Origin of the sequence: Aliivibrio sp. 1S175 (assembly GCF_001690985.1) — a bacterium.
Lineage (GTDB): Bacteria > Pseudomonadota > Gammaproteobacteria > Enterobacterales > Vibrionaceae > Aliivibrio.
In genome coordinates, this window is sequence record NZ_MAJS01000022.1 from 1 (window position 1) to 46689 (window position 46689).

Sequence of the window (46689 nt, forward strand, 5' to 3'; positions counted from 1 at the left end):
AGATTAATAGGTTTCAAATTTTTAAAGAGCAAACTAACAGTAAAACCGTGATTCGCATCACTCGCTTCGTGTCAGTGGATGCGCAGTATAGGCAAATCAGATTTTCGTGCAAGCATTTTTATTAAAAAAAATACCGTTCGAACAATAAGCGAACAACAAGGTCAATTATCGACCTTTCAATCGCCCTTTATCGCTAAATTCGTACATTACTCTTATCTCCTCACTCTTTAATAGCTATGTTACAATCACCTTCTATTCTACTTTTATCGAGATATACAAATGAAAATCGGCATTATTGGTGCAATGGAACAAGAAGTTGCCATCCTTAAAGAAAAAATTGAAGGATTAACAACAACAATAAAAGCAGGTTGTACTTTTCATACAGGTACACTTTCAGGAACTGATGTTGTTTTATTGCAATCAGGCATTGGTAAAGTTGCAGCTGCAGTAGGTACAACTCTACTTATTTCTGATCATAATGTAGATCTTGTTCTTAATACTGGTTCTGCTGGTGGTTTCGATTCATCATTAAACCTAGGCGATGTAGTTATTTCAACTGAAGTTCGCCATCACGATGCAGACGTTACTGCGTTTGGTTACGAAATAGGTCAAATGGCACAACAACCAGCCGCTTTTAAAGCTGATGAAAAATTAATGTCTGTAGCAGAGCAAGCATTAACGCAAATGAAAGATAAACATGCTGTTCGTGGTTTAATTTGTACGGGTGATGCTTTTGTATGTACGCCTGAACGTCAAGAATTTATCCGAACTAACTTCCCTTCAGTTATTGCTGTAGAAATGGAAGCCTCTGCTATTGCTCAAACTTGCCACCAATTTGATGTTCCATTTGTTGTTGTTCGTGCAATTTCTGACGTAGCAGATAAAGAGTCACCAATGACTTTTGATGAATTCCTGCCTCTTGCAGCACAAAGTTCATCAGAAATGGTGATTAATATGGTTGCTCTATTGAAATAATTTCACCTTTATTAAGCTAACTTATTTGGGTTGGCTTAATACTCTGACTATTAGTTAACTATATTCATGTTTGATAAATTTTCTTTATTGATAGCTGATTACTCCCTATTAGTTTTATGGGGGGCTTTATTATTCCATTTAGTTTTACCAATACCTGTCCATGCTCACCCAATGGCTATTTGGCGTAAATTCGCAAAATTGCTAGCTAAAAAAGTCAATACCACTAGCTCCTATCAACAACGTTTGATTTCGGGTTCACTTGCGTGGGCGCTAATGATAACCCCTGCCATTATTATTTATATTGCTGCATTACCTCTCATCTGGAATCTGCCATTATTTAATCTAGGATTACTTTTAATTTCCTTGGAATGGCGAGGTGTCGAAAAACTTTGTAAAAATACGATACAAGCAATCAACCAAGAAGACAAAAAAGAAGCAAAAACGATTTTAATGCCTTGGTTAAATAGAGATGTTGAACCGCTTTCCCTTTTAGGCTTAGGTAAAGCAAGCGCAGAGACAATGGTTTTAGGTTATGCACGAACCGTAATTGGCGTGCTGTTCTGGTATGGTATTGCTGGAGGGATCGGGGCTTTTATTTATCGTTTATCTTTAGAATTAGCTCGTGCTTGGTCACCGTCAAGAGATACATTTAGGCCATTTGGCATTCCTGCATTAACCGTTCAATCCACTCTAGATTTCATTCCTTTAAAACTGTTTAGCTTTTTATGTCTTTTAGGAAAACACGCCCAAACAATACTTCAAACGATTAAACAGCAAGGAAAAAGCTGGCCAAATAAAAATAATGCTTGGCTACTTATCATTATTGGCAAAAAATTTGAGCTTTCTATGGGCGGTCCTGTTATTTATCAGGGCAAGAAAATCAGTAGGCCAAAAATTGGAGGGCGAATCGCACCTTCGGCGATTCATTTAGCACAAATACATCGTTTTTTAAGTTGGAGAATAGCTATCTGGCTAATTCTTCAAAGTACTCTAATGGTTATAATCAAACATGGTTTATAACTGTACTCTCAACAACATCATGCAGTAAGTCATAGAGGACAAGATGTTAATCTATATAATTGATATGTTCGGCACCGCCATCTTTGCTATTTCGGGAGTGTTATTAGCAGGAAGGTTAAAAATGGCCCCCTTTGGCGTCACGGTACTTGCGAGCGTTACCGCCATCGGTGGTGGTACAATTCGAGATATGGCACTTGGTGCTACCCCTGTTTTCTGGATTACTGATACAAACTATTTATTAGTCATTTTTATTACCTGCATTTTAACCATGTTAATCATCAGAAAACCTAAACGCCTTCCTTGGTATGTTCTCCCTGTTTCTGATGCTATTGGATTAGCGGTCTTTGTAGGGATCGGTGTAGAAAAAGCCTTGAGCTATAATGCAGATCCTATGGTGGCAGTGATTATGGGAGTAATTACAGGTTGTGGCGGTGGGATAATTCGAGATGTACTTGCTCGAGAAGTCCCAATGGTATTAAGAAGTGAAGTGTATGCGACTGCTTGTATTTTAGGAGGCATAGTTCATACCTCTGCACTCGAGTTTAATATCCAAAGTTCAACAGCGATGCTTATGGGAGTAGCTGCCACACTCATAATTCGTTTAGCTGCAATTCGTTGGCATTTATCCTTACCAACATTTGCATTAAATAAATAAGACTCAGACAGGCAGTAAAACCAACTGCCTGTTGAGTAATTTAATATTAGGATTGTTGTTTTATTGAACTTTTATGATAAAAAAGGTGACCAAGGTTTAACTATAACCCCGTGTCATAGTAGTTAACTAAAAAACAAGCTAAACTTCTATGTCGTTATTTACATTCAAAATTTACTACCTAATCGAATGATATTATCTAAATTAACTCGCATTCCTGTAATCCATCGCATTCTTATTGGTATTTGTAGTGCTGGTATAGCGGCAACAATCGCTACAATACCCGACTCTGTTGCACCCGACTCTGGGTTTTACAAACTATCAATTGGCCAAAGCTACCCTATCGAGATCGGCAAAGAATCTCTTGTTACCCATGAACTAACTGAAAAAAACAAACAACTTTCGTGGGAAACCTATACGGTTAAGCCGGGTGAAAGTGCATCAGTCTTATTTAGTCGAGCAGGTCTAACCGCTCGACAACTTTACAATTTGACGAGCAGCGATAAAGAAATAGAGACACAATTAACCCGCCTCCGTCCAGGAGATAAATTAAAGTTTGGTTTTAATCAAGATCAAGAAATCATTCAACTTATTCGACCTATCAACAAATTTGAAACCTACCATATTAGTAAAGTAGGCGATAATTATCTTGGTCTGTTTGAAAAACAAGAAATAGAAACTCAACTGAATTATACCAAAGCAACCATTACGTCTAACTTTTGGAATGCTTCTATTGGTGCTGGCTTAAACGCCAATCAAATAATGGAGCTAGCTGGCATTTTTGGTTGGGATATCGACTTTGCGTTAGATATCCGAGAAGGCGATAACTTCAAAGTGCTTTATGAAGAAAAGTACATCGAAGGCGAATACGCGGGTAAAGGAAATATCATTGCTGCATCATTTACCAATCGAGGTGATACTTTTACTGCCATTCGTAATGATAAAAACGGCAATTTCTATGAACCAAATGGCCGAGCAATGAAAAAAGCCTTTTTACGTTCACCAATTAATTTCCGTTATGTAAGCTCTAACTTTAACCCTCGTCGCTTGCACCCTGTAACTGGCCAAAGAAAAGCCCATAGAGGAACAGATTATGTAGCTCCTGTTGGCACTCCTATTTGGGCGGCAGGTGATGGTGTTGTCGATAAAGCCGGCTATAACCAATTTAATGGTAACTACGTATTTATTCGCCACAGTAATACTTATATTACGAAGTACCTACACATGACTAAACGTTATGTCAAAACAGGTCAACGAGTAAAACAAGGCGATACTGTTGGTACCCTTGGTGGAACAGGCCGAGTGACAGGCCCTCACTTACATTATGAATTTTTAGTAAACGGTGTTCATAAAGATGCCAGAACCGTCTCTTTACCTCAATCGAAATCATTAACTGGTAACGATAAAAAAGAGTTTGAAGTTGTGGCTAAAGAACGCTTAAAACAATTAGAACAATACAGCGAATTTATTGTAGGTAACCACCCTGTACTTACTCACTAAACAATAAATCATCATAATGCCCTAATGAATACAATATTCGTTAGGGCATATTTTTTAGTGGCTTCTTTTTATATCTTTATCTCTTCCAAGCATTAATAGGCACGGCGTTAGTACCAAAGTTAATACCGTAGCAAATGCTAATCCTCCGGCAACAGCGGTTGCTAATTGAGACCACCACTGCGTACTCGGTGCTCCAAACTCAACTTTTTGATTAACTAAATCAATATTCATTTCAAGCACCATGGGCATTAAACCTAGAATCGTCGTTACTGTTGTGAGTAGTACAGGTCTTAAACGTTGGATCCCTGTACGTAATATGGCATCTACTTTTTCAACGCCTTCTTTACGCAAGGTATTATAAGTATCAATAAGAACTATATTATTATTAACAACGATCCCCGCTAAAGATATAACCCCGATTCCTGACATAATGATGCCAAAAGGACGTTGGAATATTAGTAAACCAGCAAACACCCCAACCGTAGAAAATAAAACGGCGCTTAAAATCAGAAACGCTTGATAAAAACTATTGAATTGAGTCACTAGGATTATCGCCATTACAGCTAACGCAACGATAAAGGCATTCTGAAGAAATGCAGCTGAATTGTTTTGCTCTTCATTCTGTCCCCTTAATTTAAACTCAACACCTTCAGGTAAACCTAAAGCAACAAGAGCTAATTCAATTTTAGGTAACTCAATACTTAGATTATACCCCTCACTCATATCGGCTTTAACCGTTAAGATTCTATGCCCATCAATACGATGAATTGTATCTTGCTTATGAGTAGGAATAACTCGAGCAAAATTAGTAATAGGCACTAATCCCAATACCGTTTTTACTCTTAATTCATCAAAGCGCCCAATATCTCGATGCTCTTCAGGAAAACGAACTAAAATATCAACCTGCTCATTATTATCATCTGGTAAATAGTCTCCTATCTTCAGACCATTAGTAACAAATTGAACCGTATTACCGACAAGAGTCGCATCTGCCCCAAAACGAGCGGCATCATCTCTGCGAATATCAATTTTCCAATCAATGCCTTGTTTGTTTGAGGTATCACTGACATTAGTAAAAGCAGCATCACCATCAATCCAAGACCTTACTTTTTTTACTGATTGGTTCAAGTCATCTCCGTTACGGGCACTAAGCTCTATCACTAAATCATGCTCACTTGGGGGGCCTGCATTTGGTGTACTGAACTCTAATTCAATTCCCGCAATATCCTTTGTCTGTATTCTTAAATCTTCGATAATCTCTTTTACTGGTCGACGGTATTGCCAATCTACAGGTGTGATCTGTATTTGCCCAATCTCATCATCTCCACCCGTTCGAGTATAAACACTATCTAGCTCTTCCATTCCTAAAATATGATCCTGAACTTCAACCATTAGCTTATCTTTTTCATTAATAGAAAGATCACCATGAGACCGTACTTTTACAGTTAAAAACGGGGGATCAACGTCGGGGAAGAAAACAACACCTAAACCTGCTTTAGCATAAGTAAATCCAATACCAATCGAGAATATAATAGCGAGAAATAAGATCTTAAACGGGTGCTTTAACGCAATAGATAGCGTATTAAAGTAAAGCTTAGTGATCCCTTCAGCCTGACTATAATCACCTTGGCTCAAAGCGTATAGTTTCTCTTTTTTCTTAGGTAGTATTTGCTGAGGTTTCCCACATAAACTTCCCAATACAGGAACAAATAACAGCGCCATAAACAAGGAGGCGCTTAATGTCGCAATAAGCGTAAGTGGCAGGTATTTCATGAATTCGCCAGTGATATCTGGCCAAAATAATAAGGGAGCAAAAGCGGCTAATGTTGTCGCGGTAGATGCGGTAATTGGCCACGCCATTCGTTGAGCAGCTTCTCGATAGGCTTCTACTTTATCTGCCCCTTCTTGCATTCTTCTATCTGCATATTCGGTAACAACAATAGCGCCATCAACCAACATTCCAACGGCCATTATGAGAGAGAACAACACCACAATATTGATGGTCAAGCCAAATAAAGCCAACACTAACAACCCTGTTAAAAAAGAACCTGGGATAGATATTCCTACTAATAAGGCTGTTCTTGCACCCAAAATAGCAATGATAACAATCACAACTAATAAGATGGCTGAAAGAATATTATTTTGCAGATCATTAAGCATTATCTTAACGTCTTTTGATTCATCCCATGTGTACTTAACTAATAGATTGTTTGGCCAGTAATCTAATTCTTGAGCTCCAGCTAAAACGGCTTTTACTATCTCAACCGTCTCTATAATATTTTCACCCGAGCGTTTTTTAATATCGAGAACAATCGCCTTTTCGCCATTTAAACGCGCATAACTATTTGGGTCTCGAAACGCTTTACGAACTGTCGCAATATCTCCAAATGTGACGACTTGTTTGCCATCAACTTTAATTGGTAATTCTAAAACGTCTTTTAGTGAATCAAATACTGAAGGCACTTTTACAGAAAAACGACCATAACCAGTATCAACAAACCCAGCCGCAACCACTCGATTATTTAATGCGATGAGATTATAAATTGCAGCTTGATCTAAACCGTAGCTTTCAAGTAAAAGTGGATCGACAATAATTTCAACAACATCCTCTCGATCACCAGCAATATCCACTTCTAAAATTTGTTTATAGCTTTCTAATTTATCTCGTAATTGACGAGCAATTTTAACCGTAGTTCTTTCTGGTACCGTTCCGTATAACACCACAGAAAGAACCGCTTGCTCGGCAGCTAAAGTAACTTCATTTATCGTTGGTTCATCACTTTCTTCAGGTAAATCTGGCTTTACCAAATCAACCGCATCTCTTACATCAGTTAATGCCTTATCTAAATCCGTCCCTACGTTAAATTCCAAAGTTACCGAACCATGCCCTTCACCAGCCACAGCCGTCATTTCTTTAATACCTTCAATAGAGCGTAATTCTTGCTCCATAGGACGGACGAGTAAACGCTCTGAATCTTCAGGTGAAATCCCCTGATGGCTCATGGACACGTAAATAATAGGAATAGTAATGTCGGGATTCGATTCTTTTGGAATGACAATATACGTCGAGATACCAGCAATAAGCAGTAATACCAATAGCATTAGCATGGTTCGAGAGCGACTTAATGCTGCATTAATAATAGCTAACATATGACTTCCCTATTTTCGTTGAGCGTGAATAAAATCACCATCACGGACAAATCCTTGTCCAACCGTAATCATATCAACTTCATCACCAAGGCCGGTTAGCCAAATACCATCATCTTCTGCTTTGACTAATTGAATAGGAATAAACTTAACACGTAGATCGCTCTCTGAATTACCTTCACTTTGAATCACTGTTTTTACACCTAAATCCCCACCTTCATTCAATGCGAGCATTGCAGGAGAGACTTTTATCGCCGGTTGGAGCGCAAGATTAATAACAACTTCAGCGCTCATTCCAGCAAAGATTTGAGCGCCTATATTAGGAATTTCTATTTCAACAGCGAATGTATTTGTTGATGAAGAGGAAACCCTTGATATATATCGAACATCCCCTTCTATAAACGTATCATTAATAAAAATAACTTCGGCTTTTTGATCTTTCACTAATTGTTCAATATGCCTTTCACTGACATTGACTTCAATAACGAGAGGATCTAACACAACAACTTTTGCAACAGGATCACCACGACTAACAAAATCACCGACCTCCACAAAAAGATGCTCAACAACACCATCAAATGGTGCCGTAATTGTGGTGTTTTTTAGAATCAGTTCCGCATTTCTAACTCTCGCTTTGGCTTCCGCTAAAGACGCTTGAGCTTTACTAAAAGCGACATCTCCCTGTAAACCTTTACGACGAAGTTGTTTCGCTGCATTAAATTCTTTTAAACGAACCGAGTAAATTGCTTTTACTTGGCTTAGTTGTAAATCCAGATCGGCCATATCAAGGTGAGCAATAGGTTGATCTTTTTTGACTCGCTCCCCTTTTCTTACTAGAAAACTTTCAATTTGAGCAGCAACTTGAGCGCCTAAAATCGTTTTACGATCAGGAGCAGTTCTACCATAAAGAGAAATTGTTTTGTGAGTGGGTATTGATTGAAAACGCTCAACAATAACGTTAGCCAAAGGGACATTAAGTATTGGGTTCGCTTGTTTTATTTCGGAATTTTCAGCGTGAGAAGGCCCACTCATTATCCACAGAAATAAGCTTAGAAATAAAAAAACTGAGATTATCCATGGTCGATGGACAAGATAGGAAAAAAAAGCAGGTGTGTATTTACCCATAGCAACAATCCTTAGTGCTTTAGAGGTAGATAAACAGTAATACATCCTAATTTACTGTGAAACTAATAAACCTTATACATAAATTAAATAAAAAAAGGGAAGTGAGAAACGCTTCACTTACCCTTTAATATCAGTGATTAAACACTGAATGACGCCCCACAACCACACGTAGTCGTTGCATTAGGGTTATTGATAAAGAAACGAGAACCTTCTAGGCCTTCCATATAATCTACAACACCACCAATTAGGTATTGTAGACTCATTGGGTCAACTACCAATGTAACGCCATCATTTACAAGCGTCATATCGCCTTCGTTTACGTCTTCATCAAAAGTAAATCCGTATTGGAAACCGCTACAACCACCACCTGTAATATAAACACGTAGTTTTAGATTTGGATTTTCTTCTTCTGCTATTAACGTTTTTACTTTTGCTGCTGCAACATCAGAAAACGTTAACGGCACAGATACATCACTCATTTAAACCTCTCAAGATTGGTTTCCAATTCTATTTTAATTCTGATTATCTAATACCTGACTGTTTCATTCAAGTATTCAATACTTCCATCGTACTAAACAACGCCAATCATCTCTCATTCAGCACGATTATTTACTTATTAGATGGGGATTAATACGATCAACTCAAGCATTCTGATTCAATTTAGGTACAATAACTGCCAACTGGTCCAATTGATTACTATGAGGATATAAGTAATGACCAAATCAGCAGAACTATTTGCAAAAGCGCAAGAGAAAATCCCTGGTGGCGTAAACTCACCTGTCCGTGCTTTTGCTGGCGTTGGTGGCTCACCAATTTTCATTGAGCGTGCCGATGGCCCATTAATTTTTGATGCCGATGGCAAAGCTTATATTGACTATGTTGGCTCTTGGGGCCCTATGATCCTTGGTCATAATCACGCAGCTATTCGTGAAGCCGTAATATCTGCTGCACAACGTGGCTTAAGTTTCGGTGCTCCAACAGAGACTGAAATTAACATGGCTGAACTTGTTTCTGAATTAGTACCATCGATGGAACAAATTCGCATGGTGAGTTCTGGCACAGAAGCAACCATGAGCGCAATTCGTCTTGCTCGTGGTTATACTGGTCGTGACAAGATCATGAAATTTGAAGGTTGTTACCACGGCCATGCCGACAGCTTACTAGTAAAAGCGGGATCTGGTGCATTAACACTTGGACAACCTAGTTCCCCTGGTGTTCCTGCTGATTTTGCCAAATACACACTAACAGCAACGTTTAATAACTTAGCGTCTGTTCGTGAACTATTTGCAGCGAATAAAGGTGAGATCGCTTGTATTATCGTTGAGCCTGTTGCTGGCAACATGAATTGCATTCCACCAGTAGAAGGTTTCCATGAAGGTCTTCGTGAAATCTGTGATGCTGAAGGCGCTCTATTAATTTTTGACGAAGTAATGACCGGTTTCCGTGTTGCTGAGAATTGTGCTCAAGGCTATTACAACATTAAACCAGACCTAACTTGCTTAGGTAAAGTTATCGGTGGCGGAATGCCTGTTGGTGCTTTTGGTGGCCGTAAAGATGTAATGCAATACATAGCACCGACTGGCCCTGTATATCAAGCAGGCACATTGTCTGGCAACCCAGTAGCCATGGCAGCAGGCTTCGCTTGTTTGAAAGTTCTTACTGAAGAAGGCAATGAAAAACGCCTTGCCACAACAACAAAACAATTAGCTTTAGGTTTTAAAGAACTTGCAAATAAACATGGTATACCAATGGTTGTGAATTACGTTGGTGGCATGTTTGGTTTCTTCTTTACTGATCAAGAAACAGTAACAACCTACGAAGACGTAACTAAATGCGACATCGAAAAATTCAAGCGTTTTTTCAACCTAATGTTAAAACACGGTGTTTACCTTGCTCCTTCAGCATTTGAAGCTGGCTTTACTTCTTTAGCTCATGGGCCAAAAGAGATTTCAGCGACACTAGAAGCCGCTGAACGTTGTTTTGCTACAATGGCTTCAGAAGCGAAATAAATCTAGAACGATGTAAATTAATGAATGGTCGACTCTGTATTGAGACGGCCATTTTTATTGCCAGAAATAAACCACCATTATTATTAATCCAATAATAATCACAGGAACGATTGGTGCTTTTCTTTTTTTATTACTACTGCATGTTTCTTTCTCACAACAGCCCATTACTACTCTCCATTATTCTTGCTAAGCTAACCAAGTACCTATATAACTTAACTAACTGTCATTATTTATAAATAGCTAACCGCATCATAAGGGAATAATGTGTCTCATTTCAATAAACTAAATTCTAGCCATTGGGTTTTAATTGCTGCTTTACTTGCCGCGGGTTATGCGTGTTTTCTATTAATTCAGCCTTATTTAAACCCTATTATACTCGCCTTTATTATGTCTCTTTTATTTGCACCTTTGCATAATAAAATCAGCGAAAAACTGCCAAATAGCCCAAATAGTGCCGCTATTTTGTCTTGTACTGCACTGACCTTTATTATTGCTATTCCCTTGTTCTTTGTCTTTGTCGCTATTGTGCAACAAGGAGCAACTTTCTCTAAAGACGCTTATCATTGGGTTACAGAAGGTGGGATTCAGGCTTTATTTGAACACCCTATTGTCGCTCAAATATTAGCGTTTATTAATAAGCATCTTCCTTTTGATGCTATTGACCCAGCTGAAATCACTCAGAAAGTTGCTCAATTAGCCTCTCAAGTTGGAACTAAAGTTGTTGGCATCAGTGCTCAAATATTAGGTGATGTTACAAATGTACTAATGAATTTCTTCTTAATGCTGTTTGTTCTTTTCTTCTTATTACGAGACCAAGACAAAATCATCTCTGCGTTTAGGCATGTATTACCTCTTTCAAGAAGCCAAGAAGATCGCTTACTGACTGAAATTGAAGAAGTATCAAAATCTGCAATTCTTGGATCTTTCTTGACCGCTATCGCTCAAGGTTTAGCCGGTGGTTTTGCTATGTGGTTGGCTGGTTTCCCTGGCTTATTTTGGGGAACAATGATGGGGTTTGCTTCCTTCATTCCTGTCGTTGGCACCGCTCTTATTTGGGTACCAGCAACGATTTACCTACTTTTAACGAATCAGTGGGAATGGGCTATTTTCTTAACGGCTTGGGGAGTATTGGTTGTAGGATCGATTGATAACATCGTGCGACCATTATTAATGCAAGGTAATTCAGGAATGAATACGTTACTTATTTTCTTCTCTTTATTGGGCGGCATTCATTTATACGGCTTAATTGGTTTAATTTATGGACCTATTATTTTCGCTCTGACTTTAGTTCTTTTTAATATGTATGAGACTGAATTTAAAACATTTTTAGATCAACAAGATAAGAATTAATACCTTAACCCCTATCACATAGAGGCTGTATTTCGTTACTCACGTAAACAGCCTCTTACTTTTCTTTTCCTTACCCTTTCTTTGTGGGACAATCTCGCCAGTTTTTGTATTCTTTCGAGGCCATTATGTCTTACTCTGCTCCAAGTCAAATCACTCAGCGTCAACTTGCTTATTTTGAAGGTAAGCATGTTCTTATTGCCGGAGAGCTCATTGATGATTTTCCTCTTGAGCTAGATAAACACTGTGCTTCTACATCTATCTTCACGACTAACTATGCCTATTACAAACAATTTGCTAAGCACGATGCTATCAAGTGTTATTTTGGTGCAGAGTTAGTCGAAGACACCACTGCTGATATGATTTTACTTTATTGGCCAAAGGCAAAAGCAGAAGCTGAGTACTTACTAACAATGCTATTAGCAAAGTTAGGTAAAAATACTGAAATCGTCGTAGTGGGTGAAAACAGAAGTGGCGTTAAAAGTATTGAAAAGATGTTTTCAGATTTAGGACCTATGACTAAATTTGATTCAGCTCGTCGATGCAGTTTTTATTGGGGACAATGTACAGAAAATGTTCCTACTTTTGATCTGCAAGAATGGTTTAAAGAATATCAGGTTCAATTTGAAAGCCACACGATAGAAGTAAGAAGTTTACCTGGCGTATTTAGCCATGGTGAATTTGATAAAGGTTCTGAATTATTACTGCAAACATTACCCAACTTGCGCGGCCATGTTTTAGATTTTGGTTGTGGCGCAGGGGTTTTAGGATCAGTAATGAAAACGTTGAATCCTAAAATTCATTTAGACATGGTTGATATCAGCGCCCTTGCCATTGCCTCCTCTATTGAAACATTAAAAGCAAATGGCTTAGAAGGGAATGTATTTGCCAGTGATGTATATTCGAATACAAAAGAGAACTATCAATTTATTGTAAGTAATCCACCGTTTCATGCCGGATTAAAAACTCATTATTCTTCAACCGAAGAATTACTTGAAAAAGCACCACACAACCTAACTCATCAAGGCCAACTTATTTTAGTCGCAAATAGTTTTTTACAATATCCACCAATTATTGAAAAAGCGTTTGGACATTGCAATACTTTAGCTAAGAATAATAAATTCAAAATCTATTCAGCTCATAAATAATTATTGCCTACCGCCGCACTTTAACGCTCTGCTGCTTGATTTTTAACGTAATTTACGTATAAGAGGCAGCAGAGTTTTTCGTTAAAATCCACTAAATCACGCTCACTGATACGTTAATTGTGTCAATTTTACTGAATGGATAACAGTGTAGGTCAGGCCATAAAATGGAAAAGAAACAACACTTTAAACGTCTTCAAAATACATTAATGCTTGCATTCCTAGTATTAAGTATCACACCACTTTCGATCATCGCTATTTTTTTCCTTCAATCTCATAGCCAAGATCTTGCAACCCAAAGCACCGCTCACCTTGTCTCATTACGGGACAACAAAGAACAACAAGTGAGTAACTACTTTAAAGCTAGAGAATCTGAAGTTTTAGGTTTTGCACGCTCAGAACTAGCCAATGCGAGTGGGGGCCGTTTTTATGGTTTAATTAGTGCGTTCTCTCATTTAGGTACCTCTATCGACAATGCAAGAGAAAACGCTCAATTAAGATATATAGAAGGTTCTGGAGATAAAATTCGTACTAGTATTTTACCTGAATCAGATTCCTATATTGGTAGTGAACGCTATCGTCTCCTACATAAACGCTATCATTGGGCGTACCAAGAACTTCTTAAACGCTCTGATTTTACTGACATATTACTTGTTGATATTAATGGTAATGTCGTCTATTCAACGAAGAAAGAAGATAATTACGGAACCAATTTACTTACAGATAAATATAAAGGAACCGCATTAGAGAAAACTTACAGCCAAGTACGAACCATGGTTGAGGACTCTAAAAATAAAGACAATATACCCGTTATATTTTCAGATTTCTCTTATGTAAATGGCGAAAGCATTTCATGGTTTGCAGCACCTATTGTGCAGCAAGGTTATTTACATAGTTTTGTGTTATTCAAATTACCAAACACAGGGTTAACAAACCTGTTAGGTAATATTAAAGGCAATACATCAACGAAAACCTATTTTGTTGGGGAGGATTCTTATTCCCGTATTGATAGCAGCGACACAAGTAAAAATTTATCTAAAAATATGGCGGCCGCATTATCTGGTAAAAAAGATGTCGGCAGTTTTATAGATAAAAATGGCCAAAAAGTTCTGGCCGCTTTCACTGCAATTAATATTGATAAACACACATGGGGTTTATCAATTGAATTACCTGAAAAAGAAGCCTTCGCTCGAATTCAGCAATTGGAACAAATATTTATTATCGCAATGATTATAGCCATAATCAGTGTTGTAATAGCCTCTCATTTCTTGTCCAACTCCATTACAGCCCCGTTATTAAGGCTAACATGGGCAGCAGAACGAGTGTCGGCTGGCGATCTTGACCAAGATATGTTCAGTACTGATAGAAAAGATGAAATAGGCCGACTTGCAGTAAGCTTCGCTCGAATGCAGCGATCTATAAGAGAAAAGATCCAATTAATTAAAGCTCAAAATGAAGAACTAGAAGCCAATATAACGATTATCCAAAATAAGAATAATGAGTTAGAAGCTGCCGATAAGTTAAAAGATGAATTTTTAGCAACGACCTCTCACGAACTACGAACTCCATTACATGGCATGGTTGGAATCGCAGAGGCGCTTTATACCGGTGCTAATGGACCAATATCTGCATCTCATCGACACCAATTAGAGATCATAATTAACAGCGGTCAACGATTAACACATCTTGTTAATGATTTATTGGATTATCATAAAATGCGTCATGGTAATTTAGATATTAGCCGTCATGTTGCAGATCTTTCATCTGCAACAAGCTTAGTACTAGAACTCTCCCAACATTTACTTGGTAATAAGCCAATTCGTATTATCAATCAAGTAGACAAATCATTGCCTTCTGTTTATGCCGATGAACAACGGCTTGAGCAGGTTCTATATAACTTGATTGGTAATGCTATTAAATACACATCAGAAGGTAAAATTGTTATATCGGCAAGTGCTGTCGACCAATTTTTGCGAGTTCAAGTCGTAGATACAGGACATGGGATCCCTGCTGATGAATTAGAACATATTTTTGAACCATTAATTCAAGCGGGACATGATTCTAATCGTTATCGTCAAGGATCTGGGCTTGGCCTATCCATTAGTCGCCAGCTGATTGAACTCATGGGTGGTTCTTTGTATGTAAGCAGTCAACCGATGGTTGGCGCTACCTTCAGTTTTACTATACCTTTAGCAACTAAAGAGCAGATACAAGAACATAAACAATTATCTAAAGAAGACATCATCCATTATCAAACCCCTGAAATTTTAGAATATGATTTAGATGAATTAACGGAGAAGTTTCCAGAAAACCCAGATGGCGCTTTGTTATTAGTTGCTGATGATGAACCGGTAAACCTTCAAGTCTTAAGTAGTTTCTTAAGACTTGAAGGTTATCGAGTTAAAACAGCAAGTGATGGCCCTGAAACATTGAAAGTATTACAAGAAGAAAAACCAGAGTTACTACTTCTTGATGTAATGATGCCTGGAATGAGTGGCTATGAAGTATGCCAATCACTTAGACAACAATATAATCATTCTCAACTGCCAATAATAATGTTAACTGCATTAAATCAAACTCAGGATCGCATTAGAGGATTTGAATCAGGCGCAAACGACTATTTAAATAAGCCTTTTAATAAACAAGAATTAGCGGCTCGAATTAAAGCTCATCTTCAAGCAAGTCAAGCCGAGGGCGTTCTTAATGAGAATGGACGATTACAGCAAGAAATTCGTCACCGAGAAAAAATTGAAGCTAGCCTGCTAGAAACTCAAGCTCATATTTTAGAACAATTAAATAATGCTCATGAAGCGATTATCTGTGCAAAAAATGATGGATATATCCAATATGTAAATCAATCTGCTGCTAAGTTATTTCAACGAACCGAAGAGCAACTGTCTCGCTATACGATAGATGAACTTATTGCAAAAAGAAGCTTAATTGAAAACAAACATAATTATAGGGGCAACATTGATGTATACATTGATGGAAATATCGAGCAGATAAATGCTGATCTTCTACACCTACCAGCGGAGTCTGGTCTCTCATTAATGCTTATTGTTAGTCATACACATGAAGCGAGCGAACAACGTATACATGATTTAGAGCATGCTGTAGAAGCGCTCTCTGCCTTCGCTTTTGACGGTGATAAACAGAAATTAGATTCCTTATCATCAGTGGGAGGAGACATTGCTTTATTAGCCCATAAAGCCAATGAAAATAAAGAAGATAAAGGTGTCATTATGAGAGAGCTAATCGTGGATGGCATGACATCTGGATTAATATACTGGGAAGAAGGTACAGGGCAAACAAAATATACCCTTGCTGAGGAAAGTGGGTTATGGCGAGTTTATTTAGATAGAAGTACCTTACAAACTCGTACTCTCGATAAATACCTACGAGTTGAAACTCTACCTAAAACCCCAAGATGGCGAACGGTCATTAGTACTTTAGAGTACATACTTGACCATTGCGAAAAATATAACCCTCAACGAGATAAACTAATTCGAATAAAAGACAAACTACAAATACTCATTTCATCAAATTAGACACCTCATACTCGACTAAAAAAACCACTTTTATTGTGGTTTTTTTTTATCTGCAAAATTTCACGAAGAAAAATAAGATCAATGTAATGATTAAAACACTCGCTAACTTGATGCGGAAAATTAATAGATGACGCCATCATATTACTTTTATCATCATAATGAGAAGCGACTCACAACAAATCTAAAGCGATAATTTTAGCAAAAAAATTAACGACATAGATCACTAGTGATGATTATCACCTTATATAAAAAACGAAGATAAACCTTTTTAAAAAAAGGCTCAAATGGTAAGTAATCACTAACATTGCATTATGCAGCATTGCGTAAATAAGACCAACGTCACACTCGACGTATCGAATAAAAAATAAGCACAACAATCGAAAGTGACGTTTTTAACGTTAAAAAATACAGTTTTGCCGTTTTTGACGGTAATCGAAATTGACGTTTTAAGCAGAAAGCGTTTTCCTATACATGCCCAAGGCCTACAGACCACTCAACACCCATTTAGGATGTTCTGGAAAAATTGGATTTGAGGTAGGCCTTTAATGTGTATTTAGCACATTGTTAAATACGTATAATCGTGAAACTAAAGCAAAGAGTAAGGAACAGCTATGCTTGCCAATATTAAAAAAACTACATTAGCTGCTGCAGTATTAGCAGCAACAACTGGTTTTGCTGCTACAGACGCAGCAGCTCGCAGTGAGCTAACAATAGTACCTGATTTCTACCCTACAATGATTCAAAACTTCAACCCATACCTTGCAACTAATCTTCGTACAACAACTGATTTTGTATACGAACCTTTAGTTATCTTTAATGAGATGCATGGTAACAAGCCTGTAATGCGTCTTGCTGAAGATTTCCGCATGTCAGACGACCTAATGAGTGTTACTTTTGACATTCGTAAAGGCGTGAAATGGTCTGATGGTGAAAAATTTACTGCTGATGATGTTATCTACTCTTTTCAACTACTTCAGGACAAGCCAGAACTTGACCAACGTGGTATCAATAAGTGGGTTACAAAAGTTGAACGTTTGAATGAATACCAAGTAAAATTCAATTTATCTGAAGCTAACTCAAACGTACCTTATGAAATTTCACTTGTACCAGTCGTTGCTGAACACATTTGGTCAAAAGTTGAAAACCCAACAACGTTTACGAATGAAAACCCAGTTGGTACAGGTCCATTCACTGAAATTGATACGTTTACACCACAACTTTATATTCAGTGTCGTAACCCTAACTACTGGGATAATGACAACCTAGATGTTGACTGTTTACGTGTTCCTCAAATTGCGAACAATGACCAATTACTAGGTAAAATCGTAAACTCTGAATTGGATTGGACTTCATCTTTCATTCCTGATATCGATCGTACTTACGCATCTGCAAGTCCTAACCACCAATACTGGTACCCGCCATCAGGTACACAAGCATTAATGGTTAACTTCAAAAACCCAGATGCAGCTAAAAATGAAGCGCTAACAAACGTTGAGTTCCGTCGCGCAATGGGTATGGCTCTTGATCGCCAAACTATCATTGATATCGCATTCTACGGTGGCGGTACTGTGAATGATTTCGCATCAGGTCTTGGTTATGCATTTGAAGCATGGTCTGACGAAGCGACTCATAATAAGTACAAGAAATTCAATACTTATAATGTTGAAGGCGCTAAGAAACAACTTGCTAAAGCAGGCTTTAAAGATGTGAACGGCGATGGCTATGTTGATACTCCATCAGGTAAATCATTTGAACTTCTAATTCAATCTCCAAACGGTTGGACTGACTTTAACAACACAGTACAACTTGCTGTTGAACAATTAGATGAAGTAGGCATTAAAACAAAAGCTCGTACTCCTGAATTCGCAGTTTATAACCAAGCGATGCTAGAAGGAACATATGACTTAGCCTTCACTAACTACTTCCACGGTGCCGATCCACACCTATACTGGAACAGTGCATACAACTCTGCACTACAAGAAGGTGATGGTATGCCTCGTTTCGCAATGCATTACTTCAAAGATGCGAAACTAGATGCATTACTTGATAGCTTCTACAAAACAGCAGACAAAGAAGAGCAAGTTGAAATCGCTCATGGCATTCAGAAGATCATCGCTGAAAACCAAGTAACACTTCCAATTTTGTCTGGTGCTTACATGTACCAATACAACACACAACGCTTCACTGGTTGGTGGAACGAGAAGAATCCTCAGGGCCGTCCAAACATCTGGGCTGGTATTCCAGAGCGTCTTCTACACGTTCTTGACTTAAAACCTGTTAAGTAATATGTAACAACTTTTGCGGTGCATATCTTGTGCACCGCCTATTCTCCCCCTTCCCTACTAGCTAAAGGATTGGCGCTTGTCGTCAGGGGATTTTACGTCCTGATTTCCAGGTCAGGCAAATAATATCTGGATGAGAAAGGTGTGAGTTATGGGATTTTTTCTAAGACGTTTATCGTTCTATTTTATTGCGTTGGTCGTTGCTGCAACGATTAACTTTATCATTCCGCGAGCAATGCCTGGTGACCCTGTTGTCATGATGTTTGCGAATGCCACAACTCAGGTAACTCCTGAGCGTATCGAAGCCATGAAACAACTGCTTGGTTTTGTTGATGGTCCTCTTTATCAGCAATACTTTATCTACATCAAAAACATTCTAACTTGGGACTTAGGTACATCTATCAAATTCTACCCTCTAAGTGTAAATACACTATTAGGTGGCGCATTTGGTTGGTCTCTTTTCTTAGCGGGTACTGCGGTTATTATCTCATTCTCTTTAGGATCAATCTTAGGTATTTTTGCAGCATGGAAACGCGGCAGTGCTTACGACACATTTATCTCTCCAGGGATGCTCGTTATTCAAGCGGTACCACAAGTGGTTATCGCGATGCTTGCCATGTTTACTTTTGCCGTAGGATTAAAATGGTTCCCTACAGGGTATGCGTATACTCCAGGGGTTATACCTGACTGGACTAGCTGGGTATTCATAAAAGATGTCGCTTACCATGCAATTCTTCCATTAATCTGTGCTTCAGTTGTTCAAATTGGTGGTTTCCTAATCAATATGCGTAACAACATGATTAACCTTTTAGGTGAAGATTACATCACCATGGCAAAAGGAAAGGGATTAAGCGAAAACCGAGTTGTATTTAACTATGCAGCACGTAACGCAATGCTTCCTAGTGTTACCGCTCTATCTATGTCTCTTGGTATGGCCATTGGTGGTCAACTTATCGTTGAAATTATCTTTAACTACCCAGGTCTAGGCTCAGTATTGTTTAATGCAATTACGTCTCGTGACTACCAAGTTCTTCAAGGTCAGCTACTTATCATGACGCTGTTCATGTTGTTCTTTAACCTTCTTGCTGACATGTTATACGTTGTTCTAGACCCTCGCCTACGCAAGGGAGGAAAATAATAATGAAAGGCTTAATTAAACTTCTTTCTGGTAACCCTAAATCACTTTTTGGTTTAGGTATCCTATTCATGTTTATCTTCGTTGCAGTATTTGCTCCATTTTTGAGTGACCACGCACCAGATAAGCGAACAGGTAATCCACATGAATATCCAGGCTTTGTTGTAAATGCTGCTGAAAATAATCCTGATGGATGGGTTTCAGAAAATTTAGCAACTGATCGTCGTTCTTTATTAATGTCTAAAAAAGCAGACCACGTAATGGGAACAACACGCATGGGACGTGATGTTTGGTCTCAACTTGCTCATGGTGCTCGAGTATCACTAGCGGTTGGTTTTAGTGCGGGTTTAGTGGTGTGTTTCTTAGCAACAGTTATAGGTATCTCTGCAGGCTATTTCGGTGGCAAAGTTGATGACATATTAACGGCCGCGATGAACATCATGCTCGTTATTCCTCAGTACCCATTATTGTTCGTACTTGCCGCCTTTATTGGTGAAGCAGGACCTATGACCATTGCCCTCATAATAGGGTGTACATCCTGGGCTTGGGGCGCACGTGTAATTCGATCTCAAACCTTAGCGCTACGTGAAAAAGAATTTGTAAGAGCGGCTGAAGTATTAGGTGAATCATCATGGCGCATCATCTTTGTTGAGATTCTGCCAAACCTTATCTCAATCGTAGGTGCAAGCTTCATTGGTTCGGTAATGTACGCAATCATGATGGAAGCAACGATTTCATTCTTAGGTCTAGGTGACCCAAGTACGATTAGCTGGGGCATCATGCTGTACAACGTACAGACTTCTTCATCTATCTTAATTGGCGCATGGTGGGAACTAATAGCTCCTTGTATGGCATTGACTATTCTAGCTGTCGGTCTTGCAATGCTTAACTTCGCAGTAGATGAAATTGCTAACCCACAACTTCGTTCTCACAAAGGAATGAAACGCTGGAAAAAATTAGCAACTGAAGATACGCATGAACGTAAACCAGATTTAGCTAAACCAGTATTAAATTGGAACAGGGAAGATTGATATGACTGACCCACAAATTTCTATCCGCAATCTATGTGTGGATTACATTACTGAATCAGGTGATGTGCGTGCTGTAAACAATGTGAGTTTTGACATCGGTAAAGGTGAAGTCTTTGGTTTGGCGGGTGAATCAGGATGTGGTAAATCAACCATTGCATTCTCTTTAATGCGCCTGCATAAGCCGCCTGCATTCATCACTGGTGGTGAAGTTATATTTGATGGACAAGACATTTTAAAATACAGCGACCCTCAAATGCAGGCTTTCCGCTGGAGTCAAATGTCCATGGTATTCCAAAGTGCCATGAATGCATTAAACCCTGTACTTCCTATGGAAGAGCAGTTCTGTGATGTGATCATGCGCCACACCACCATGACTCGCGAGCAAGCGATTGTTCGTGCTCAAGGTTTATTAGAAATCGTTGATATTCATCCGAGTCGTTTAAGTGATTACCCTCACCAGTTCTCTGGTGGTATGCGTCAACGCTTGGTTATTGCTATTGCATTGGCGCTAAATCCTAAAATGATCATCATGGATGAACCAACAACCGCACTGGATGTTGTTGTTCAACGTGAAATTTTACAGAAGATTTATGCACTTAAAGAAGAGTTTGGTTTCTCAATTCTCTTCATTACGCACGATTTATCATTAATGGTTGAGTTCTCAGATCGCATAGGGATCATGTACTCCGGTGAATTGATTGAAGTGGCTTCGTCAAAAGAGATCCTTACCTCACCTTACCATCCATATACGAAAGGATTGGGGAGTTCATTCCCACCGTTAACGGGACCAAAAACCAAATTAACAGGTATCCCAGGGAACCCTCTTAATTTATTAGAAATCCCACAAGGTTGTCGCTTCCAGTCTCGTTGTGATCGTGTACACGAAGCATGTCGTACGATTCCTACACAGCTTCGTCAGATTGAGCCTGGTCACTTGTCAAATTGCCACCTTTATGGTGAGACAATTGCACAAGCAAAAGCATAAAACGGATTTTCTGGAGTAAATTATGAGCAAAGCATTTGGCGAACTACTGATTGAAGGTAAAAATCTAGTTAAAGATTTCCCTGTGAGTAGCAACGCCCTTAAAAACCCAATGATGCGAGCAATCAATGACGTATCATTCAAAATGTACAAAAGTCGTGGCCTTGCTGTTGTTGGTGAATCAGGTTCTGGTAAATCCACCACAGCAAAAATGATCGCAAAAATGTACGCACCAACAGACGGCGTTATCCAATATAAAGGCCGTGATATTCAAGATATCGTTAAGAAAAATGATCTCATGAAATATCGTGAAGGCGTACAAATGGTATGGCAAGACCCGTTCGGCTCTTTAAACCCAACCCATAATATTTTTCATCATATTGCTCGACCACTTCTTATTCATAAGAAAGTGACCCCTGGTAATAAAAAAGAACTTGAAGATCGTGTTCATGATCTTCTAGAACAAGTTGGCTTAATCCCACCGAAAGAAACGGCGGCTAAGTTCCCGCATCAACTTTCAGGCGGCCAACGTCAACGTGTAAACCTTGCTCGAAATATTGCAGTAGGTGCTGAAGTTGTTCTTGCTGATGAGCCTACATCAATGCTGGATGTTTCTATCCGTGCTGGTGTTCTTAATCTGATGGAAGAGATGAAGTTTGAGAAAGAAATGTCTCTACTTTACATCACTCACGATATCGCAACTGCTCGTTACATCGCAGAAGATCTCGCGGTAATGTACGTTGGACACATGGTTGAATGGGGCGATACAGATGAGATCATTCACGATCCTCAGCACCCATATACACAGCTGTTAGTTTCTGCAGTACCCGATCCAAGCAAATCGATCCACACTGAGTTGAAAGGCAATAAAGGGGAAATTCCTCTTTGGACACCAGAATCAGCAGGTTGCCCATTTGCAGGTCGTTGTACTCACGTAACAGAAAAATGTAAAGAACGTATGCCTGGCGTAACGAAACTGTCAGACAACCATTTTGTTCGTTGTTATTTGTACGAAAATTAATTTCATACAAGTGAACCTCAAACAGCAGTAATTGGTATTTTGGAGAAATAGATGCAACTGTTAACAAACCACATTGGCTATGAATTTAATGGCCCTAAATCAGCTGTCTTATTAACTGGCACACCTCTTAATAAAGAGCTATTAGGGACAATTGTTTGTACTCAAACACAACAGGTAAAACATCAGTTTTCTATTTCTTCATCGCTCCAAGTTGCACATTGGCACCAAGGATACTTTTCAGAAATCCATTTTTCTGATTTTACTGAGCACGGTGAATTTACTTTAGTGATTGATGAGATAACTTCCCATCCCTTCACTATTGGTACTGATTTATTAATGAAAAATACCTTTTCTGATGTTTTGCATTATTTTAAATCTCAACGCTGCAGTGGAATTTTTGACAAACAAGATCGGAAAACCCCTGTATTAAACAGTGATGAAACCGTCGATGTTCATGGTGGCTGGTACGACGCATCTGGTGATGTTAGTAAATACTTTAGCCACCTTTCTTACGCTAATTATTTAAACCCTCAGCAAATTCCAATGGTAGTTTGGAATATGCTAAAAGGGCTTGAATTAACTCAAAACCTATCGGATTTTGCAGCATTCTCCCGCACTCGCCTTAAGGAAGAGGCATTGTTTGGTGCTGACTTTTTAGTTCGAATGCAAAATCCGACAGGTTTCTTTTACATGACCGTATTTGATAAGTGGAGTAAAGACGTTAATCAACGTGAGCTCTGTGCTTACGCGACTCAAGATGGTCTTAAATCAGATGATTACCAAGCCGGTTTCCGTCAAGGTGGAGGTATAGCCATTGCAGCTCTTGCTTCTGCTTCTCGCTTAGATATTGATGGTGAATTTACTCGTGAAAACTATGTAGAAGCTGCGATAAAAGGCTATTGGCATCTGAAAGAGAATAACCTTAATTATTTAAATAATGGTGAAGAAAATATTATTGATGAATATTGCGCTCTTCTTGCTGTTATCGAGCTATTTAAAGCGACTCAAGATAACGTATTTTTACTGGAAGCTCGCTCATGGGCTGAAAGATTATCAGCTCGCCAACAAAGTGATGAACAACAAAACAATTTCTGGTCTGCAACTCAAAATGGCGAACGTCCTTATTTCCATGCAGCAGAAGCTGGTCTTCCCGCTATTGCGCTTTCGCAATATTTAGAGATTGAATCAGATAATAGCCGTCGTGCACATACACTGACCATTATTACTCAAGCGGTTGAATTTGAATTAACTATCTCTTCAGAAACATTCAATCCATTTGGTTACCCAAGACAATACGTTAAGCCCGTTAATAGCGAAAAACGCAGTGCCTTTTTTGTCGCTCATGACAATGAGTCTGGTTATTGGTGGCAAGGAGAGAATGCTCGTCTAGGTTCTTTAGCTAGCATGAGTTACTTAGTCTTACCTCATATTACCTCTAATGATATTAAGCAGAAGTTAGAGATCTTTGCTCAGAATAATTTGAATTGGGTATTAGGGTTAAATCCTTATGATATGTGCATGTTAGATGGTCATGGTCATAACAATCCTGATTACCTTCCTCATCTTGGATTTTTTAATGCTAAAGGTGGTGTTTGTAATGGCATTACCGGTGGGTTTGATAATGAAGAAGATATCGCTTTCAACCCTGCGCCACACGATGAAGATATGCTACAAAACTGGCGATGGGGTGAACAATGGATCCCTCACGGTGCATGGTATTTATTAGCAATTATGACTCAATCATCTTACCAAGCTAAGCAAGGGGAATAATCATGACCTATTTATATGTTGGCATTGATGGTGGTGGTACTTCTTGCCGCGCTCGAATTCGTAATGCACAAGGTGAATTATTAGGTGAGGCAAAAAGTGGCAGTGCAAATATCTTATTAGGCGTAGAAGTCGCAATGGATTCAATCATTACTGCGATTACCCAAGCGGCAGCACAAAGTAAATTATCAGAAAATGATTTTGCCACAATGCACGTTGGTCTTGCCCTTGCTGGTGCAGAGCAAAAATCAGCTTGGCATAAGTTCATGCAATTGAAACATCCTTTTGCCTCAATGACATTAAATACAGATGCTTACGGCGCATGTTTAGGTGCTCATAAAGGAAAAAATGGAGCAATCATGATTGCAGGAACTGGCTCTTGTGGTATCTATATTCAAGATGCTCAACAGCATGTTGTTGGCGGTCGAGAATTCCCAATATCTGACCAAGGTGGTGGTGCCATTATGGGCCTTCATTTAATTAAAAATACGCTTTTGGCTTCTGATGGTATAAAACCTACCACCGATCTAACTGACCATGTATTAGCACATTTTAATCATGACATCGATAGCATTGTTGATTGGTCTAAAACGGCTCGTCCATGCGATTACGGACAATTTTCTCCAGTTATCTTCGCTCTTGCACTAAAAGGGGATGATCTCGCAATTGAACTGTTACAACAAACAGCCAGTGATATAGAAATGTTCTTAACGGCTTTACATAAAAAAGGCGCAACAGAAATTGCGTTAATGGGAAGTATTGGCGAGCGCATTGTTGAGTGGTTATCCCCTTCTATTCGCCAGTATTTAGTACAACCACAATGTGATGCGATTGAAGGTGGCATCATGATGGCAGGAAAAGCAGAACATAACCTGTTCTAGTATTTTTATAAGGAATTAAATAATGGATTATCGTGTAGATCTTGTTGTTTTATCTGAAAAAGACAACCTAAGCCGCTTTGGTTTAACACTACACAATTTAAGTGATGTCGACCTTCATGATTGGCAATTTCATTTTACGATTGACCGTTTTATTACACCGAACAGTAATACTCAAGGTCAACTTGAACAAGTCGGCAGTTTTTGCAAATTAATTCCAGATTCTACAAAGACACTGAAAGCAAATAACCATTTTTATGTTGAATTTACGATTGGAACCGCTCCTTTCCGATTTATTTCTGATGGGTTAGACGACGCGAGTATCTTAGTTACAAATAATGGAAAAAATGAATTTTTAGATGTTTCAATTTCGCCTATCGTATTAGGATCACCTTATTCAGAAAGAACTCAAATACAAAGAGTCGCACCAGCTGAATTATCTCTAATTCCAAAACCTAATTCGGTGCAACGTCTTGATGGATTCTTCAATTTAAAAGATGCATCATTAGAAATTCAAACGCACCTAGCTGAAGGTGCTGCGACATGGTTAACCAATGAACTAGAAGCCATTACATCTAAAAAATACGCCATTAATACTGATGGTCAGATTCAATTCATTGCTAACCCAACGTTAGATAAAGGTGCGTATCAACTCATCGTGTCTGAAGAGAATATAAAGATTAAAGCAGGTTCAAATGAAGGGTTTATTCACGCTTGTGCGACATTATTACAATTAGTGAATGCTGATATCCAACAAATACCATGTACAAAAATCAAAGATCAACCTCGCTTTCACTATCGCGGAATGATGCTAGATTGCGCCAGACATTTTCACCCTCTTGAACGAGTGAAAAGATTAATAAATCAATTAGCTCAATACAAATTCAATGTCTTCCATTGGCACCTTACTGATGATGAAGGTTGGCGTGTTGAGATAAAAGCATTTCCAGAATTAACGGATATAGGTGCATGGCGTGGGCCTGAGGAAATAATCGAACCTCAATATACTCACGTAGCAAAAAAACACGGTGGGTTTTACTCTCAAGAAGAGATCAAAGAAGTGATCGCTTACGCTGAATTACGTGGCATTACCGTGATCCCGGAAATCGACATTCCTGGGCACTGCCGCGCCGCAATCAAAGCATTACCTCATTTATTAGTTGATACTGACGATCTCTCCAATTACCGCAGTATCCAACATTACACAGATAACGTGCTTTCTCCTGCATTAGAAGGAACTTACACCTTTATTGATACCGTATTAGAAGAAATTGCGGAGCTATTTCCTGCACCCTTTATTCATATTGGCGCAGATGAGGTACCTAAAGGTGTTTGGACCAATAGTAAAAAGTGTCAAACACTAATGGAAGAGCAAGGCTATAGCGATCCTGTTGAACTTCAAGGTCACCTACTTCGTCATGCTGAAACAAAATTAAAGCAGCTCGGTAAAAGAATGTTGGGGTGGGAAGAGGCGCAACACGGAAATAAAGTCAGTAAAGACACGGTTATTTATTCTTGGTTAAGCGAAGAAGCGGCACTTAATTGCGCTAAACAAGGCTTTGATGTGGTACTTCAACCTGGACAAACGACTTACCTAGATATGGCTCAAGATTATGCTCCTGAAGAGCCAGGGGTAGATTGGGCTAATGTACTTCCTCTTGAAGATGCATATAACTATGAACCACTAGCAGAACTTGCTGATAACGACCCTATTCGTAAACGAATTCTTGGTATTCAATGCGCGCTTTGGTGTGAAATCATCAATAACCAAGAGCGTATGGATTACATGATTTTCCCACGCCTTTTAGCGATGTCTGAAGGGATGTGGACACAAAAACAACACAGAAACTGGACAGACTTTTTATCAAGGTTAAATGGACGATTACCAACCCTAACACGTCAGGGTATTAATTTCCGTCAACCATAAGTCACCCAATTATTAGTATTTTAGTTAAGGAAAAAACAATGAAATACGGCTTTTTTGATAACGATAACCGTGAATATGTAATCACACGCCCTGACGTACCAGCTCCATGGACTAACTACTTAGGCACAGAAAAATTCTGTACGGTTATTTCTCACAATGCTGGCGGTTACTCTTTTTATAACTCTCCAGAGTATAATCGTGTTACTAAATTCCGTCCAAACGGCACATTTGATCGCCCTGGACACTATGTTTACCTTCGTGACGATGAAACGGGTGATTACTGGTCAATCTCATGGCAGCCTGTTGCAAAGAGTTTAGATGAAGCAAGCTACGAAGTTCGTCACGGCCTGTCTTACTCTAAATTTAAATGTGATTACAACGGCATTGAAGCAACTAAAACCTTATTTGTTCCAAAAGGTGAAGACGCTGAAGTGTGGGATGTGGTTATTAAGAATACCAGCGATAAGCCTCGTGTTATCTCTGCATTCTCTTTTGTTGAATTCTCATTCAGCCATATCCAATCAGATAACCAAAACCACCAAATGTCATTGTACTCTGCAGGTACCTCTTACAATGAAGGCGTGATCGAATACGATCTTTACTACAACACCAATGATTTTGAAGGTTTCTACTACTTAGCGTCTACGTTTGATCCCGATTCATACGACGGTCAACGTGACAGCTTCTTAGGTGCATACCGTGATGAAGCAAATCCAATTGCGGTTGAAAAAGGTCAATGTTCTAACTCTGCACAAACCTGTTACAACCACTGTGGTTCTCTTCATAAGCAATTTACTATTCAACCTGGCGAAGAGGTTCGTTTTGCTTACGTACTTGGTCTAGGTAAAGGCAATGGCGAACGTCTACGTCAAAAATACCAAGACGTTGCTAATGTCGATGCCGCTTTCCAAGAGATCAAAGATCACTGGAGCGAGCGTTGTGAAAAATTCCAAGTTAAATCACCAAACGAAGGTTTGGATACGATGATCAACACTTGGACACTGTACCAAGCAGAAACATGCGTGGTTTGGTCTCGTTTTGCTTCATTCATCGAAGTGGGTGGACGTACAGGTCTTGGTTACCGTGATACGGCTCAAGATGCAATCTCAGTACCTCATGCTAATCCAAAAATGACTCGTAAACGTATTGTGGATTTATTACGTGGCCAAGTTAAAGCGGGTTACGGTCTACACCTATTTGATCCTGACTGGTTTGATCCTGAGAAAGCAGACGTTGTTCCATCAAAATCACCAACGGTAGTTCCAACACCATCGGATGACGATAAGATCCACGGCATTGAAGATACCTGTTCTGATGACCATTTATGGATCGTTCCAACGATCATCAAATATGTAATGGAAACCGGTGAACACTCTTTCTTCGATGAAGTGATCCCATACGCTGATGGCGGTGACGCAACAGTTTATGAGCACATGAAAGCAGCATTAGATTTCTCTGCAGAATACGTTGGCCGTACTGGTATTTGTAAAGGTTTACGCGCTGATTGGAATGACTGCCTAAACTTAGGTGGTGGCGAATCATCAATGGTTTCATTCTTACATTTCTGGGCATTAGAAGAATTCTTAGATTTAGCTAAATTCCGTAACAATGATGCTGATATATCGAAATACTCGGAAATGGCAGCTAACGTACGCGAAGCGTGTGAAACTCATCTTTGGGATGAAGAAGGCGGCTGGTACATTCGTGGTCTAACCAAAGATGGCGACAAAATTGGTACAGCACAGCAAACTGAAGGCCGTGTTCATCTTGAATCAAACACATTAGCGGTTTTATCTGGTGCTGTATCTCAAGAACGTGGTGAAAAAGCAATGGATGCCGTTGATGAGAACTTATTCTCTGAATACGGTTTACACCTAAATTCACCTTCATTCTCAACACCAAATGATGACATTGGTTTTGTTACTCGTGTTTACCAAGGCGTAAAAGAGAATGGTGCTATCTTCTCTCACCCAAACCCATGGGCTTGGGTAGCAGAAGCAAAACTAGGTCGTGGTGACCGTGCAATGAAGTTCTACGATGCACTAAACCCATACAACCAAAATGACATGATTGAAACACGTATAGCTGAACCATACTCATACGTACAGTTTATCATGGGTAAAGATCATCAAGATCATGGTCGTGCTAATCACCCTTGGTTAACAGGTACTTCTGGTTGGGCTTACTTCGCGGTAACTAACTTTATTCTTGGTGTTCGTGTTGGCTTTGAAGGTTTAACCGTTGATCCTTGTATCCCAACAGATTGGCCTGAGTTCTCAGTAACTCGTCAATGGCGTGGCGCGACTTACAACATTCAAGTGAAAAACCCGAATTCAGTAAGTAAAGGCGTGCAATCAATCTCGATTAATGGCGAAGACGTTAACGGTGCAGTTCCAGTCCAAGCGGAAGGCAGTGTTAATGACGTTATCGTTATTATGGGTTAGTTCGTTTAATTAACGGCCTAATATAGTGACAAAAGTAAGGTGCTTTTTATTAAGCACTTTACTCTAAAAGGAATTTACTATGATCCAATTTGGTACTGGCGGATGGCGCGCTTTCATCGGTGAAGAGTTTACTAAAGACAATGTACGTCTTGTCGCTCAAGCACTATCAAACATTATGATCAATGAACAAGCTCAAAAAAATGGCTTTGTTATTGGTTATGACCGTCGTTTTCTTTCAGATAAAGCAGGTAAATGGTTCGCTGAAGTTATTGCAGAAAACGGCATAAAAGTCAGCTTTATTGATAGATTTGTCCCAACACCTATTGTGATGTTTCAAGCCAAAGAAATGGGTTGTATCTACTCAGCTTGTATCACTGCCTCTCATAACCCAGCAGATTATAATGGCATTAAAGTCTTTATTGAAGGCGGTCGTGATGCCGATGAAATCATCACACAAAAGATTGAACAACAAATTTCTCACCTAACGCAACAAGATGTTAGCAGTGTCGATTTTGAAGAAGCGCTAAATGATGGTTGTATTGAAATCATCAACCCAATGAACGATTTTGTTGATTCAATCATCGATAAAATTGATATGGCATCAATTAAAAAAGCCAACTTACGCGTACTAATTGATCCTATGTTTGGGGTTGCAAAAAATGCCTTACAAACGGTGTTAATCAGTGCTCGTTGTGATGTTGATGTGATTAATGATGGCGAAAACCCTTCTTTTGGCGGTCTTATGCCATCCCCAAATGCAGCCACACTTTATCGCTTAAAGCACTTAGTCGCTCATGATGGTTACGATATTGGTATCGGTACTGATGGTGATGCTGACCGCTTAGGTATCATTGATGAAAAAGGTCACTTTATTCATCCAAATGAAGTGCTATTACTGCTTTATTATTACCTACTTGAGTACAAAGGCTGGAAAGGCTCTGTCGTACGTAATATCGCAACCACGCACTTATTAGATAAAGTCGCAGCAGATCACGGCGAGAAAAGCTTTGAGGTTCCTGTAGGCTTTAAGCATATCAGTTCACAAATGGAAGCGGATGATTCTCTACTTGGTGGCGAAAGCTCGGGTGGGTTAACTATTCGCGGTCATATCAAAGGTAAAGATGGCGTATTTGCTTCAAGTTTATTAGTTGAAATGATCAGTGTTACAGGCAAAAAACTCTCTGAAATGCTTGATGAAATTTATGCTAAATATGGTTATGCCTACACTGCCGAAGGCGACTGTACTTTTAAAGCAAGTGGAAAAGAAGCCCTTTACAATAAAATTTATATCGAAAAGCAACTGCCTGAATTTGAATATGAAATAGAGAAAGTAAGCTATGAAGATGGCGCAAAAGTCTATTTTAAAAATGGGGGTTGGGTGATTGCTCGTTTCTCAGGAACTGAACCATTACTACGAATTTTTGCTGAAATGGAAGACAAATTGACAGCAGAAAAAGTACTGAATCAAATGAAAGCTTTCCTTTCTCTTTAGTTTCCTACGTATTTTTAATAAAAATACGCCTCTAAAGACTTAACCCAGCTAATACTTGAGTCGATTAGCTGGGTTCTTTTTATCTAAAATTTTTAATTGTTCTCTTGAATAAATACGATTGGACAATGAGGCTTTATTTCTACCCTTACTTTCTCACCATTAGATAAAGAATCATTAGATACGCCAATTAATTGCGTCCCGTCATCTTCAATTACATATCGGCACGTATCACCCATAAATTGTAATTCTTTAACAATAGCACTGCCTGACGCGTCTCTATATAACGTAATGTTTTGTGGGCGAAGTAAAACATTCGCTTTCTTATTTGCATCTTCAGTACTACGGCCACAAGAGATCAATCCAACCGCAGTTTCAATGTTCCCATCCAGGCCAATCATACCTGATACATAAGAGCCACCACCTAAGAAATCAGCAACGAAGCGACTGTTTGGTGAATAATATAAATCATTTGCACTACCGAATTGCTCAATCACACCATGATTCATTACCGCTAATTTATCAGAGAAAGCAAACGCTTCTTCACGGCTATGAGTAACGAAAATAGCCGTCACACCTTGTGCTTTAAAAATACGGCGGATCTCTTTAATTAAATCATGTCGAACTTGAGTATCAATATTAGAAAAGGGTTCATCCAATAATAGAAGATCTGGTTCGCTAGCTAACGCTCTTGCAATCGCAACACGCTGTTGCTGGCCCCCAGATAATTGGTGTGGGTAACGATCACCAAATCCACTTAAATGAACAAGATGAAGCATTGATTCAACTTTATCCGTTGCTCGTTGCTTTTCCCATTTTTTTAAGCCAAAACCAATATTTTCACTTACGGTAAGATGCGGAAACAATGCATAATCTTGAAAGATCATACCAATATTTCTCTGCTCTGGTGGTAACCACGTATTACGGTCTGTAATTACCTTTCCATTAAGGTTCATCTCACCTTTCGATAAAGGCAAAAGCCCCGCAATAGCTTTAAGTAATGTTGTTTTACCGCAACCACTTGCACCTAATAAACAAACGATTTCACCAGATTCAACATCCAAAGATAACTGGGATAAAATATCCTGATCATGATAGCTACAAGTTAAATTAGAAATAGATAATGCAGAATTCATTAATGATGTTGCTCCAGAGAACGGTTAACTATGATCAATGGGATCAAGCCAACTAAAACCAATAATACTGCAGGCATTGCTGCAATTTCTAATTGCTCATCAGAAGCAAAATTAAATACATAAGTGGCTAGTGTTTCAAAGTTAAATGGGCGCAATAACAGTGCTGCATTCAACTCTTTCATTGTTTCTATAAACACCAACAAACCAGCGATTAAACAGCCACGACGAATTAATGGAAAATGAACTCGACGTAACATAGACCACGTTCCACAACCTAAAGTACGTGATGCCATATCTAATGACGGTGGGATTTTATTTAAATTACTTTCAATTGAGCCAATCGCAACCGCAGAAAAACGAGTTACCGATGCAAAAATTAACGCAAAGATTGATCCGGAGAATATTAACCCAACCATCCCAAAACCTAATTGTTTTGAAATATCATTAACCAAATGATCTAACCCAATCATTGGTAACATAACACCAATAGCAAGCACCGTTCCGGGAACAGCATAACCAAGAGATGCCAAACGCATTGGCATAACACTCCACTTATTATTCGGTTGTAGACGATGTAAAAAATTCACCACCAAAGCAATAATTACAGCGATAATGGCTGCAATCGAAGAGACGTATAAGCTATTTAACGCATACTCTTGAAATTCAGCAGTCCAACTTTCTTCAAAGTAATGAAAAGAGTAACTAATTAACTGTAATAGCGGAAAGATAAAAGCAATAGAAACTAATCCCCAGCACCAAGTAAATGCGCCCCACTTTTTCCAACCATGAAGCTCATATTGAAACTCTTCGTTGGTATTAAACTTCTCTTGGAACATTTTTTGTTTACGACGACTATAACGCTCACCGCTGATCAACAATAAAATCCCCATCAACATAAACGCAGACACTTTAGCTGCGGCATTCAAATTTGAATAACCTAACCACGTATCATAAACTGCCGTCGTTAATGTATTTACTGCAAAATAGCTAACTGTGCCAAAATCCCCTAACGCTTCCATCGCTACTAAAGATAAAGCAACCGCAATAGAAGGCCTTGCAAGAGGTAATGATATGCGCTTAAAGCTCTCCCAAGGAGTACATTTTAATAAGCGTGCCGATTGTAGCAAGCTGATGTTTTGCTCCATAAATGCAGCACGAGCAAGTAAATATACGTATGGGTATAGCACCAAAGACATCACAAGAATGGCGCCAGTTAAGGTTCGAATATCTGGGAACCAATAATCACCATAAGATTGCCATCCGGTAATATCTCGGAGTAATACTTGAATTGGTCCAGCAAAATCAAGCCAATCGGTATAGATATATCCCACAATATAAGCAGGCATAGCCAAAGGAAGCACTAATGCCCATTGTAATATTGAAGAGGAAGGAACACGGCACATGGCCATAAACCATGCAGAGGGGACACCTAAAATTAAGGAAAAGAACATCGCACCAAATACTAATAGAACCGTATTTAACGTATAGGTAGGTAACACGGTATTAAACAGATGAGTAAAGATATCATCGGTATTACCTAGTGCGGTATATAGGATCGCTAAGATCGGCAAAACCAGCAATAGAGATAAACTCCAACTACTGGTTTTCCAGAATAATAATTTTTCTTTCATTGCCTAAACTGCAAGGCTCTTTTTAAATGGTGAGGTATTGTTACCTCACCAATAATAAATATCAAATTAAAGATCAAACTTAACTTCATCTAGAAGCTTGATTGCTTTTGTATGGTTATCTGCAATAGCATCTAAAGATAGAGTATCGGCTTTAAACTCGCCCCAAGATGCAACGAGCTCTGAACGTTTAACACCCGGTTTTACTGGGTATTCATAATTAACTTCCGCATACATACCTTGTGCTACATCACCCGTTAAGAATTCCATTAGTTTTAATGCATTATCTTTATTTGGTGCGTATTTAGCCATCGCCATACCACTGATGTTTACGTGAGTACCATCTGTGTTTTGGTTAGGGAAGTTAATGTATACCGATTCAGCCCATGATACTTGCTTAGGATCATTAACCATCTTACCTAGGTAGTAGCTATTGCCTAAAGCGACATCACAAAGACCTTCTTTAATCGCTTTAACTTGTGCGCGGTCATTACCTTGAGGTTTACGAGCTAGGTTTGCTTTTACGCCTTCCAACCATGTTTTTGCTTCTGCTTCACCATGATGAGCAATCATAGAAGATACAAGAGATACATTGTAAGGGTGCTTACCGCTGCGAGTACAAATTTTGCCTTTCCACTCTGGGTTAGCTAAATCCGCATAATCAAAATCAGCGCCTAATTTACCAACACGATCACGAGATGAATATACATTACGAGCACGTAAAGTTAATGCGAACCACTCATTATCTGTATCGCGGTATTGAGCAGGTACATTTGCATCAATCGTTTTACTATCAACAGGCTGAACTAAGCTTTTGTTTGTTAGTTCCGCTAAACGGCTAATATCAGTAGTTAGAACGACATCGGCAGGGCTTAACTCGCCTTCTTGAGCTAATTTTTCAGCTAGACCTTTCTTAGCAAATTTCACATTAACTTTAATACCAGTCTCTTTGGTAAACTCTTTAAACATTGGTTCAACAAGGAACGGTTGGCGATAAGAGTAAACATTAACTTCTTCGGCAGCCATAACACTTGGTGCGAACACGCCTGCAATTAATGCAGAAACTGATAATAACTTTTTCATGATATTCCTTTAAAATCTCTAGTTACAAATGGTAATAAGAATACTTATCAATATCGATATTATACAAAGCAATTTCTAAATGGCAATGATCTCAGGCGCTTTTTATAGCAAAAAGCCTCAATACCGAAGAATTGAGGCTTAAAAGATGTAACAAATCATTTACGTGATATTTTATTTCACACTAACAAATTCCGGATAGGCATCAATACCACAATCGTGTACATCCATTCCTTCTAATTCTTCATCTTCAGTTACTCGAATACCCATTGTCGCTTTAAGTATTGCCCAAACCACCAGACTTGCACCAAACACCCAAGCAAAGATGACTATTGCTCCAAATAATTGAGCTCCAAAAGTAGCATCAGCATTATTCACCGGTACCATCATTAAACCAAACAATCCACATACACCGTGTACTGAAATTGCACCAACTGGATCATCAATTTTAATTTTATCAAACGCTACAATACTAAAGACAACGAGAACTCCAGCAATTGCACCAATACTAACGGCGGCTAAAGGAGATGGAGATAAAGGATCCGCGGTAATTGCTACAAGCCCAGCTAATGCACCATTTAATACCATTGTTAAATCAGCTTTACCCCATGTTGTTTTACAGACAAATAACGCCGTTATTGCCCCCGCAGCGGCTGCCGCATTGGTATTTAAGAATATTTGACCTACAGCAGTTGCATTCTCAAAGTCTGATAACATTAATTGAGAACCACCATTAAAGCCAAACCAACCAAACCATAAAATGAAGGTACCTAAAGTCGCTAATGGCATATTTGAACCTTGAATAGGGTAAATTTGGCCTTTCTTACCATATTTACCTTTACGAGCACCGAGCAACAAAACACCAGCAAGAGCAGCTGAAGCACCTGCCATATGAACAATACCAGAACCTGCAAAATCACTAAAACCTGCTTCAGATAAGAAACCACCACCCCATGTCCAGTAGCCTTCCATTGGGTAAATAAATGCAGTTAAAATTACAGAGAAAACAAGAAAAGACCACAGTTTCATACGCTCAGCAACTGCTCCTGAAACGACTGACATTGCCGTTGCAACAAAAACTACTTGGAAAAAGAAGTCTGACTCTAAAGAGTGATCCGCCCCTTCTGATTGAGTTCCGATTAAAGCTCCTATAGAAGGAATAAAACCACCTTCTGTGTTATCGACATACATGATGTTATAACCGACAACTAAATAAGTTGTACAAGCAATGGCATACAAACAAAGGTTCTTAGTTAAAATTTCTGTCGTATTTTTTGAGCGAACTAACCCGGCTTCTAACATAGCAAAACCTGCGGCCATCCACATTACCAATGCGCCTGACATTAAGAAGAAAAAGGTGTCTAGGGCATAACGAAGTTCTGATACTGTTGTTGAAAGTTCCATAATATTGTCCTTTATCCTTAAAGTGCTTCAGTGTCAGTTTCACCAGTACGAATACGTACTGCTTGCTGAAGGTCATAAACGAAAATCTTTCCGTCGCCAATTTTCCCGGTATGTGCCGCTTTGGTTATCGCTTCAATAATGTTATCAACATGCTCAGCTTGAACCGCTATTTCTAATTTAACTTTTGGTAGAAAATCTACTTGATACTCAGCACCTCGATATAATTCGGTATGACCTTTTTGACGACCGAACCCTTTCACTTCAGAAACCGTCATTCCATCAACGCCTGCATCAGCAAGAGCTTCACGAACATCATCTAATTTAAATGGTTTTATAATGGCATTAATTATTTTCATGATTCAATCCTTCGAATTATTTGTAACTTATAATTAATAATCCAATTCGTGTGCCAAGTTTTAAAAATAATAATAATCAACAAGTTAAATTTATTTTGTTCTAAAATAAAAAAAGGCTGCACTAAATAAGTGCAGCCTTTCCCAAATAATGAGCAATTAGAAGACGAATTAAAAGCGTCGAATAAATGCTTCCCAACTTTGAAGCATAGTTTCAAAATCTTCTAGACCACAGACTGATACACATTCATCGTCATACATATGTATATCTTCTTCAAATTCCTCTTCAGAATCTTCAAACAATGCGTTTTCTTGAACGATAACTTCTTGATCCGTAAGAATTAGAGTCATTACTTGCCCCGAACGCTTCCACTCATCTTGAGTATTCTTTACTGCTGCTATTTGCTTGTACAACTCCGCCAATAATTCGGTATCTTTTGAGACATCTTCCACTAACCAACGCCCCATGGCTTCATGCCCCATAGAGAAATTCGCATGATAAGTACCATCTAGTGTATTTTTTTTAAATTCGTAATCCATCGAAAACCCTTACGATAATTGACGTTAGCTCACACGTTTTTAACCAAAGACAATGCTGAGCTATTTTCCTCAAGTATAATCCTATCCCTAGTATTTTTATAGTTAAGTCCCCTATCCATGATGAAAGAGACCGAATCATGCAATTAACCACAATGATCGCAAAACAAATTGTTGAACGAACCATGAAAATAATTAAGCACTCAGTCAATGTCATGGATGAATATGGCGTAATTATTGGCTCTGGCGATCCTGCTCGACTTAATTGCCGTCATGAAGGCGCAATTTTAGCTATTAATGAAAATAGAATTGTTGAAATAGATCATTCTACGGCTCAACAATTACGAGGGGTAAAGGCCGGGATCAATCTTCCAATCATTTTTCAAAATAACGTTATTGGTGTCGTTGGTATTTCAGGTGAACTGACTGACATACAACAATATGGTGAATTAGTAAAAATGACTGCAGAGCTGATTATTGAGCAAGCTGCTTTAATGACAGAGATACAATGGAGTAAACGACATAAAGAAGAGTTAGTGCTGCAACTTATCCAACCTTCAGATCTCAATACCCAGCAGCTGTATTCAATTGCTGAACGATTAGAGCTAGATCTTAATCAACCTCGAATTGCAACTATCATTAAAGTCGATTCATTTAATGGCGAAAACCTATCACTTACTCATTTACAAAAATTAGTTCACTTACTTGAATTCCCTGAAAGAGATAATTTAGTTGCCATTAGTTCTGTAACTCTAAATGAGGTCGTCGTTTTAAAACCGATTACACTAACAGATACGAGCTGGAATCGATCCCACGAAGAGAAACGTATTCGCCAACTTTTTCAACGGATCTCTCATGATGAAAAATTCACGATAAAGATTGCTCTTGGTGATTATTTTCCTAATTTAGAAGGATTAGCGCAATCTTACATGACAGCAAAAGCGACAATGAGAACGGTAAATACCAAAAGTCGTATTCTATTTTACCAAGATAATATCTTACCTGTACTCATTGACGGCTTGCAATCAGATACGTGGAGAGCCGAGCAATTAATACTGCCGATTAAAAAGCTCACCGAAAATGATACAAAAGGCATCTTACTGAAAACCTTACGTACCTTTTTTAATCATAATTGTGATTCAGCTCAAACCTGTAAGGTTCTTCATATTCATCGTAATACACTACGTTATCGACTAGATAAAATAGAAAAAGAAACTTCATTAGATATCAATAAGATAAAGGATAAAACTTATTTATATCTTTCGGTGTTAGCTTATAAATAAAAATACGTAATTGTGCGCCTGCACAATATTTATAACTATTACATAGCAACTTTTGTTCACTTGTCTAAAGCTTATTTTCACAGTTAAAGTTAGATTACTGACGTCTTAATTATTAAATGGAATAGTAATATGATTGAAGTATCTACCCTAGGTGCTCTGTCTGCCCTAATCGTTGCAATTACACTTATTTTGAAAAAAGTACCACCAGCGTATGGCATGATCATTGGTGCTTTAATTGGTGGTATTGTTGGTGGAGTCTCTCTAACTGACACGGTAAACCTAATGATTGGCGGTGCTCAAGGTATTGTTACTGCCGTACTTCGTATTTTAGCCGCTGGCGTGCTTGCTGGTGTTCTAATCGAATCAGGCGCGGCAACCTCTATTGCAGAAACCATTGTAAAAAAAGTCGGCGAAACTCGAGCTTTACTTGCTTTAGCTGTAGCGACAATGATCCTAACAGCCGTAGGTGTTTTTGTTGATGTTGCTGTTATTACCGTAGCTCCGATTGCACTTGCTATTGCACGTCGTGCTGACCTTTCAAAAATGGCCATTCTATTAGCTATGGTTGGTGGTGGTAAAGCGGGTAACGTAATGTCACCAAATCCAAACGCTATTGCAGCTGCTGACGCATTTAATGTTCCCCTAACTTCAGTAATGGCTGCGGGTGTTATCCCTGGCTTATTCGGCTTAGTTTTTGCCTATTTCATCGCCAAAAGATTAGTAAATAAAGGCAGTAAAGTTCAAGAACATGAGGTTGTTTCAGTTGACCATTCTCGCTTACCTACTTTTGTTGCCTCAATCGTAGCTCCTCTTGTTGCTATCAGTCTTCTTGCTTTACGCCCTATCGCTGGAATTAATGTTGACCCCTTAATTGCTCTACCGCTTGGTGGCTTACTTGGTGCAGTCGCTATGGGTCGCTTTAAAGACACCAACCATTTTGCGATATCTGGACTTTCTCGTATGGCTCCAGTGGCAGTAATGCTGCTTGGTACTGGTACTCTTGCTGGTATTATTGCGAACTCAGGCCTTAAGTCAGGGTTAATTGAAGTATTAACTGCATCAGGTCTTCCTTCTTATTTATTAGCACCAATTTCTGGTGCAATGATGTCACTCGCAACAGCATCAACTACAGCAGGAACTGCCGTTGCTGCAAGTGTATTTAGCCATACTATTCTAGAGCTTGGTGTTCCTGCTCTTGCTGGTGCTGCAATGATCCACGCAGGTGCGACAGTATTAGATCACATGCCGCATGGTAGCTTCTTTCATGCAACAGGTGGCGCAGTTCACATGGATATGAAAGAACGTTTAAAACTAATCCCTTACGAATCAGCAGTCGGTCTTATGATCGCTACCGTTTCTACTCTTATTTTTGGCGTCTTTGGTTTATTTGTTTAATAAGGCTTTATTATGAAAATTGTTATTGCTCCCGATTCATACAAAGAAAGTTTAACCGCAATGGAAGTTGCTACTGCAATTGAAGCTGGTTTTAAACAAGTGCTGCCAAATGCTGAATACATAAAATTACCAATGGCTGATGGAGGTGAAGGTACAGTTCAGTCTCTAATCGATGCTACTGGCGGATCAATTATTGAATGCCAAGTCACAGCTCCTCTTGGAAATACGGTTACTGGTTTTTATGGCTTATTGGGTGATGGAAAAACAGCCATTGTTGAAATGGCAGCAGCCTCAGGCCTTCATCTTGTCGCACCAGAGCATCGTAATCCATTACATACGACAAGCTATGGTACCGGTGAATTAATTAAAGCGGCGCTAGACAAAGGCGTTAAACATATCATCGTTGGTATTGGTGGCAGTGCGACTAATGATGGTGGTATTGGTATGGCTCAAGCTCTTGGTATTAAACTATTAGACCAAGAAGGTAACGATCTTACTTTTGGTGGTGGATCATTAGTAAACCTAGCCACTATCGATGTGAGTAATAAAGATCCTCGATTAGATAATATTCTATTAGAAGTCGCTTGTGATGTTGATAACCCATTATGCGGCCCTAAAGGTGCCTCGTTTATCTTTGGCCCACAAAAAGGGGCAACTCCAGAGATAGCTAACCAACTTGATAATAACCTAAATCATTACGCTGACGTAATGAAGAAGCAGTTAAATAAAGACGTTAAAAATACAGCTGGCGCAGGTGCTGCTGGCGGCCTTGGTGCTGCACTGCTTGGGCTATTTGACGCGACACTTCGCCCTGGTATCGAAATCGTAATGGATGCGGTTAATTTAAGTGATGTGTTGTCTAATGCTGATTTAGTGATTACAGGTGAAGGTCGTATCGATAGCCAAACCATCCATGGTAAAACACCCATTGGCGTAGCTAGGACTGCGAAAAAATATAACTTACCTGTTATTGGTATTGCTGGTTGTTTATCTGACGATTGTGCCGTTGTTCATGATTACGGTATTGATGCGGTATTTAGTGTTGTCCCTCGCTCTGTATCATTAGACATCGCACTAAAAGAAGCGGCAATAAATGTTGAAAATACAGCAAGAAACGTAGCTTCTATTTACTCTATCAATGCTAAAAAATAATGTAATTCGTTTTTAATAAGAACACATTAGATACGTTATTAAATAATATACAATAAAAAAGCAGCCGATTTGGCTGCTTTTTTTATTAATAAACTAAGATTAAGCCGGCTCTTGGAAAATAACCGTATCTGCTTTGTCTGTGTATTGACCCATTTTATGGAAATTCAAATAACGGTATGTATCTGCTGCTGTTGCATTCACTTTTTGAGCATATTCTAAATACTCAGCTTGCGTTGGAATTCGACCTAGAATCGCTCCAACCGCAGATAACTCAGCAGACGCTAGATAAACATTAGCACCATTACCTAAACGGTTCGGGAAGTTACGTGTTGATGTCGACATTACTGTTGCTTTATCAGCAACACGGGCTTGGTTACCCATACATAGAGAACAACCCGGAGTTTCAATACGAACCCCAGCACGACCAAAGATCCCGTAGTAGCCTTCTTCTATTAGTTGATCTTTATCCATTTTCGTCGGTGGAGCAACCCATAAACGAGTACTTAGAGAGCCATTAAACTCTTCTAGCATTTTACCTGCGGCGCGGAAATGACCAATATTCGTCATACAAGAACCAATGAACACTTCATCAATTTCTGTACCTTGAACTTCTGAAAGTAAACGAGCATCATCAGGATCATTTGGAGCACAAAGAATTGGTTCTTTAATATCGGCAAGATCAATATCTATTACATGCGCATATTCCGCATCTTTATCTGCTTCCATTAGCTCTGGATTCGCTAACCATTCTTCCATGGCTGTCACACGACGCTCAATCGTACGTACATCACCATAGCCTTCTGCAATCATCCACTTCAGCATAACGATGTTCGATTTCAAGTATTCTTCAATCGACTCTTGAGATAACTTAACAGTACAACCTGCAGCTGAACGCTCTGCCGACGCATCCGAAAGCTCAAATGCTTGCTCTACTGATAAATGTTCAACACCTTCAATCTCTAATACGCGACCAGAGAATTCATTAACCTTACCCGCTTTGGCTACTGTTAATAGGCCTTGCTGAATACCGTAATAAGGGATTGCATGAACAAGATCACGTAATGTAATACCTGGTTGCATTTCACCTTTAAAACGAACCAAAATTGATTCAGGCATATCCAGAGGCATAACACCCGTCGCAGCAGCAAATGCTACAAGGCCTGAACCTGCAGGGAATGAAATACCTAGAGGGAAACGTGTATGTGAATCGCCACCAGTACCTACGGTATCAGGCAATAACATACGGTTTAGCCATGAGTGGATAACACCATCACCCGGACGCAGTGAAACACCCGCACGGTTCATGATGAAATCAGGTAGCGTATGGTGAGTGTTTACATCTACTGGTTTTGGATAAGCCGATGTATGACAGAATGACTGCATTACAAGATCAGCCGAGAAGCCAAGACACGCGAGATCTTTAAGCTCATCACGAGTCATTGGCCCTGTTGTATCTTGAGAACCAACCGTTGCCATCTTAGGTTCACAGTACTGACCAGCACGTACACCTTCAACACCACACGCTTTACCAACCATCTTCTGAGCTAGTGTATAACCTTTATCAGAAGCTAAAGGATCGATAGGTTTAGCAAATAAGTCAGTTTCAGCTAAGCCAAGAGAATCACGAGCTCGGCCTGTTAAACCACGACCGATAATTAATGGAATACGACCACCGGCACGTACTTCATCTAGAAGAACTTTTCCTAGTTCAAAGCTTGAGATATCTACACCATCTTTACGAACAACACCTTCATAAGGGTAGATATCAATAACGTCGCCCATATTCATGTCTTGTACATTTAATTCGATCGGTAGTGCGCCCGAATCTTCCATTGTGTTATAGAAGATTGGTGCGATTTTACCTCCTAAACAAACACCGCCTGTACGCTTGTTTGGCACATAAGGGATATCGTCGCCCATAAACCAAAGTACTGAGTTTGTTGCAGATTTACGTGAAGAACCAGTACCGACAACATCACCAACGTAAGCCAGTGGAATACCGTCTTTTTGCATATCTTCAATTTGAGTAATTGGACCAACACTGCCTTGATCGTCAGGTGTAATACCATCACGCTCCATCTTCAGCATAGCTTTTGCGTGTACTGGAATATCAGGTCGTGACCACGCATCTGGCGCAGGAGATAAGTCATCGGTATTAGTTTCACCAGTAACTTTAAATACTTTAACGGTTATCTTTTCTGATACTTTGTTTTTAGCTGTAAACCATTCAGCATCAGCCCAAGATTGCAGTACTTGTTGTGCTGATGCGTTACCTGCTTTCGCTTTCTCTTCTACATCGTAGAACGCATCGAACATAAGTAGAGTATGAGACAGTGCTTTTACAGCGATAGGAGCAAGCTTAGCATCATCTAGTAAAGATACTAGAGATTCAATGTTATAACCACCTTGCATAGTACCAAGCAATTCAGTCGCTTTTGCTTTGCTAACTAATGGAGACTCCACTTCGCCTTTTGTAATTGCAGTTAAGAAACCAGCTTTAACATAAGCGGCTTCATCAACACCTGGGGGAATTCGATTTTCTAGTAAATCAAGAATGACTTCTTCTTCACCTTGTGGCGGATTCTTTACTAGTTCAACCAATGCTGCTACTTGTTCAGCATTTAATGGTCTTGGGACCACACCTTCAGAAGCACGTTCTGCGACGTGTTTACGATAAGCTTCAAGCACGACTTAATTCCTCACTTTCTGGTCTACTCTTAATGAGTAAACATCCTTGGAAACGATTCAGTTTATATCCATTAACTTTTAAATACTGTTATAAATCTCAATAAAACAAGAGAATATGATGTCGATATAGACTAAAAATGTGGCGAGATGATACCAAATTTAACTTAAAATTAAAATCTCATCACATCAAACAACATACGACTTATGGCTCACTTTTAAACATTATAATGTTGCACCAATGCTTAAATATACTGATTCATGATTTTGCTCTGTTCTGCCATAAGCCAAAATGATAGGGCCTATTGGTGAATCTATTCCGGCAAAAATGGAGCCCGCAGTATACATAGGAGCATCACTAAAATGCTCGTCATTCCACACACTCCCTTGCTCAATAGAGCTTCCTAAGTATATAGGTGACTGGAATAATCCAAAATCATTATCCATTAAGCGATAACGATATACTAAACTTGCAAATGCCAAGTTTTCGCCAGATAAACTGTCTTTTGATATTCCTGATAAATGCAAAAAACCACCGAGAGATTTAGGCTCAAGAGAAATTCCTCCATTTTTATTTTCAACAACCCCATACTCTCCATGCACGACTAAAGTATGACGTTTTATGGTATAAGCAAATCGACCATTAACGGTTAGTTCAACAACTGAATCATCTTTCGTATCACTACTAGTTAATTCTCCGAATGTATCTTCACTGTATAAATACTCAGAAAATAAATAAAATCCTTTCGTTGGAAAAGTAAAATTGTCTAATGTATCTAAACGATATTGTGCGAATATCCCTTTTCTTTCATAGTTACTATTAAAGTCAGGTATAATATTTAAAACCAAATCACCTGTTGTATATCTCCCCCCGATTCTAAAATCACTCCAAAGCGCTGGTTGTATACCTAGAGAAGCTTCAAATTCAAATTCATTGTATTCAGTCGGCAGATAATTATCTATATTATCAAGAGTAGGCGTTGCTCTAAACTGAGTTTGAGTTACGCTATAAGTACCTTTTAAAGAAGAAAATAATAACTGGTTACTAAGAAAAGGAGTATACAGTTCGGCTTGCATCAACTTATCTGTACCTAACTCGAAATTCGTTCTTAATTCAGAGCTATTCTCAGACAGCCCTATAATATTAATATCCGTAAAATTAATTGAGAAACCTAAGGAATATTTACTTTCATTATAAAAATCATCCTCTAATGAGAATCGAAAATCTAAATAGTTTGGCCCCCAACTTTTCTCATTAACATCAACAACTAATTCCGTAGCCCCATCACTGGTTGTTTGGTAAAAATAATCAATTCTTTCAAATCTATCAATCGTATATAACGCTCTGACTTTTTCCTCTAATTGATCTGAAGAATAAGTTTTACCTTCATCTATTTGAAGATATTCCAATAACATGCGTTCACTGTATGAACTATTATTATTCAGTGTCACATGATCTATTTTAAGATTATTACCACGTTTTAATTTACTGGTTTTTTTCTCTTTTTCACTTAAATACGCTTGGTATTCTGAGGCTGGTAGTACTAACTTATTTAGATTTAAATGCTGTTCATAAGCAATATCGTAACCCTTTCCATAAGCAAAAGGCATTTTGTCGAATTCTGCCGTATCCATTTTACCGACATTTGGAGCAAGAAAAATATCGTTATTGTTCAGTAGGGCTTCTTGCTGTTTAGTACTATTTTTTACTATATAGTTTGTTAGCTGCCCCATTACCGATAAATAACTTGATATATCTTCGGCTTCTAAATAATCAGAACCAATATCTACAGCTATGATGATATCTGCCCCCATCTCTCTAGCAACATCTACAGGCATATTATTTACACTGCCGCCATCGACGAGTAAACGACCTTCATATTCAACAGGGGGTAAGGCTCCAGGCACTGACATACTAGCCATCATTGCTTCAGCTAAATTGCCTTTATCTAAAACAACAGGTTCCAATTTTTCAATGTCCGTTGCTACAGCCCTAAAAGGAATAGGAAGATCATCAAACGATTGTAAATAAGAGACATTACCTGAGGTTGTGCGAAGAATTTTGGCCATATTTTGGCCTTGAACGAATCCTTTTGGTGCTTTTAGTTCTGTAAATGAAAAACCAATATCCGTTCCTATTTGGTAGCGGTCTTCATATTCTTTATCCCTTATTTCTCTTTCACTTCGTTCTACTTTATCAACAAAACCACTATTCCAATCAACAGTATCAATGAACACGGCTATCTCATCAGCACTCATCCCTGATGCATAAAGACCACCGACATAAGCCCCCATACTAGTACCAGTAATGTAATCTATAGGAATATGCATCTCTTCTAATGCTTTAAGTACACCAATATGGGCGGCACCTTTTGCCCCACCCCCAGCAAGTACAAGGCCTATTTTAGGACGAGTTTGCTCTGCGAAAACCAAAGGTGAAATAAAAAGACATAAAGCAGGAAGTAAAAGTGATTTAAAGTGCATGATGTCATCCTTGAAATAGCAATGCTAAAAGAATACAGGATGAAAGAGGGATGAGAAAGCTTAACTAATGTCATTTAACCGTGTTTATACCGTTAAATACGTTTCTATAGACGTAAAAAAGCCCTAAT

The 46689-nt window shown here is 38.9% G+C and carries 32 protein-coding genes; 21 read left to right on the plus strand and 11 right to left on the minus strand.

The window, feature by feature from the left end:
- Positions 1 to 279 precede the first annotated feature (279 nt).
- The 4 genes from mtnN (at position 280) to A6E06_RS09200 (ending at position 4147) form a co-directional block, all read left to right on the plus strand.
- Positions 280 to 975 (plus strand): 5'-methylthioadenosine/S-adenosylhomocysteine nucleosidase, encoded by a 696-nt coding sequence (gene mtnN, locus A6E06_RS09185; protein ID WP_065592158.1) that lies wholly within the window; start codon positions 280 to 282, stop codon positions 973 to 975.
- A gap of 66 nt (positions 976 to 1041) precedes the next feature.
- On the plus strand, positions 1042 to 1995 hold the full coding sequence (locus tag A6E06_RS09190; RefSeq protein ID WP_065592159.1) for a cobalamin biosynthesis family protein: 954 nt from the start codon (positions 1042 to 1044) through the stop codon (positions 1993 to 1995).
- A gap of 43 nt (positions 1996 to 2038) precedes the next feature.
- Positions 2039 to 2650, plus strand: a complete 612-nt coding sequence (locus A6E06_RS09195; RefSeq protein ID WP_065640692.1) for a TRIC cation channel family protein — start codon at positions 2039 to 2041, stop codon at positions 2648 to 2650.
- A gap of 189 nt (positions 2651 to 2839) precedes the next feature.
- A complete protein-coding gene (locus tag A6E06_RS09200; protein WP_176713283.1) occupies positions 2840 to 4147 on the plus strand; it encodes a peptidoglycan DD-metalloendopeptidase family protein in 1308 nt (435 codons plus the stop codon).
- Between the two features lie 54 nt (positions 4148 to 4201).
- On the opposite strand, the gene A6E06_RS09205 is transcribed toward A6E06_RS09200, so the two are convergent.
- The 3 genes from A6E06_RS09205 to erpA all read right to left on the minus strand — a co-directional run bounded on the left by A6E06_RS09205 (position 4202) and on the right by erpA (position 8898).
- Complete coding sequence (locus tag A6E06_RS09205; protein WP_065592162.1) at positions 4202 to 7297, minus strand: efflux RND transporter permease subunit; 3096 nt, start codon at positions 7295 to 7297, stop codon at positions 4202 to 4204.
- A 9-nt stretch (positions 7298 to 7306) separates the two neighbouring features.
- Positions 7307 to 8419 (minus strand): efflux RND transporter periplasmic adaptor subunit, encoded by a 1113-nt coding sequence (locus A6E06_RS09210; protein ID WP_065592163.1) that lies wholly within the window; start codon positions 8417 to 8419, stop codon positions 7307 to 7309.
- A 137-nt stretch (positions 8420 to 8556) separates the two neighbouring features.
- On the minus strand, positions 8557 to 8898 hold the full coding sequence (gene erpA / locus A6E06_RS09215; RefSeq protein ID WP_065592164.1) for an iron-sulfur cluster insertion protein ErpA: 342 nt from the start codon (positions 8896 to 8898) through the stop codon (positions 8557 to 8559).
- A 234-nt stretch (positions 8899 to 9132) separates the two neighbouring features.
- Between erpA and hemL the strand changes: the two genes are divergently transcribed.
- The 14 genes from hemL (at position 9133) to A6E06_RS09285 (ending at position 31427) form a co-directional block, all read left to right on the plus strand.
- Positions 9133 to 10428: a glutamate-1-semialdehyde 2,1-aminomutase gene (hemL, locus tag A6E06_RS09220; RefSeq protein ID WP_065592165.1), complete on the plus strand. Its 1296-nt coding sequence runs from the start codon at positions 9133 to 9135 to the stop codon at positions 10426 to 10428.
- Positions 10429 to 10692: 264 nt separating this feature from the next.
- The gene (locus tag A6E06_RS09225; protein ID WP_065592166.1) at positions 10693 to 11778 is read left to right on the plus strand and encodes an AI-2E family transporter; all 1086 of its coding nucleotides are present in this window, start codon (positions 10693 to 10695) and stop codon (positions 11776 to 11778) included.
- Positions 11779 to 11903: 125 nt separating this feature from the next.
- A complete protein-coding gene (gene rsmC / locus A6E06_RS09230; protein WP_065592167.1) occupies positions 11904 to 12923 on the plus strand; it encodes a 16S rRNA (guanine(1207)-N(2))-methyltransferase RsmC in 1020 nt (339 codons plus the stop codon).
- A 164-nt stretch (positions 12924 to 13087) separates the two neighbouring features.
- On the plus strand, positions 13088 to 16468 hold the full coding sequence (locus A6E06_RS09235; RefSeq protein ID WP_065592168.1) for a response regulator: 3381 nt from the start codon (positions 13088 to 13090) through the stop codon (positions 16466 to 16468).
- A 611-nt stretch (positions 16469 to 17079) separates the two neighbouring features.
- A complete protein-coding gene (locus A6E06_RS09240) occupies positions 17080 to 18753 on the plus strand; it encodes an ABC transporter substrate-binding protein (RefSeq protein WP_065592169.1) in 1674 nt (557 codons plus the stop codon).
- A gap of 148 nt (positions 18754 to 18901) precedes the next feature.
- Positions 18902 to 19888 (plus strand): ABC transporter permease, encoded by a 987-nt coding sequence (locus tag A6E06_RS09245; RefSeq protein ID WP_065592170.1) that lies wholly within the window; start codon positions 18902 to 18904, stop codon positions 19886 to 19888.
- A 2-nt stretch (positions 19889 to 19890) separates the two neighbouring features.
- Positions 19891 to 20916: an ABC transporter permease gene (locus A6E06_RS09250; protein WP_065592171.1), complete on the plus strand. Its 1026-nt coding sequence runs from the start codon at positions 19891 to 19893 to the stop codon at positions 20914 to 20916.
- A gap of 1 nt (position 20917) precedes the next feature.
- Positions 20918 to 21901, plus strand: coding sequence for an ABC transporter ATP-binding protein (locus A6E06_RS09255; RefSeq protein WP_065592172.1), 984 nt, complete (start codon positions 20918 to 20920; stop codon positions 21899 to 21901).
- Positions 21902 to 21923: 22 nt separating this feature from the next.
- Positions 21924 to 22919, plus strand: a complete 996-nt coding sequence (locus A6E06_RS09260; RefSeq protein WP_065592173.1) for an ABC transporter ATP-binding protein — start codon at positions 21924 to 21926, stop codon at positions 22917 to 22919.
- 51 nt (positions 22920 to 22970) lie between these two features.
- Positions 22971 to 24689, plus strand: a complete 1719-nt coding sequence (locus tag A6E06_RS09265) for a glycoside hydrolase family 9 protein (RefSeq protein WP_065592174.1) — start codon at positions 22971 to 22973, stop codon at positions 24687 to 24689.
- 2 nt (positions 24690 to 24691) lie between these two features.
- Entirely contained in the window at positions 24692 to 25567 is an 876-nt protein-coding gene (locus A6E06_RS09270) for an N-acetylglucosamine kinase (protein WP_065592175.1), read from the plus strand.
- A gap of 22 nt (positions 25568 to 25589) precedes the next feature.
- Positions 25590 to 27491 (plus strand): beta-N-acetylhexosaminidase, encoded by a 1902-nt coding sequence (locus A6E06_RS09275; RefSeq protein ID WP_065592176.1) that lies wholly within the window; start codon positions 25590 to 25592, stop codon positions 27489 to 27491.
- 38 nt (positions 27492 to 27529) lie between these two features.
- Complete coding sequence (locus A6E06_RS09280; protein WP_065592177.1) at positions 27530 to 29935, plus strand: GH36-type glycosyl hydrolase domain-containing protein; 2406 nt, start codon at positions 27530 to 27532, stop codon at positions 29933 to 29935.
- A 79-nt stretch (positions 29936 to 30014) separates the two neighbouring features.
- Positions 30015 to 31427: a phosphoglucomutase/phosphomannomutase family protein gene (locus tag A6E06_RS09285; RefSeq protein WP_065592178.1), complete on the plus strand. Its 1413-nt coding sequence runs from the start codon at positions 30015 to 30017 to the stop codon at positions 31425 to 31427.
- A 92-nt stretch (positions 31428 to 31519) separates the two neighbouring features.
- Here A6E06_RS09285 and A6E06_RS09290 read toward each other — a convergent pair whose 3' ends face one another.
- The 6 genes from A6E06_RS09290 to A6E06_RS09315 all read right to left on the minus strand — a co-directional run bounded on the left by A6E06_RS09290 (position 31520) and on the right by A6E06_RS09315 (position 37565).
- Entirely contained in the window at positions 31520 to 32560 is a 1041-nt protein-coding gene (locus tag A6E06_RS09290) for an ABC transporter ATP-binding protein (RefSeq protein ID WP_065592179.1), read from the minus strand.
- Complete coding sequence (locus tag A6E06_RS09295) at positions 32560 to 34191, minus strand: iron ABC transporter permease (RefSeq protein WP_065592180.1); 1632 nt, start codon at positions 34189 to 34191, stop codon at positions 32560 to 32562. The genes A6E06_RS09290 and A6E06_RS09295 overlap by 1 nt, the downstream gene beginning before the upstream one ends.
- Before the next feature lie 66 nt (positions 34192 to 34257).
- On the minus strand, positions 34258 to 35271 hold the full coding sequence (locus A6E06_RS09300; protein WP_065592181.1) for a Fe(3+) ABC transporter substrate-binding protein: 1014 nt from the start codon (positions 35269 to 35271) through the stop codon (positions 34258 to 34260).
- A gap of 171 nt (positions 35272 to 35442) precedes the next feature.
- Positions 35443 to 36672 carry an ammonium transporter gene (locus tag A6E06_RS09305; RefSeq protein ID WP_065592182.1) on the minus strand — a complete coding sequence of 410 codons (1230 nt, stop codon included), beginning with the start codon at positions 36670 to 36672 and terminating at the stop codon, positions 35443 to 35445.
- A gap of 17 nt (positions 36673 to 36689) precedes the next feature.
- The gene (gene glnK / locus A6E06_RS09310; protein ID WP_060994159.1) at positions 36690 to 37028 is read right to left on the minus strand and encodes a P-II family nitrogen regulator; all 339 of its coding nucleotides are present in this window, start codon (positions 37026 to 37028) and stop codon (positions 36690 to 36692) included.
- 168 nt (positions 37029 to 37196) lie between these two features.
- Positions 37197 to 37565 (minus strand): YacL family protein, encoded by a 369-nt coding sequence (locus A6E06_RS09315; RefSeq protein ID WP_065592183.1) that lies wholly within the window; start codon positions 37563 to 37565, stop codon positions 37197 to 37199.
- A gap of 137 nt (positions 37566 to 37702) precedes the next feature.
- Here A6E06_RS09315 and A6E06_RS09320 point away from each other — a divergent pair, with 137 nt between their 5' ends.
- From A6E06_RS09320 to A6E06_RS09330, 3 genes are all read left to right on the plus strand, one after another.
- Positions 37703 to 38845: a sugar diacid recognition domain-containing protein gene (locus tag A6E06_RS09320; protein WP_065592184.1), complete on the plus strand. Its 1143-nt coding sequence runs from the start codon at positions 37703 to 37705 to the stop codon at positions 38843 to 38845.
- A gap of 129 nt (positions 38846 to 38974) precedes the next feature.
- Complete coding sequence (locus tag A6E06_RS09325; protein ID WP_065592185.1) at positions 38975 to 40240, plus strand: GntP family permease; 1266 nt, start codon at positions 38975 to 38977, stop codon at positions 40238 to 40240.
- A 12-nt stretch (positions 40241 to 40252) separates the two neighbouring features.
- Complete coding sequence (locus A6E06_RS09330; RefSeq protein WP_065592186.1) at positions 40253 to 41392, plus strand: glycerate kinase; 1140 nt, start codon at positions 40253 to 40255, stop codon at positions 41390 to 41392.
- A 99-nt stretch (positions 41393 to 41491) separates the two neighbouring features.
- Here the strand turns inward: A6E06_RS09330 and acnB are convergent, their stop codons facing one another.
- Both acnB and A6E06_RS09340 read right to left on the minus strand, forming a co-directional pair.
- Positions 41492 to 44080 (minus strand): bifunctional aconitate hydratase 2/2-methylisocitrate dehydratase, encoded by a 2589-nt coding sequence (gene acnB / locus A6E06_RS09335; RefSeq protein ID WP_065592187.1) that lies wholly within the window; start codon positions 44078 to 44080, stop codon positions 41492 to 41494.
- Between the two features lie 222 nt (positions 44081 to 44302).
- Positions 44303 to 46561: a patatin-like phospholipase family protein gene (locus A6E06_RS09340; protein WP_065592188.1), complete on the minus strand. Its 2259-nt coding sequence runs from the start codon at positions 46559 to 46561 to the stop codon at positions 44303 to 44305.
- Positions 46562 to 46689 lie beyond the last annotated feature (128 nt).

Coding starts and splice junctions, on each gene's coding strand:
- mtnN (WP_065592158.1), top strand. CDS start 280: ATGAAAATCGGCATTATTGGTGCAATGGAACAAGAAGTTGCCATCCTT.
- A6E06_RS09295 (WP_065592180.1), bottom strand. CDS start 34,191: ATGAAAGAAAAATTATTATTCTGGAAAACCAGTAGTTGGAGTTTATCT.
- A6E06_RS09285 (WP_065592178.1), top strand. CDS start 30,015: ATGATCCAATTTGGTACTGGCGGATGGCGCGCTTTCATCGGTGAAGAG.
- A6E06_RS09305 (WP_065592182.1), bottom strand. CDS start 36,672: ATGGAACTTTCAACAACAGTATCAGAACTTCGTTATGCCCTAGACACC.
- A6E06_RS09290 (WP_065592179.1), bottom strand. CDS start 32,560: ATGAATTCTGCATTATCTATTTCTAATTTAACTTGTAGCTATCATGAT.
- A6E06_RS09260 (WP_065592173.1), top strand. CDS start 21,924: ATGAGCAAAGCATTTGGCGAACTACTGATTGAAGGTAAAAATCTAGTT.
- hemL (WP_065592165.1), top strand. CDS start 9,133: ATGACCAAATCAGCAGAACTATTTGCAAAAGCGCAAGAGAAAATCCCT.
- A6E06_RS09275 (WP_065592176.1), top strand. CDS start 25,590: ATGGATTATCGTGTAGATCTTGTTGTTTTATCTGAAAAAGACAACCTA.
- A6E06_RS09190 (WP_065592159.1), top strand. CDS start 1,042: ATGTTTGATAAATTTTCTTTATTGATAGCTGATTACTCCCTATTAGTT.
- A6E06_RS09235 (WP_065592168.1), top strand. CDS start 13,088: ATGGAAAAGAAACAACACTTTAAACGTCTTCAAAATACATTAATGCTT.
- erpA (WP_065592164.1), bottom strand. CDS start 8,898: ATGAGTGATGTATCTGTGCCGTTAACGTTTTCTGATGTTGCAGCAGCA.
- A6E06_RS09330 (WP_065592186.1), top strand. CDS start 40,253: ATGAAAATTGTTATTGCTCCCGATTCATACAAAGAAAGTTTAACCGCA.
- glnK (WP_060994159.1), bottom strand. CDS start 37,028: ATGAAAATAATTAATGCCATTATAAAACCATTTAAATTAGATGATGTT.
- A6E06_RS09265 (WP_065592174.1), top strand. CDS start 22,971: ATGCAACTGTTAACAAACCACATTGGCTATGAATTTAATGGCCCTAAA.
- A6E06_RS09340 (WP_065592188.1), bottom strand. CDS start 46,561: ATGCACTTTAAATCACTTTTACTTCCTGCTTTATGTCTTTTTATTTCA.
- A6E06_RS09255 (WP_065592172.1), top strand. CDS start 20,918: ATGACTGACCCACAAATTTCTATCCGCAATCTATGTGTGGATTACATT.
- A6E06_RS09315 (WP_065592183.1), bottom strand. CDS start 37,565: ATGGATTACGAATTTAAAAAAAATACACTAGATGGTACTTATCATGCG.
- A6E06_RS09250 (WP_065592171.1), top strand. CDS start 19,891: ATGAAAGGCTTAATTAAACTTCTTTCTGGTAACCCTAAATCACTTTTT.
- A6E06_RS09240 (WP_065592169.1), top strand. CDS start 17,080: ATGCTTGCCAATATTAAAAAAACTACATTAGCTGCTGCAGTATTAGCA.
- A6E06_RS09280 (WP_065592177.1), top strand. CDS start 27,530: ATGAAATACGGCTTTTTTGATAACGATAACCGTGAATATGTAATCACA.
- rsmC (WP_065592167.1), top strand. CDS start 11,904: ATGTCTTACTCTGCTCCAAGTCAAATCACTCAGCGTCAACTTGCTTAT.
- A6E06_RS09195 (WP_065640692.1), top strand. CDS start 2,039: ATGTTAATCTATATAATTGATATGTTCGGCACCGCCATCTTTGCTATT.
- A6E06_RS09245 (WP_065592170.1), top strand. CDS start 18,902: ATGGGATTTTTTCTAAGACGTTTATCGTTCTATTTTATTGCGTTGGTC.
- A6E06_RS09205 (WP_065592162.1), bottom strand. CDS start 7,297: ATGTTAGCTATTATTAATGCAGCATTAAGTCGCTCTCGAACCATGCTA.
- A6E06_RS09325 (WP_065592185.1), top strand. CDS start 38,975: ATGATTGAAGTATCTACCCTAGGTGCTCTGTCTGCCCTAATCGTTGCA.
- A6E06_RS09210 (WP_065592163.1), bottom strand. CDS start 8,419: ATGGGTAAATACACACCTGCTTTTTTTTCCTATCTTGTCCATCGACCA.
- A6E06_RS09320 (WP_065592184.1), top strand. CDS start 37,703: ATGCAATTAACCACAATGATCGCAAAACAAATTGTTGAACGAACCATG.
- A6E06_RS09270 (WP_065592175.1), top strand. CDS start 24,692: ATGACCTATTTATATGTTGGCATTGATGGTGGTGGTACTTCTTGCCGC.
- A6E06_RS09300 (WP_065592181.1), bottom strand. CDS start 35,271: ATGAAAAAGTTATTATCAGTTTCTGCATTAATTGCAGGCGTGTTCGCA.